The organism is Deinococcus misasensis DSM 22328, from assembly GCF_000745915.1.
Classification (GTDB): Bacteria; Deinococcota; Deinococci; order Deinococcales; family Deinococcaceae; genus Deinococcus_C; species Deinococcus_C misasensis.
Genome location: NZ_JQKG01000013.1, coordinates 56,318 through 112,664, shown reverse-complemented (window position 1 = coordinate 112,664; position 56,347 = coordinate 56,318). Strand labels below are relative to the sequence as shown.

Here is a 56,347-nt window from a genome sequence, read left to right as displayed (position 1 = left end):
CCCTTCAATGTTCAGGGTCCAGAGCACGGCACAGTTCGTCCATGACAGCCCGTTCTTGCACACTGATGTTGTCGGTCTGGTTGCCCAGAAGGCCCCCTTCTCGGGCAGCCCCGGCCACTTTGAGCATGAGGGTTTTGACGAATTGCAGGTAAGCTTGATGGGCCTCTGGATCGGTGCGCTCGGGGAGGACCGGAGCCAGTTTTTTCAGCGTGAAGAGGGCCTTCTCGCGCATTTCTTCAAAAGGGGTTTCACGCTCGGGGCCAATCAAATCCTGTGCCAAAATGGAAGCTTTGACCTCCTGCACCAGAGGGTGGTCTTGTGGGTGCCCTTCCATGAATTGACGCAATGATTTGAGTTCTTCGAGGGTGCCCAGCCAGCCGGAAGGGTGGGCATCCACCACCGTCAGGCCTGCGTAGACTGGAGCGGCACAAAGCCATTCCCATTCCAGAGGCGAAAAATTCAGGCTGTGATCTACATGGGTCATCTTGAATGGCATGTTAACAAAGCCAGATGAGGGAATGCAGGATAAACGCAAAGTCTGAAGTTTGGCAGGCCGACTGAGAAAGCGGTCAGCGGTCAGCCATCAGCGCTCAGCGAAAAGCCCACCCAAAAGCGTTTGCTTTCGAAAAGAGCAAGACCAAAAGGCAAAGCCCCATCAGGTTTGGCAGGCTCAACCGACTGGAAGAAGACTTTCCTTCTGGCTGACGGCTGAACGCTAAGGGCTGACGGCTCTTTCTGTTTGTATCGCCCGAACAGCAACTTTGCGTCTACCCTGTGAGGGAATGGCAGGAGGAACTGCCTGTGACGGCTTCCATGATAAACTGACCGAATGTCAGGACTGATTGTTGAAAAACTGCACGAAGGAAATGGCCCCCAGCTTCAGAAAGGCCAGATGGTCAGCGTTCACTACACCGGAACCCTTGAGAACGGTCAGAAGTTTGATTCTTCTCTGGACCGGGGTCAGCCTCTGGAGTTTCCAGTGGGTGTGGGTTACGTGATTGCTGGTTGGGATCAGGGCCTCCTGCAACTGAAAGTCGGCGACAAAGCCCGCCTGACCATCCCCGGCGATCTGGCTTATGGCCGCCACGGGATTCCCGGCGTGATTCCTCCCAATGCCACCCTGATCTTTGATGTCGAAGTGATGGGCGCCAAATAAACCCGAGCTGCACCCTTTTCCCCTCCTGAGCAAGGAGGGGATTTCTTTCATGGCTTCCTGATACAATGGGATTATGTCTGTAACGAATTCTTCAGGTGCAGCAATCAAGAAAATTGTGATTGTGGACGGTCACGCTCTGGCGTTCCGTTCTTACTTTGCCATCAATGCACTCACCAACTCGAAAGGCGAACCGCTGAATGCGGTGTTCGGTTTTCTGAAGACCATCACCCGACTCCTGAAGGACGAGGGGCATTGCATTCTGGTGACCTTTGACATCGGGCGCACCTTCAGGCACGACCAGTACGAGGGGTACAAGGCCGGACGGGCCGAAATGCCTCAGGATTTGCCCGGACAGATCCAGAGGATCAAACAGGGCCTGGACCTGATGGGCATTCCCCGTTTTGAGCTGGAAGGCTACGAAGCAGACGACATCATCGGCACACTGGCCAAAAAAGCCGAGGCCGAAGGTTATCTGGTGCACATCCTGACCAGCGACCGCGATTCTTACCAACTGATCAACCAGAACGTGCAGGTGATCCGCAGCGACTGGTCCCTGATGACCGAAACCGGAGTGCAAGAGAAATACGGGGTCACGGTGCAGCAATGGGTGGATTTCCGCGCCCTGATCGGGGATCCCAGCGACAACATCCCCGGAGCCAAAGGCATCGGAGAGAAAACCGCAGCCAAACTGCTGCAAGAGCACCACACGCTGGACGCCATTCTGGAGGCCGCCAAGAACGGAACCCTCAAACCACCCAAAACCGCAGAGAAGATTCTGGCCAGCCACGACGATGTGCTGTTCTCCAGAGAACTGTCCTGCATGGTCACCAATCTGGATGTCCAGATCGACTTTTCTGAGGCCCACAAACGGTCCATGCAGGAAGATGACCTGCGCGATTTCCTGAACGAACTGGAATTCCGTTCCATGCTGAAAGAACTCGGGGTGGCCAGTCAAGCCGCTGCCAAGGTGGCCACCGAGTGGCAGGATGCCCCTCAGGGAGCAGTGTGGGCTTTTGGGGTCAGCAAGCTGCACGACCTGAACGCCGAACTGAAAGCCGTTTCCTACGCCACCGAAGAAGCCGCTTACATGGCCCTGCCCCCCAGCTTCAGTGTGCTGGAAGGGCAGCAGGATGTGAAGGCCGCCAATGCCAAGGAACTCACCACTCTGGCCACTTTGAACGGGGTGACTGTGGACCCCGGCGACGATCCCCTCCTGATGGCTTATGTGCTGGATCCCAATTTCACCAGTCCTCAGGATGTGGCCCAGCGGTACCTGCATCTGGAGTGGCCTGATGATGTGGCCCAGCAGGCCAGCGTCACCCGCAAGATGCTGGAAGCTTTGCCCCCACTGTTCAATGCAGAACAAAAAGCCCTGTACGAGGACCTTGAAAAGCCATTGATGTGCGTGCTGGCCAAAATGGAACTGAAGGGCGTCAAGCTGGATACGGCGTTTTTGAAGGGCCTCTCGGAGAGCGTGGGGCAGCAGCTTCGCAATCTGGAACAGGCCATTTATGGCTTTGCTGGCCGAGAATTCAATGTGAATTCCAGAGACCAGCTGGAAACCATCCTTTATGATGAGCTGCAACTGGCCTCTGGCAAGAAAACCAAATTGACCGGCAAGCGCTCTACAGCAGCCAGCGTGCTGGAAGAACTGCGTGAAGAGCACCCGATTGTGGGCCGTTTGCTGGAATACCGCGAGATGGCCAAACTGAAAGGGACGTACCTCGATCCCCTCCCCTCTCTGGTGCATCCCAAAACCGGACGCCTGCACACCACCTTTGCCCAGACGGTGGCCGCCACTGGTCGCCTGAGCAGCCTGAACCCCAACCTGCAAAACATTCCGGTGCGTTCAGACCTCGGGCGGGAAATCCGCAAAGGCTTCATTGCCGAGCCCGGCAACGTGGTGATGACCGCCGATTACAGCCAGATCGAACTGCGGATTCTGGCCCACATCTCGGGCGATCCCAGCATGATTGATGCCTACCTGCACGATGCCGACATCCACCGCAGGACCGCAGCCCAGATTTACAACATCCACGAGGAGTTTGTCTCTCCGATGCAGCGTCGGGCTGCCAAAACCATCAACTTCGGGGTGCTGTACGGCATGAGTGCCCACCGCCTGACCAACGAACTGGGCATCAGTTACGCCGAGGCCAACACCTTCATCCAGAGGTACTTCAGCATTTACCCCAAGATCCGCGAGTACATCGAGAGCACCCTCGAATTCTGCCGGGAACACGGGTACGTCCAGACCCTGCTAGGCCGCAGAAGGTACATCCCCGAGATCCACACCAAAAACAAAGTGGCCCGCGAAGCCGCAGAACGGGTGGCCTACAACATGCCCATTCAGGGCACTGCTGCAGACATCATCAAGAAAGCCATGCTGATGCTGGACAGTGCTCTGGAGGGCACCGGAGCCAGCCTGACCTTGCAGGTTCACGACGAACTGGTGCTGGAAGTCCCCGAGGACAAAGTGGATGAAGTCAGCCAGATTCTCAAATCCTGCATGGAAGGGGCTTTTGATTTGAAGGTCCCCCTGACGGTGGAAGTCGGGGTTGGGAAAAGCTGGTACGAGGCGAAGTAAGCGGTCAGCGATCAACATTCAGCCAGACCACAAAACGCAATTGCACTGTTTTCAGCAAACAGCAGAAATGTTGCCTTTCCCAAATGGGAGAGGCTTTTTATCGTGTCTGACTGAACAAGAAGCTTTGTCTCTGGTGGAGGTTTTTTGAAACAGGAGGATTCATCTCAATCTTCCTGTTTCACTGTTAAAGGCAGCAATGTCTTTTCAATATCCCAGAGCGCTTGCTTTCCCCCGATTCAACAGGGCCAGCACGAGAGGAAAGAAAATCCCCACGCCCAGAGCGATCAGGGTCCATTTGGTGCTGCCCTGCCCGTAAGCTGCGATGGCTCCGGCCCAACCCATGTAGGTGATGGCCTCCATGAAACCCTGCAAGGGGTCGCCCTGTCCTTTGCCACTTTTGTTCATCAGGTCTGCACGGCGGATGGGTTTGGCCCACCACATTTGCATCAGTGCAATCAGGGTGAGGCAAATGACCAACGCACCTGCACCCAGCACCATCAGCATGGGTTTGCCACGAGCCAGAAACAGCACCAGTGGCACAAAAACCACCAGCATGGGGGCCAGCACCACCCACATTTTTTGACGGCGCAAATGGCCCACAGGATGGGGAGACATTGCCAGCAAATCGGGTTGGTCTTCCGCTGCAATGAACACCCGTGCCACCCATGAAGCGAGAGAACTGGCTGCCAGCACCACCCCAGCCACCCAGAATGCAGGGTTCAGCAAGGCTGCGAAGGCATTGGCCTGTCTTGCGCCAGAGTTCATGCCGAACATCATGAACATCAAAGGAACCAGATACACCACCTGCAAGACCAACTGGGCCAGCAAAGCAGGATCCCGCAAAACCAGTTTCCATTCCTTGGACCACAGCAACAGCAATCCTCCTGACCGGAAAGGCGCTTGCTTCAGGTTTTTGAGTCTGGGTCGGTTGAATCCACTGGCTTCGCTGGCCCCTTTCAGGTAAGCCCCGTGGGTGATGGTCACCATCAGGGTCAGCACTGCCAAACTTCCTGCAAGCACCATCAAAGTGGGCAGGGGTTCCAGCCACAGGCTGCGGGCCCAATACCAGAGCAGCGAGGTTTCAGGCAATGCAAGCAGGCTCTGGTAGGTTTGAACCACCCATTGGCTCAGGTTTTGCATCCAAGCTGGGGTTGATCCTGCACGCATGAAGTTCTGAAGCTGTGACACCATGAACATCAAGCCACCAAAAACAAAAGTGGTCACCTGCACGATGGTGCGGGTTTTTTGCACCCCAAAAGCACGGACCAGAGCAAAACTGATGCCCACACTGACGGTGGAAACCACCATTCCAAGGGTCAGGAACCCCAGAGGCAAACCCAGCAGGTGCCAAGAACCCAGCATCAGGCCGATCAGGGCCACCAGAAATCCAAAGGTCACCCACCACAGGCTGACGGCCATCACCACACCCAGCACCCGGACCGCAAAAATGCTGCGGGTGCTGACCGGAGAAGACACCAGCAGGTCCAGATCTTTGCGTTCAAACATCACCTGCACACTGGCCTGCAAGCCGGTCATGAACATCACCACAAACAAAACCCCACCCACCAGAGTCAGAGGCAAAGCCAGTGTGGGCGAGAGGGTGGCAGGCATGGAAGTCAGCACATCGTTGTATTCACGCAAAAAGTTCCAGAGGGTTCCTGCACCGATCAACACGATCAGGACCAAAACCCCAATGGCCCATTTCTGGCTGCCTGACAGCAGGTTTCGAAAGTACAACGTCCATTCAAACTTGAGGAGCCACAGCACACTGCCCGGCTTCACTGGGCACCCACCAGATCCAGAAACACATCTTCAAGGGTGCCTTCGGTGTCGCCGCTCTGGGTGCGGAGTTCTTGCAAAGTGCCTTCGGCAATGATCTGGCCCTTGTTGATGATGGCGATGCGGTCTGCCATGCGTTCTGCGACCTCCAGAATGTGGGTGGTCAGCACCACAGTGTTGCCCTCTTTCACGAACTGGGAGAGCAGGTCTTTCACCTGACGGGCTGCAGCGGCATCCAGTCCGGTGAGGGGTTCATCCAGAATCATCAGTTGAGGCTTGTGAATCAGGGCAGCAGCCAGAGCCAGCTTTTGCTTCATTCCTCTGGAGTAACTTTCCACAAAGGCGTGGCGGTGGTCCCACAAATCCAGCCACTTGAGGAGTTCCTGGGCCTCCTGATAGGCATCAGAGGCAGACAGGCCCCACAGACCTGCCACAAATTCCAGATGCTCCATCGGTCGGAGTTTGCCGTACAGCAAAGGCTCATCTGGCAGGTAAGCCAGAGGACGCTTGGCCTGCTGGGGTTGGGAGACCACACTCTGGCCCAGAATGCGAACCTCGCCAGCATCCGGGATCAAAAGACCTGCAATCATGCGCAGGGTGGTGGTTTTTCCAGCCCCGTTGGGACCCAAGAGACCAAACATCTGGCCTTTCTGGATGTTCAAGGAAAGTTGATTGACCGCAACAAAATGACCAAAGGATTTCTTGAGATTCTGCAATTCCAGCGCATAAAGGGAATCTGTCATGTCATCTCAGGTATACGACATTTGAGGGGGCTGTGTTTCTGACCTTAAGCCTTTTTTTAGACATTCCCTTTCTGACCCTTCCTGAAGCAAACCTTTAGGGTCCCGTGTCCTTTCTCACTGCCTGTCTTCTTATAACAGAAAGCATGAAACTGACACCGATTGTGCTCACTTCTCTGCTGCTCGCAGGAGCAGCCACCGCCCAGAACAAGAACAAAGAGGTTGTGACCAAAAAGAACCCCCATGCCCGCACCCAGACGGTGGGTGTGGTGCCTGGCCAGTTGATCGTCAAATTCAAGAAAAAAGGCAACGCCAAAGGCATCTTCAAGCAACTGGAAAAAGCAGGCATCAACCTGACCCCCATCCGCGAGTTGGGAGATGGTTCCTTTCTGGTGCAACTCGATGAAGGCTCTGGATTGTCCCTCTCTGTGCTGGGTCTCGATGTCAAAGCTGGGGGCAGCGTGATTGAGGCTCTGGACAAGAAAACCCGACAGGCCCTTGACAAGCTGAACAAGTTCTTCGACATCGAGTATGCCGAACCCAATTACGTGTTCAAGCCTGCTGCTGTGCCCAACGACCAATTTTACAGCCTCCAGTGGCACCTTCCCAAGTTGAACCTGCCCAAAGCCTGGGATTACACCAAAGGCAGCAATGTGGTGGTGGCCGTGCTGGACACCGGTCAAACCAAACACCCTGATCTGATGGGCAATTATGTGGCTGGCTACGACATGCTCTCTGACCCCAAAATGGGTGGAGATGGAAACGGACGGGACAGCGATCCCACCGATGTGGGCGATGGTGGCACCTGTGATGATGGTTTCACCTATGAGAACTCATGGCACGGAACCCACGTGGACGGCATCATTGCAGCATCCACCAACAACACCGAAGGGGTTTCTGGTGTGGGCTGGAGCAGCAAAATTCAGAACGTGCGTGTGCTCGGGAAATGCGGGGGCTCCATGGCCGACATTGCCGACGGCATCCGCTGGGCTGCAGGCATGAGCGTGCCTGGCATGCCCGCCAACACCACCCCTGCCAAAGTCATCAACATGAGTCTGGGAGGCTACACCGGAACCGCCTGCCCGGTCACCTACCAGAGTGCGATCAATGATGTGGTGGCCAGAGGGGTCACGGTGGTGGTTGCAGCAGGGAACGATGGCAAAGACGCCTCGGGTTCTTCCCCTGCCAACTGCAACAACGTGATCGCAGTGACAGCCGTGAACATTGACAACACCAAAACCTACTACGGCAACTTCGGCAGCAAAGTGACCCTTGCAGCAGCAGGTGGAGACACCACCCGAGACGACAACAACGACGGCTATGGGGACGGGATTCTGTCTGCCCTGTGGAGCCCAGATGGCAGCGAGTGGTACTACGCCTTCATGGAAGGCACCAGCATGGCCACCCCTCAAGTCTCTGGTGTGGTGGCCCTGATGTACAGCCTGAAACCCAAAATCACCCCAGCACAGGTGAAAGACATCCTGCGCAAATCTGCCACGGCCCTCCCTGCTTGCACCCAAGGGTGCGGAGCTGGACTGCTCAATGCTGGAAAAGCGTTGGAATTGACCCGCGCCCTTCCCTGAGAAAACTTCCTCTCAAAGCAGGATTTGATTTAAAGGACCCGAGCATTTCGGGTCTTTTTTGCTGGTCAGAATCAGGACAATTGCCGTCCATGAAAAGCTTATGCTGGGCTCAAAGGAGCCAATCATGCATGCCCTGAGCGTCACCCTTGAAGAGGCAGCATCGTGGATTCAACCGTATGCACGGGTGTTTCTGTCTGGCAATGCTGCCACCCCAACCCCTTTTCTGGAAGCACTGGAATCGCATTTGCACAGCTTGAAAGGGGTGGAGTTTTGCGGTCTGCTGCAAATGGGAACTGCACTGAAACCTGTGGCAGGCTCCCCTTTCCATTACCGCAGTTTTTTCCTCGGGCCACATGACCGGATGGGCATTGGCAACGGGGTGGTGGATTATGTGCCGATCTTCCTCAGTGAGATTCCCAAACTGATCCGCTCGGGGCACATCCCTCTGGATTGGGCCGTGGTGATGGTGAGCCCCCCTGACCCGCACGGCTACATGAGCCTCGGGACTGAAGTGATCGCCAGCAAAGCCGCTGTGGAAAATGCAGCACGCACCATCGCCCTGATCAATCCACACATGCCCAGAGTGCACGGGGATGCGTTCATCCACATGTCTCAGGTGTTTGCGACTGTGGACATTGACCATCCATTGCCCACACTGGAAGAAATTCCTTTCACCGAAGTGGAACAGAAACTCGGGCACAACATTGCCAGCCTGATTGAAGATGGAGACACCCTGCAACTGGGCATCGGCAACATTCCCAACGCGGTTTTGCATGCTTTAAAAGGCAAAAAAGACCTTGGGCTCCACACCGAGATGGTGTCCACGGCCATTCTGAATGCCCTCAAAGAAGGGATCATCACCGGAAGCCGCAAAACCCTGCACCCCGAGAAAATCATCGGCACCCTGATGCTGGGCTCCAGAGAACTGTACGACTTTGCCCACGACAACCCGCTTCTGGAAATGCACCCGAGCGATTACGTCAACAACCCGATGGTGATTGCCCAGAACCGGCACATGGTGGCCATCAACACCGCTCTGGAAGTGGACCTGACCGGTCAGGTGTGCGCGGACTCCATCGGAACCCGCATGTACTCGGGCTTTGGAGGGCAACTGGATTTCATGCGGGGAGCAGCCATGTCCGAGGGGGGCAAACCCATCATTGCGGTGACCTCCACGGCCAATGTGAAAGGGGTCATGCATTCCAGAATCACCCCCTTGCTGAAACCGGGCTCTGGCGTGGTGACCACGCGGGGCGATGTGCGTTATGTGGTCACCGAGTACGGCATTGCAGATCTGTACGGCAAAACCCTCTCTGAGCGTGCGGAAGCCTTGATCCATGTGGCCCATCCCGATTTCCGGGAAACCCTCCACAAAGGGGCATGGGACCGGGGCCTCTTCCCAAGGTCCATGCATCTGGGCCTGCAAACCCAGCGTTAGTGCATTTGACAGAACAAGAGCTTGTCCCCCTGTGAATTTTTTTGAAATGGGAGGATTCAAACGAATCCTCCCATTTCACTGATCAACGCATTAAACGTGCATAAATTGGCTCATAGGGGACTGAGCCAGTTCAGGTATTCCTGCAAACGCACCATCCGGCGGTCCGGACGGCCCGAGCGGGACAGTTCGTGGTTCTCCTCTGGGAAGCGCACGAAGCGCGTTTCAATGCCAAGGGTTTTCAGGGCATGGTACCACTGCTGACCCTGCTCCAGAGCACACCTCAAATCCTGTTCACTGTGGACCACCAGTGTGGGGGTTTTCACCTGCGAAACGTATTTGATGGGACTGCGGTCCCAGAGCACTGCAGGATCACCCGTATAGGGATTGGCTCCGATTTCGTGCTGTCCGAAATAAAAACCAATGTCTGAAGTCCCAGCAAACGACACCAGATTGGACACGCAACGGTCTGTGATGGCCCGCCTGAAGCGGTGGGTGTGGGCCGTCAGCCAGTTGACCATGTACCCGCCGTAACTGCCCCCCACCACGGCCATGCGCTCAGGATCAAGCTCCTGAAACTGCGCCAGAGCCCCTTCCAGAAACGAGAGGATGTCTTCGGCGTCGATGGTGCCCCAGCGGCCTTGAATGGCCCCAGAGTGGCTCTGACCATACCCTACACTGCCCCTCGGGTTGCAATAGAGCACCGCATAACCCTGCTGGGCCAGCATCTGAAACTCATGCATGAAAGCGTGCCCATACGCCATGTGTGGCCCACCGTGGATGCTGAGAACCACAGGCAGAGGGCCTGCTTGCTCGGGTTTCAGGAGCCAACCCTCCACATTGCCCACCCGCAAAGAAATGGGCTCAAGGATGGGCCAATCCACCAGCAGGCTGCCTTGCTGGGAAACCGGGGTCACCACACCATCCTCCCAGAGGTACACCTCGGGAAGTTCGGTGGCGCACTCCTCGATGAACGCCACTTTGCCCTGCGACACATGAAAACCCGCCATCACTCTGGCATGGTGGTGCAGCACAGGGGTCACCTCGCCAGAGAGTTTCACCTGAAACAGACCCGAGGATCCGCCCAGGGTGTAAATCGCCAGCAGGGTTCGGGCATCCAACCACTGGGCTCTGGTGTTGTAAACCCCGTACAGGGCATCGCCAGTCACATAATTCCCTGCAGGATAGTCAAAACCCTCGTCAAGACGTTTGCAGGCCCCATCCCAGTGGTAATGGTACAGGTGTCCATCGTGCCAGCTCTGGTCTTTGCGGAGCACCACAAACCCAGAGCCATCCGGCTGAATGCTCAGTTGGGAAAAGTCAGAAGTGGCGGTCATCACCTGCTCGGGTTGCCTTTTGAGGGGTTGGCGGTACACACACAGGCATGCAGATGCCAGATCCTGAGCGGTGGGGGCAGAGATGTAGGCCACACCAGAGCCGTCAGGCAGCCACTGGTAATCGTGGATGTCCACGGTGGTGCTGGTGAGGATTTCCTGCTCACCGGTCAGCAGGTGGAACAGGTGCAACTGGTCGGGTTGCTCGGGCAACAACCCCTCTGCATTGAACTGGTAACTGGCCGAGGAGGTCACAAAAACCGTCTCATGGTCTGCCTTTTTCAAGCTTGCCATAAAGGACAGGGCTTTGCCATCCGGGGTCCACTGCAAACCCCAAGGGGCAGCCTCCAAAGCCGTGAGCTTGCGGGCTTCTCCGCCTTGCAAATCCAGCAGGTGGACCTGAGACGATCCAGAGCGGTTGCTGATGAACGCCAGTTTCTGCCCATCTGGCGAAAACCGTGGAGAGGTGTTCTGGTCCTCACCGTGGGTGAGTTGCAACAGTTGACCCTCCTGCCAGAGGTACAGGTTGGACACATATTTTTTCTGCAAAGGGGTGGAATGAACAAAGACCACTCTGGCCCCACACACCTGAGGGTCAGAAACGAAACGCAAGTCGAGCAGGCTTTGAGGGCCGGACAGGTTGTTGTGCATGTCTGATTTTCCCATGACACGGTAAATGAAATGTCAGATGCCGGTCAATTGGGTGGGTCAGCTTTCCATCAGATCGAGGGTGTCCTGAGGGGTGTTCACATTCTTGAAGTGGTGCTGGGGCACGCCTGCCAGCGTGTGGTACAGCAATTTCTCTTCGATGACCCGCCGAATGCCATAACGCCGTTCTTGCAGAGCGGCTTTCAATTCAGGCAAGGCACTGACATGGTAAGCCGCAGCCAGAACCTCCATCCTGCCCTGCTCATTGAGCGGCACCACCACCTGAACATCTGGATGCAAATGGTGGTTGAGGTGGCTCCAGTAATGGGCATCCAGCTGGGGCATGTCCACGCCCGTGAAAAACACCCAGCCGTTCTCAGCATGCTCCAGAGCTGCCACCAGTCCTGAGATCGGTCCCACACCCGGAGCAGGATCAGGCAGGGTCTGCCAGTTTCGCAGGGCATAAGGGCCAATGATCAACCTCTGGTTGCAGGCGTGCAGGTTGCGGGCAGCCACTTCCAGAAGGGTGTGCTGTCCAACCCGATACAATGCTTTGTCTGACCCGAATCGCCTGGATTTCCCTCCGGCTGTGATCGCAGCGGTGATGTGCATTGTTTTATTTTATGGGGTTGGGAGGATGAAAAGTAAAGGTCATTTGCAGGAGGGGGGTGATGGAAAGCAGCCGAGCGCCGAGGGCATAGAGCCGAGAGCATCCTGCAATTCGTTACAGAAAATGGTCAAGGAAAACGTTTGTAAGGGCAACGGAATCAAAAAGCACATTCTCATGGCAATACAATGGGCAGTTTTCTGTTTTTGCCATGAAGAAATACCTTGCTTTCAAAGCCCAGACCAGAGCCTTTCTGGCCCTCAGCCCTCGGCCCTATGCCCTCGGCTTTCCTGCCTTCTGCTAAGATCTGCAATATGTCGAACCTCAGAATCCTCGGGGGAAGTGCCAAGGGCCGGACTTTGATCGTGCCTGCCACTGCTGTTCCCACCGGAGCCAAAGTCAGAAAAAGCCTCTTTGACATCCTTGCCCAACACTACGGTGAGGACAGCACCTTTCTGGACCTGTATGCCGGAAGTGGTGCGGTGGGACTGGAGGCAGCCAGCAGGGGATTTCAGGTGACGCTTGTGGACAACAGCAAAGGGGCCGTCAGCATCCTGGACAAAAACGCCAGAGCCCTCAACCTGAGGGTCAAAATCCACCTTGGGGATGCCAAGTATTACCTGAACCGGGTGGGGCCTCAGGACGTGGTTTTTGTGGATCCGCCTTATCCGATGGACATCCCACAGATTGCTCTGGACGTGCTGCAACATGCACCTGTGCAGGAAGATGGGGTGGTCATCGTTCAGCATCCAGACAAAACCCACCTGCCCGAGCATGCAGGGTTCACCTTGGACCGCCGTGAATATGGCAGCAATGCACTGACGTTGTACTGGAAAGACAGCTAGGACTTGCTACACCGCTTTTTTTCGTGATTTAGTGAGGTCATCATGATTCAACCCATCAAAGCGGTTTTTCCGGGCTCTTTTGATCCCATCACCAATGGACACATGGATGTGCTTTCCAGAGCGTGCAGGCTGTTTCCGGAAGTCACTCTGGCCGTGTTGCAAAACCCCCGCAAGGTGTCCAAGCACCTGTTCACCATTGAGGAACGGCTACAAATCCTCAGAGATGCCACGGCCCATTTGCCCAACGTGCGCGTGGAGGCTTTTGGAGGTCTGCTGGTGGATTACATGCGCGAAACGGGTGCCACGGTGATCTTGAGGGGCTTGCGTGCCGTTTCGGATTACGAGTACGAGTTGCAAATTGCCCACTTGAACCGCCAGATGAATCCCGATGTGGAAACCGTGTTCATCATGGCCGCCACACGCTGGTCTTATGTGAGTTCCAGCATGGTCAAAGAAATCGCTTCTTACGGCTCCCGAGAGATCACCAAAATGGTGCCCCCAGCCAGTGCAGAAGCCCTGTTCAAGAAATACGCAGAGCAATGAACCTGACCCCTGGTCGGGCCAGAGCAAAGACCCCTCCACTGGTGTGGGTCGGTTTTGGTCTGCTCTTGCTGTTGGGTTTTGGCGCCATGTGGTGGCCTTTGCTGAACACGCAAAAGCAAGACCCTGTGCAGGATTTTGCCCATCGGGTGCTTGAATCGGTTCAGAAGTCCAGTCTGCAAGAAACTCCTCTGGATGGTGCTGTGCTTTGCACCGACCCGAGGCTGATTCAGGCCGGTCTTCCTGAGCAGTTGCCCGATACCGTGTCAGATTGCAAGATTCAGCGACAAGCACAGGGCTGGAAAGTGAGGATCAAAGACCAGTCTGGTCAGGCTTTTGAACTTTCCTTGTGAAGCAAAAAGGACGAAGGGGTTTCCCTCCGTCCTTTGATTTTGGAAGTCAGCGCTTCACGAACATGGGCGGTTTGATGCCCACCATCCGGGCCATGAGCCAGAGTTGTCCTTTGTGGTGGATGTCGTGGTCACGGATCATGTGAACCAGTGATCCCAGAGGCATCATCTGGCCTCCGAAAGCAGGCACCAGACGCTGCAAATCTTCGTCGGAAAGGGTGCCCACTCCTGCAAGCAGGGCCTCTGTGTCGGCTTTGAATTTCTCGATGGCTTCTTGAAGGCTCCCAGAGGGGGCGGGACGCTGTGGGGCCTCCCCTTTCATGATGGCCAGCAGCATGCTGGAAGTGCCATTGAGGTGGTCCAGGGTGCCTTTGATGGTCATGCCACCTTCCCATGGGGCAAAGTTCGCATGTTCCTCTGAAAGCAGGGGAAACAGGTCGAGGAGGGCTCCTCTGTGGGCGGTCAGGCCATGAACAAGTTCGGGTGCAGATGCGGGCATGTGAATCCTCCTGTGAAATGGGTCAGGGTCACTTTAGAAGAACCGCAAAGGTTCAAAAGTGACCCAAATTCCATGGTTTCAGGACTGTGTGAGCTGTTGCCCAATGGACTTCAATTGCTCTGGATACGACAGCAGTCCAGAGAGGTGCACCACAGGCACTTTGAACTGTTTCAGCCAATTCTGGTGGAGTTTCAGGCTGCGCATGGTTTCATCAGCGGTGTCGTACTGTGCAGCCCAGTCCATGAATTTCTGGTGGGCCTCATGGAGGTGGCCTCCTTCCGAAATCGCTTCCAGACCGTAACGGCTGATTTCGCGGTCTTTCAGGCGTTGCATGCGCACTTCATGGGGCAGGGTCAAAAAGATGACCAGATCAAACTCGGGAATGAACACATCCCCCCAGCCCACCAGAGAACCGGACAAAATCCACTTTTCGTGGTCCTGAAATTTATAACGCAGTTGTGCCAGACGCTCGGGCACAGGTCGGATGGTGGTGAAAGGCGGGTCGGTTTTCTCCCAGAAATAATCGTCGGTGTCCAGATGCAGGTGCCCGAAATCTTTGCACAGGTTGCGTGCCAATGTGGTGGTCCCGGAACCGGATCCCCCAAGAACGTGAATGTGTCGGAATTTTTGCAGCATGCGTCAGAATAGCCCGGAACCTTTGGGAATCTCAACCACCAGATCGTGCTGCCCCAGCGCATCTTTGAGGGTCTGGTAATTGAACAGGGCATGCCCTTTGGTGGTGTTCTGAAAAAACAAATACAAGGTGTCCACGTCTTTCAAGGCAGCAATCTGTGCTGCGATGTCCTGAATCTCCTCTTCAGAGTAGCGGTAATCGTGGCGGTCCGAAGCGCTCTGGCCTTCCCACCACGTCTCCTGATTGCGTCCGTGCAAGCGGATGTAAGCGGTTCTGGCACTGGCCTGAACCTGATACGGTGGCAACCCATCCATCGGAGGGTAATCGGCGCTGACCCAGAGGATGCCAAGCTCCCTGAAGGCTTCCAGCACCTCATCTTTCAGCCATGAAGCATGCCGGAATTCGATGGCCAGAGGATGCCCTTCAAACGCCGTCACCAGATGCTGCAAGTACTTGCGGTGCTCTGGGGTCCTTTTGAAAGAGTAAGGAAACTGGGCCAGAAAAGGCCCGAGCATCCCGGCCTCGCGGATGGGTTTGGGGCTGAGGATCATGCGCTGCACATCGTCTTCGGTGTAATTGCGTTCGTGGGTGAACACCTTGTTCAGTTTCACCGTGAACATGGTTTTGGCATCGGTTTTTCGCAGCATCCCAGCAAAGGCTTTTTCGCCGGGAATGGCATAAAACGAACTGTTCACCTCTACTGCATTGAAATACCGGCTGTAAATGGACAGGAAATCGGGCTGTTTGGTGCCCTCTGGATAAATCAGGCCCAGCCAATCTTCATTGGTGTAACCTCCGGTGCCAATCAAGAGTTTCAATTCAGTCCTCCTGCCAGACTCCCGAGGGAATGGGGTACACGCCTGCTTGCTGAAGTCTGGACTGTCTGATGTAAATGTAAACGATGCAGTCCATGAAGCTTCCATCTTCCAAATGAACGGTTAAGACCTCACGCCGATAACCCGGTGGGTCCAAATGCAATTCTTCCAACTCATCCAGAATGGGCAGGGCCTGCCCCATGTCGTGGTACCTGAGCACCACCCCTTCAATGTTTCCCTGACCTTCCGTGATGCCGGGGTAAAACTCGGGGGTCAGGCCAAAAAGGTCAAAGCCCTGCAAAGTGGCTTTTCCCACCACATCGTGGGGTCCAGCCTTCAGGGCCACAGGGTAATTGCGAAAACCGGGTTTCAGGGTGCCATACACGAAAACGCAAGCAGGAAGGTCCTTCATTTGGTTCAGAGCATAACATGAATGACCGAAGGCCTGTAGGGGCGAGGCGTGCCTCGCCCTCATCGCGTTAGCCAAAGCCTTTTTTGCTCTCGGCCCTTTGCTCTCGGCAAGCCGCAGGCTCAGGGATTCAACCCCGCATCCATCACATTCAGCAGGCTTGAATCGTCCTGACTGAGTTCCCAGAACATCATTCCGCCCAGCCCGAGCTTTTTCACGTAAGCCACCTTGTCTTGCAGGGTGTCTGGATCATCATAGGCCACAAAAACCCGGTCTTTTTTGCTGTAAAGCCAGACCGTGCGGGTGTCACGGTCGCGGAATTTGCGGTAATTGGGGTTCATTTCCAGTTTCAGGATGTCGGCGTATTTCAGGATGCCAGCTTCTCCCAGAGTGCCCGGTCCAGCACCGTTGTATTTCTGGTACAGGCCGTTGTTTCCGGGTTCCACCTCTTTGTAACTGCGTCCATAGAAGGGCACGCCTACCACGATCTGTTTGGGGTTCACACCCAAGTTCAGCAGGGTCTGTACGGTGTTGTCTACGCTGCTCTGGCCTCCAGAGGGATCCTTGCCCGAGGCATACAGGGCACTGTGGTGGTTGGTGGTGCTGTCCCATGAGCCGTGGTAGTCGTAACTCATGATGTTGATGAAGTCCAGCACATCGGCCAGAGCAGCACTTTCCATGTGTTCGGTCAACAGGGTGGGATTGGCACTTGCAGCAATCGAAAGCTGGTATTCCTGTCCTGTCTGCACAGAGGCTTTGTTGAGGGCTTCTCTGAAATCTTCCATCAGGAGGGTGTAATTCCGTTTGTCGGAGGGGTCCACAATGTTGCCCGGATCTCCTTTGACCACCGGATATTCCCAGTCGATGTCGATGCCATCAAAGACGCCCCGACCATACTCTGGATCGACGCCATCAAACTGCCCGAGGATGAACATGTTCACACAGGAATCCACGAAAGCTTTGCGGCTCTCTGGGGTTCTTGCAGCCACCGAGAAGTATTTCGAGAAGGTCCATCCACCCACCGAAATCATGACCTTCAAGTTGGGATGTTTGGCTTTGAGCTGCTTGATGGCTGCAAAGTTCCCTTTTAAAGCTTTCTCCCCTTCTCCAACCACCCCGAGGTTGCCATTTTGCACATCGGCCCACGGATCGCCCAGCACGCATTTGCCCTCCTGATTGACGTTGGCAAATGCGTAATTGATGTGGGTGATTTTGTCAGCTGGAATGTCCTGCACAAAATAGTTCTTGCCGTAAACCCCCCAAGACGGGTAATAACCGACCACGATGTGCTCGGGCTCGGGGGTGTCGGTGGCCTCCTGTGCCTGTGCCAGAGAAATGGTGAGGACCAGCAAACTGGAAAGCAGTGCTTTTTGCATGAATGTCCTTTCTGCGCATGAAAAGTGCAGAGCGGTGGCGCATGGTTGTGTGTCGAAGCAATGATACCAATTAAATACCAAAATCGCAAAATGGGTAGACAAGTATGATACCAATTTAAGGGTTTCGCCGAGAGCCTTGTAGGGGCTAGGCGTGCCTCGCCCTATTACCGAGAGCCGAGAGCCGAGAGCTGAGAGCCGAGAGCCGAGAGCCGAGAGCCGAGAGCCGAGAGCCGAGAGCATCATGTGATGCGTGGCAGAGCTGGTCAAGGGGATTGAATGTAGGGGCGTAGCGTGCTACGCCCAAGGGGAGGAATGTCGAACAACACCGTGTAGGGGCGAGGCGGGCAGAGGGATCAACTTGCGATCCCTCGTTTTGTACAAGACAGCGTGCTGCGCCCTTGATTGCTTTCGCAAAAGCTTTTTTTGCCCTCGGCCTTCGGCTCTGAGCCCTCGGCTTTCTTTGGCCCTGAGCCCTCAGCCCTCGGCAGGGCGAAGCCCTCCCCCACATGCATACGCAAAAACCCTCATTTCCCTCCCCCGTCCCTTACAATGACTGCTGTGATTACCAAGCGCATCATCCCGTGTCTGGATGTCCAAAATGGTCGGGTGGTCAAGAACGTCAAGTTCTTTGAAAACCACCGTGACGCCGGAAATCCCCTTCTTTTGGCCCAGAAATACGAGCAGGAACAGGCCGACGAACTGGTCTTTTACGACATCACCGCCAGCCATGAAGGGCGCAAATTGATGCTGGAAGTGGCCAAAGACGTGGCCGAAAGCGTCATGATGCCGCTCACCATTGGCGGAGGGGTCAACAGTGTGGAGGATTTCCGCAACCTCTTGCTCTCTGGGGCAGACAAAATTTCGGTGAACTCCAGTGCCATTCGCAACCCAGAGCTGATCCGTGCTGCCTCCGACCACTTTGGAGCCCAGTGTGTGGTGCTGTCCATCGATGCCAAACGCCGCCCGGACGGCTCGGGCTGGAACGTACACCTGAACGGTGGCCGTGTGGACACCGGCATCGACCTGATCGAGTGGGTCCACAAAGGACAGGAACTCGGGGCCGGAGAAATCGTCCTGAATGTCATGGACGCCGACGGAACCCAGAGCGGTTTCGATCTGGTCGCCACCCGCACCGTCAAAGAGAATGTGGATGTGCCTGTGGTGGCTTCAGGCGGAGCAGGCAAGCTGGAAGACTTTTACGATGTGCTCACTGAAGGCAAAGCCGATGCTGCTCTGGCTGCCAGTGTGTTTCACTTTGGCATGCTGTCCGTGCGTCAGGTCAAGGATTACCTGACCAGCAGGGGCATTTCTGTGAGAGGATTTGTGGAATGACCGAGCTGCAAGCTGTAAAAGACCTCAAGTACAACAGTGATGGCCTGATTCCGGTCATCACGCAGGATGCCCGCAGCGGTGAAGTCCTGATGCTGGCATGGGCCAACCCCGAGGCCCTGGAACTCACCCTCTCCACAAAAGAAGGCACCTATTACTCCAGAAGCCGTCAGGAACTCTGGGTGAAAGGCAAAACCAGTGGCCACACCCAGAAGGTGCTGGCCGTCCGTTACGACTGCGACAGCGACGCAGTGCTGTATCTGGTGGAGCAACAAGGTCCGGCCTGCCATACAGGCAAGCAGTCTTGCTTCCACAACCCCTTGATGGAAGAAGAGGGGCACACCCAGCTTGGCTTTGTGGTCAGTGAGGTCTACAAGACCATTCTGGACCGCATCGAGCACCAACCTGAGGGTTCTTACGTGACCACCATGCACAAGGCCGGTTTGGACCGCATCCTGAAAAAGATCCCCGAGGAGGCCGGAGAGGTGCTGCTGGCTGCCAAGAACACGGACCCTCAGGAACTCGCCACTGAAACTGCCGACCTGCTGTTTCACACCCTGTTTGTGATGGCTGAACTCGGGGTGAAACCCGAGGACATCGCAGGCGTGCTCTCCAAGAGAATGGGGAAAAGTGGACTCAGGGGTCCCAAACCTGTGGGTTGATTGCTGCGTTCTTCGTCAGGGCTACTGACAAAGGAACACCCACCCAGACGGCGAATTTTCACGAACTTCTGAATTCAGTCCAGAGCCCTTGCTCTGGATCTTTTTTTGTGTTGCCACAGATGCAATCCGGATTTGTATACAGCTTCTGAGGTCACACAGGTAAACCGGAATTCAGGTAAAACAGTGTAGTACACACCTGCACCGTAAACCGCTTGAACCCCTTCCAAATGTTACAACCGCAGGTATGGAACGTGCTCTCGTTTTGGATACCGTCCGCGTCACCGAACAGGCCGCCCTTGCCGCCAGCCGCTGGATTGGCAAAGGAGACAAAAACGCCGTGGATGCTGCTGGCACCGATGCCATGCGCAGCGTCCTCAATGAACTGGACATCGATGGCACCGTGGTCATCGGTGAGGGGGAAATGGATGAGGCCCCCATGCTGTACATCGGGGAAAACCTCGGGCAGAAAACCAAGCACTCCCACAAAGTGGACATCGCTGTGGATCCTGTGGAGGGCACCAGCGCTGCTGCCAAGGGCCTGCCCAACGTGATCGCCGTGATTGCCATGAGCGAAAAAGGAGGCCTCTTGCACGCCCCTGACGTATACATGGACAAACTGGTGGTGCCTCCACCCGCTGCCGGACAGGTCAATCTGGACTGGCCTGTGGAAGCCAACCTCAAAGCTCTGGCCATGAGCTTGCAGCGCAGTGTGGAAGACCTCTTGATCGTGGTTCTGGACCGTGAACGGCACATCCCCCTGATCCAGCAAATCCGCAGTGCTGGAGCCAGAGTGAAACTGATCAACGCCGGGGATGTGATTGCAGGTCTGGCGGCAGCCATCCGTGGAACAGGGGTTCACGCCCTGATGGGCTGGGGAGGGGCACCAGAGGGTGTGGTCACTGCTGCAGCCATGAAGTGCCTCGGAGCGGAATTTCAGGGCCGTTTCATCGCCGAGAACGACGAACAACGCGAACGTTTGAAACTCATGGGCGTGTCCACCGAAAAAATCTACAAAACCGGAGACCTTGCGCCCGGCGACCACATTGTTTTCAGTGCCACAGGCATCACCGATGGGGATTTGCTGCAAGGGGTCCGGCCCTTTGGTGGAGGGGCCAGAACCCATTCCATCGTGATGGGTCACTCCACTCGGGTGGTGCGCTTCATTGACTCCATCCACCTGCAAGACAGCAAAGCCCGAGTGGTGGTGCGGGTTTAAGGTTTCAATTTCTGCAACATCTGGATGCGGTCCTGAACGCCCGGATGGGTTTGCAACAACGACAGGTCTCTGTCGGTACCCGCATCTGCCACCAGCCTCTTCAGCATGTCCTGAAGGGGCTTTGTGGTTCCCCATTTTTGCAGCATGTACTGTCCAGCAATGCGGTCTGCTTCGGACTCGAAAGCTCTGGAATATCCGTTTTGAATCAGCACAATGGGCACCGTGGAAGCCAGAGAAGTCGGCGAGGTGAAATCCCCGAAGGCCAGAGACACCACCAGAAACACCCCCATGCCCTGATACACGCTTTTCATGGTGTGCCTCTGGGTGACGTGGGCAATTTCATGGGCCAGCACACCCAGAATTTCCCGGTCGCTCTGGGCCAGTTTGATCAGGTCATCGGTGATCACGATGTCTCCAGAGGGCAACGCAAAAGCATTAGCACCCAGCAGTGAACTGGCATAAAAGTGCAACTGGTAAGGGTAATTCTCTCCGATGTCGGAAGTCATGCGCTGAAATTCCTCTGTCAGGCTTTTCTGGCGCTTGGTTGGAACTTTGCTGGGCTGCAAGTACTGCTTTTGAAGCAATTTCAGGGTCTGGTCTCCAACCGAAACCAGCACAGGCAAAGGGGTGGCTTCCGCGGCTTCTCTGGCAATGACGGGCAAACCCAACCGGAAAAACCCCAGCAAGAACACCCCGAGCACCACAAATCCGGTCAGCACCCATTTCCAGTTGCGTTCAATGGCATCCACCCAGCGCATGCCGGGATTGATGCGTTTTGCCACTTCGAGGGCCTGAATGGCCTGAAAATCTTCGGTGATGAGGCGGCCTCCGCCCTGTAAGTTGAACATCCTGCGGGTTTTTCCCAGAGGAGGCTGCAACTGCCATTCTCCCATCTTGAAAACCAGATGGTGTTCAGGACCCTGAATCTGCAGGTGTTGACCGTCCCATTGGGCCTGAACTTCGTGGGCTCTGGAACTCTGGCCGTCAAAATACGTGGCCACAAAAGTTTGAACTTGCATCTCTGACATGACTCAAAGTCCGATGTCAAAGTCCATGAACCCTGCTGCTGCATCACCAATGGCATTGTCTTCCTGAGAAGAAACCGCCACCAGTCCATCCAGTGCCCCTGCAGGCGCAATCACCCCAATCCGGCTGATCACGTATTTCAGGTAACGGATTTTGGCCCATGGGCTCAAGAGGCCCAGAGACACCACAATGGCCAGAATGTTGACCAGTTGGATTTTGATCAGGGTCCAGTGGTTGATCCGGCTTCTGAAACGGATTTGCCCGTCGTTCAGGGAGGTGTTGTCCAGCGAGTGGTTGAGCAGTTGGGCATAGATGTATTGTTGAAGGCCGACACCCACCAGCAACATGACCAGATAGGCCAGACCCGTCACCACCAGAACAATGATGCTTCCCACATTGGCCAGAATGGAATCAGGGTCTGCCCCACTCAAAATGGCCCCAAACACCGAAGTGAAAGCAATGAGTGTGAAAATGGCGGTCATCCCGATGCTGATGCCGTAGGCAATCAGGTAAACCACATAAAACCTGCCCACATCTCCCTTGAACTGGGACTGTGCAGCGCCCAGAGAGACATTGTCCAGCAGGTATCTTCTCTGGTAATAATGCACCAGCGGAAAAAGCAATCCCAGAGAAGGTGGCACCAGCAAGAGCCACCAAAGGTAATACTTGTAAGCATCGGAAAGGGAGCCCCAGAACTTGAAACGGATGTTGCGGTACGCCGAACTGCTGGCCATGAACCGCATGGACTTGTACATCAAGTAGGGGTAAAACAATCCAAAAATCCCCAGCAACACATACATCCAGACTTCCTGATACAACTGCGAGAAGTAATAGCAGGCAGCTGCGATGGCCACCAGAATGTTGCCCTTCAGGATGGCGATGGGGTCTCCAAGGTACTCAAAGCTCTGGCCATCCACAACGGTGTTGGAATACAGGTACTGTCTGGCCCGGACCTTGGCCCACGCTGCATAAACCCCGAGGGTGATGACACTCAAAAACAGATTGACAATCCAGATCCTGAAGTACTCGTTGGCCGTGCCAGTGAACTGGATGCGGTGCAATTTGGACAGCGACTGGTCAGGGTCTGCGTAAGACCTTGGCTCATCAAGCATCAATTCATTCATTTCACGTACTCCTCACACAATGGTAACAAAAGCAAACTTTGGTGGATGTGAGCAGGTTTGATGCAGGAGGTCAAAACAGATTGAAGTATAGTCAGGACCATGATTGTGGCCATCGGCACCGACCTGATTGAAATCCACCGCATCCGCAAAGTGCTGGAACGGGAAGGCGACCACTTCCTGCACAAGATTTTCACCCCAGAGGAACTGCATTACTGCCTGAAAATGGCCGACCCTGTTCCCTCTCTGGCCGCACGTTTCGCTGCCAAAGAGGCCTTCCAGAAAACATGGTTTGAGGGACACAGCTGGCAAGACGTGTGGGTGGTGCGTGATGCCACACCAGACGGCCCTTTTCCCTTTTCCAGACCTTACCTCAAGTTCAGTCCACAGGTCACACACATCATGCAGGAAAACCTCTGGGTGGCCCACCTGTCCCTGACGCACACCAAGGAACACGCCCAGGCCATGGTGATACTGGAGCAGCAAGCCTGAAGGACAGGGTTAACGTTGCAGCAAACTTAAAACTTCCACATGGGAGGTGTGTGGATAAAAATCCCATGGGATGGCCTCTTGCAATTTGAATCCCCATTCGCCCAGTTGCTTGACATCTCTGGCCCATGTGGCTGGATCGCAAGAAACGTACACCAGCGTGTCGGCCTGACTTCTTCCAAGCATCTCAATGACCTCAGGGGTCAAACCTGCTCTGGGTGGATCCAGCGTGATGGTGCCATACCCGAGGTTCATGCGCCGGGCATCGCCCCTCTGGAATTTGACGTTTTTGATCTTCAGGCGTTCCGCATCTTTTTTGCCCCGGTCCAGACTTTCCTGATTGATGTCCAGAACGGTCACTTTGCCGTAGTTGCTGGCAAGATGGAACCCCAGAGCGCCACTGCCCCCATACAGGTCGAGGGCCGTCTCCCCTGCTCCAGCCAATTCGGCGGCCTCCAGGAAAAGTGCCCCTGCAGCCTCTGGATTGACCTGTGCAAAACTGCTCACCATCACAGAGAGGGCATGCTTGCCGTATTGCTCCAGGATGGACGGTTCGCCCCAGACCAGCTTGGCTCCATGCTGAAATCGGTACTTGCCCGGTCTAGCATGGGAAACCCCATGCAAGCCCAGATCTGCCAGATACAATGCAGCTTTCTGGTAATCCTGAGGGGTGCCTTCTCCAATCAGGGCAGCTAGGGTTTCTCCAGTCAGGATGCTGGTTCTGAACACCACTTCATGGGCTGCCCCCAGTTTTGCAGGGTCCACGGTTCTGAGCAGGCGATCAATCCGGTCATGGGCGATGGGATCTGCACGCAAGGTGCGTTTCTCATGGCTGCCCCGTTCGCGGTAAAAAAACCGTCCCGAGTCGATGCCATACTGGGCCACCGTGCGGTAATGCCACTGGCTCGGGCTGGGCTGGGTTTTTGACACCTGCATCTGGATTTTTCCAATGCGGTTCAGGGCATCTTGCACAATGCCCTGCTTGTAGACCAGTTGCGCCTCGTAGGTCGCATGGGCCAGATTGAGGGTGGGGGGAGCATCCAGAGGGTCTGTGCGGTCTGCTGAAGCTTCCAGAACACGCACAATCCGGGCGGTTCGGATGGGTTTTTCCTGAAAGACCTGCACATCCAGCACTTCGCCGGGCAGTCCAGCTTCGACGAGCACCACACCTTGTTCACTGCGTGCAAGCCCGAGGCCACCCGCGATGATTTTTTCGATTTTGACGATCAACTTTACTCCTTGAAGTGCATGTCGCCGGCTTGCGCCAGAATTTTCAGGCGCTCCTGGCTCTGGTCGCCTTGCAGACCAGACACACCATGCTGCTCCATCAGTTTACGACCCGGGATCAGGTAAATGTACTTCTGGCCATCTCCAGCCCCTTTGTCTTCTTTCTGGCTGAGGTCAAAAAAGGCCTGATCCACACCTGCAGCCTGGAAAAATGCTTTTTCCTGCTGCAAAAATTCTTTGAACCGCTTGAACGCCGTGTTCATCTGGTCGGTGGTGGGAGGGGTGCCTGTGGTGCTCTTGAACTCGGTTTTGAGGTTTTCCCGGATCTGGTCATCGGTCAGTTGAGCTGCCACAGCAGTGTAATTGCCCTGAAAACCCACCACTCCGCCATCCAGAACCTTGGTTTTGCCTGCCAGAAACCAGTAATTGGCACAGGCAGCCGTGCAGAACTGCTGCACCACCACCGTAACCCCTTGCTTCTGGAGTTTTTGCCCAATCTGAAAAGCCGCACGGTAATCCCCTTTGATGGAGTTCACCTGAACGGTTGTGATCTCTGGGGTGAACACTTTTTCAAAGTCGGTGTAACTGTCTGGTCGGATGGCACCCTCAAATTTCAGGGTGGTGTTGTCCACTTTCTTCCATTGGGGCGTGAAACGGAAACTGGGGGTGCAGTACGCCCTGCCCAGCCCCTGGGTGTCTCGGGCCAGAATGTTGCAACTCAGGGCAGTCACATCGAAGGCAGAAAAGAAGAACAGCAGAGAAAAAATGACCGCAGAAGCTGCCCAGAAGCGTTTGCTGGACAGCAGGTCAAAAAGCCGGGAGCGGGTGAAATCCATTTGCCTGATTCTACCTGAAACCGTTTGCAAAGCTCGGGGTGTGGTCTGGATGGCCGAGAGCCGAGAGCCGAGAGCATCGTGTGATGCGTGTCAGAGATGGTCAAGGGGCTGTAGGGGCGAGCGTGCAGAGAGACCAAATTGCGGTCCCTCGTTTTGCACAAGAAGGCATGCCTCGCCCTGCGTTGCCATCGCAAAAGCTTTCATTTGCCCTTGGCAAATCCAAACAACAAAAAAGCCCCTCGCAAGCGAGAGGCCAGAGCATCAGAACAAGCTCATTCCAGATAGGTGTACCCGAGCAGTTCCTCGGTGTAGGTGGTCCCGAGTTCTTTGGCTTCGGAAGGGGTGAAGTTGCCTTTTTTGCGGGCGGTTTCGATCTGGGCTTCGATGGAGTCGCGCAGGTCGTCTTCTTCGTAACCCATGTTCTCGATCATGCGGCGGGCTTTTTGACCGCGCACAAAGAGGTCGATGCGGTACCCTTCTTCTTTGTCTGCGACCACATGGGCTTCATTGACTTTGCCGAACAGGTTGTGACCGCTCCCCAGCACATCCTGATAGGCTCCAGCAAGGAAAATCCCGAGGTAGTAAGGGTTTCCATCTGGTTCATGCAGGGGCAGGGTGCGTTTCACATCGCGCAGGTCAATGAACTTGTCGATTTTGCCGTCGCTGTCACAGGTGATGTCCACCAGTGTGGCTTCACGGGTGGGACGCTCATCGAGGCGGTGAATCGGAATGATCGGGAACAGCGTGTCAATGGCCCAGTTGTCTGGCAGTGACTGGAACAGGGAGAAGTTGCAGACGTACTTGTCTGCCAGCACACGCGGCAAATCTTCCAGCTCGTCAGGGACGTACTTCATGTCCTGAACGGCCTTGGCGATTTTGCGGATGATGGCATTGAACAGGGCCTCACCACGGGCACGGTCATGCAGACTCAGGTACCCGAGGTTGAACAGGTTGTTCATGGTGTCTTTGTCTGCCACTGCATCGTTGTAAATCTCACGGGCGTTGCGCACGGTGATGTTTTCCATCAGTTGCTCAAGGTCCGTGACGATCTGGTGCTGGTCCTCTTTGCGCTCGGGGATGAAGCTCTGGTCCACATTGGGGCCAGTCACGTCCAAAACAGGGATCACCAGAACAGAGTGGTGTGCAGTCAGGGCACGTCCAGATTCGGACACGATGATGGGTTCTTGCACTTCCATGCGCTGGCAGACTTCTTGAATGGTGTAAACCACGTCTGCGGCGTATTCCTGCATGGTGTAGTTCATGCTGGCATAGAAGGTGGTTTTGGAACCGTCGTAGTCCACGCCAAGGCCGCCCCCGACGTTCAGGTACTTGACGGGCACTCCAGCTTTCACCAGGTTGGCATACACATTGGTGGCTTCACGCACGGCCACTTTGATGCGGCGGATGTCGGTGATCTGGGAGCCGATGTGGCAGTGAATCATGGTGAGGGCATCCAGCATGTCCTCTTCGCGCAGGCGCTCCACCACGTGCAAGAGTTCGGCGGCGTTGAGTCCGAATTTGGCGTTGTCTCCACCGGATTCTTCCCACTGGCCGCTTCCTTTGGCATTCAGTTTGAAACGCACCCCCACCGCAGGCTTGACATTGAGTTCTTTGGACAGGCGCAGCACCCGGTCCAGTTCGCTCATTTTCTCAAGGGTGATGACCACGTTTTTGCCGAGTTTGCGTCCCCATAGGGCCAGACTGACAAAACCATCGTCTTTGAAGCCGTTGCAGCACAGCAAGGCCTCGGGGTGGATGTTCTGGGCCAGACACAGGGCAAGTTCTGCTTTGGAGCCTGCTTCCAGTCCAGTGTGGTAGGAGTAACCTGCTTTGGCGATGGTTTCCACAACCACACGCCTCTGATTCACCTTGATCGGGAAAACACCCTGATACTTCCCCTGGTAATCGTATTCCTTGATGGCTTTTCGGAAAGCCTCGGAAAGACTTTTCACGCGCTCTGCCAGCACCTGCGGGAAACGCAAAATGATGGGCATGCTCTTACCGCGTGCCACGAGCTCCTCAATGACTTCCTCGAGAACGATGGAAAGTCCGCCGGGCAAATCCACTTCCAGTTTGCCTTCGTCGTTGACACGAAAATAACCGCTGGACCAGTAGGGTACCCCATAGAGTTCAGCGGCATCTTGAGGCTTGAATCGGGTGTTTTTCAACGCTAGGTTTCCTCCTTGGCTACAGGGTGATTCCTGATTGCAGAGTTGAGTTTACCACCTTTTCAAAGGGATGATGTCATGATGCTGACAATCGATCCAGACGGGATTTCAGAAGCCTGAAACGAACTTTTGAAACACCTCATGTCTCCAGAGGACACCGCATGAAATCTTCCAGAACCCAAGGGCACCTCCTGAAAAATCAATACTTCAGTTTGTAAGTGACGGTGTCTCCGACTTTGATGCCATTCTGTTTGAACCATCCGATGTTCATTTCGATGGCCCCTATCACAGGTTTGCTGGAGGGGTAGGTCTGGCAGTTGGTGTCGGTGGCTTTGCAAGGCTGCATTTGCAGGATGTCCACAATCACACCTCTGGCATTGAAATAGGCAATGTCCAGAGGAATCAGGGTGTTTTTCATCCAGAAGCTGGCCTGTCTTTCTTGCATGCCCAGCAGGAAAAGCATCCCACTGTTTTTGGGCATGCTGGTGCGGTACATGAGGCCACGTTCGGCTTGCTCTGGAGAGATGGCCGCTTCCAGCAGAACCGTGCGGGAAACTTTGCCTTTGAAGGTGACTTCGGCTTTGCCAAAAGGGACGGCTTCCACTCCAGCAGGGAGTTTCAACTGTGCACTGGCGGTCCCGAGAAACAATGCGGCAAGGAGGAGGGGTGTTTTCATGCTGTCTTTATGCTACTTGCCTTTTCCCTGTAAAAAGATGAAAAACCCTCTTGAGGAATTGCAGAGTTTTGCTTGCCAGCCTTGATGGAACGTTCCAGAAAACCCCGGGCCAGAGGTCTATGTCTTTTTTACACATCAACAACAGATTGCTTATAAAGAGGACAAGGAGCCAGAGATGCAGAATTTACCCGATCCCATCAGACTTTTTCTGACCGACCTCGCCAACATTCCTGAAGTGGAGGCTTTGCTTCTGGCAGGCTCTCAAACCGCTGGAACCACCGATGCCCATTCAGACCACGATGTGTACGTTTATTCCTCGGTGATGGTGCCAGAGGCTTCAAGGCGTGCTGTCTTCGAGAAACATGGCGCACAGATGGAAGTGGGCAACACCTTCTGGGAACTGGAAGACGACGGTTACATTGGAAGGGCTCCCATCGAACTGATCTACCGGTCATGGGAAGGCCTCGAAAACGACATGGAACGCACCGTGGTGCGTTGCGAAGCGTGGATTGGCTACACCACCTGCTTCTGGGACAACTTCATCCATTCACGGATTCTGTTTGACCGGACAGGCAAAGCCAGAGCCCTGCAAGAAAAATACACTGTCCCTTACCCTGATGCGCTGGCCCACAACATCATCCAGAAAAACCTGCCCCTGTTAAAAGCCCAAATGCCCAACTACATCGATCAGGTGACCAAAGCCATCAAACGGGATGACTTTGTGAGCATCAACCACCGGATTGCAGCATTTCTGGCCTCTTATTTTGACATCCTGTTTGCCCTCAACCGGATGCCCCATCCCGGCGAGAAAAAACTCATTCGCATTGTCAAAGCACACTGTCAGACCATCCCAGAGCATTTTGAAGAAGATGTGACTGCCGTGACCTTGCTGAATGTGCCTCTGGAAAGGGTGCCTTTTCACCTGAACCGTCTGGCCGAAGAAATCGAAACCCTGCTCTGATATGAAATCCCCCTCCTGAGGCAACTGGAGGGGGATTATTTTGAATTTCTGGGGCCTCAAGCCCGAGACAAATTGGCGAACTTGGTCATCAGGGTTTTGTTGCCCACCCCTGCAAAGTTGACCGTGATCTGCTGTTTGTCACCGAAACCAGCCACTGCCAGCACCACCCCTTGCCCAAACTTGGGGTGTTTGACTTTTTCGCCCCCCTTGAAACCATCTGGAGCAGCCGAAGGTGCCGTGGATTTGGGGACACTCGGGGCACTCGGGTGGAAACTGGACCAACTGCCGCGTTTTTTGGCACCCGCGGGCTGTCCGTACAGGTCCACAGGGACAAAACCACCTTCAATTTCCTCAAGGAAACGGCTGTCTTCGCAGGCATTGGTTTTTCCGTATTGCATGCGGTTCTCTGCGGCTGTCAGGTACAGGCGGTCCATGGCTCGGGTGATGCCCACGTAAAACAGGCGGCGTTCCTCTTCGAGACCACCGGGTTCCATCAGGCTGTTCCGACTGGGCAACAGGCCCTCTTCCACACCCACAATGAACACCACCGGAAACTCCAGTCCTTTGGCGTTGTGCAGGGTCATGAGGGTGATGCTTTCCTCTGGGACTCCCCCGTTTTCCCGTTTGACTTTTTCATCGTCCACGCTGGAAAGCAAGGCTGCATCATCAAGGAAGTCGGCAATCGAACCTCCTTCGTGCTGCTCGCTCCAGTCGGTGGCTGCGTTGATGAGTTCCTCCAGGTTCTCGCGGCGGTCCTGGCCTTCACGCCCTTCGTTTTTGAGCATTTCCAGGTAGCCTGTGGACTCGATGACCAGTTGCAGGAAGTGGTGGGGTTCGTAGTCCTCCACTTTCTCGTGGAGGTCTTTCATCAGGAGGGCAAACTCTTGGCATTTGTTGGCCCCACGTTCCAGAATGGTGTCTGCCATGCTGGCGGCTTCCAGAAGGGATTTCCTGTGCAGGCTGCCCCAATCCAGCAGTTTCTGAACAGCGGTATCTCCGATGCCTCTTTTCGGACGGCCCACAATGCGCCGGAAAGCCACATCGTCTGAAGGGTTGATGGCCAATCGGGCATAAGACAGGATGTCTTTGATTTCCCGGCGGTCATAGAAGCCCACCCCACCCACAATCTTGGCCGGGATCTGGGAGCGCCTTAAGGATTCTTCCACCACCCGAGATTGCGCGTTGGTGCGGTACAGCACGGCCATGTCGGTGAGTTTGTACCCACGGTGACTCATCAGGGTGATTTGCTGGGCCACAAAGTCGGATTCAAACTTCTGGTCGGTGGCCCGGTAAAACCACACGTCTTCCCCGTCTGGCTTCACAGGCACCAGAGTCTTGTCCAGACGCTCGGTGTTGTTCTCGATGAGTTTGTTGGCGATGGTCAGGACCTTGGCACTTGAACGGTAATTTTCCTGAAGTTTGTAGACCTTGGCATCTGAATAATCCTGTTGAAAGTCCAGAATGTTTTTAATATCTGCGCCCCTGAATTTGTAAATGCTTTGGTCGGGGTCCCCAACGACCAGAAGATTTCTTTCTTTGCTGGCCAGAAGCCTTGCAAATTCATACTGGGCGGTGTTGGTGTCCTGATACTCATCGATCATGATGAACCGTGCCCGAGCCTGAATTTTTTCAAGCACATCCGGGACTTCCCTGAACAGGCGAACGGTTTCGGTGAGAAGGTCCCCGAAATCGATGGCATTCATGCCACGCATTCGGGACTCGTAACGGCGGTACCCTTCGACGGCCACATCTTTTTTGAGGCCAGCCATGAACTCATCCCCTTTGAGGTACAGGTCATCGGGGGTCCAGAGGTTGGATTTGGCCTTGTCGATGATGGAGCGCAGGTACCTCGGGTTGGAATCTTGAGGCATGCCGGGAATGCTGCCCATGATTTCTTTGAGCAGGTCCAGTTGATCGTCGTCGTCGAGGATCACAAAGCCACGTTTGAGTCCGATGCGTTCACCATACGCCCTGAGAATGCGGACGCCTGCAGAGTGGAAGGTGCTCATCCAGAGGTCACCGGCCCCGTAGACCAGTTTCTCGGCGCGTTCTCTCATTTCAGCAGCGGCCTTGTTGGTGAAGGTGACCGCCAGAATTTCTCTGGGGGGAACATGATGGTGCATGATCAGGTGGGCCAGACGGTAAACCAGTGTGCGGGTTTTGCCACTTCCTGCTCCGGCAATGACCAGAGCAGGACCGGTGAAATGTGCGGCGGCCTCTGCCTGATTGGGGTTTAGCTGTGACAGTAAATCCATGTGCCAATTCAGTTTACAGCAAGACGAATGTGAGGTCTGCAAGTGAATGTACCAGGTGTACCTGCCGAGTGACCCCCAAAAGGCTCTACAAAAGTTATACTAGGGGTAAGAAAGTTGGTATTGTATCAAAGGGCGACTGATATCATGAGCAAACAGGAACAACTGCAACACATCATCGATCACCTTCGCAGTGCCATCCCCGAGCTTCAAGGGGTTATGGTGGCCTCTACTGACGGTCTGCCCATCGCATACTCGATGGCCGGCACAGACCCGACCCGCGTGGCAGCGATGGCGGCAACGGCCCTAGGTCTGGGGAAGCGCATCAGTGAAACACTGAACGCCGGAACCCTTAGTGAAACCAGCGTCACTGGTTCAAGCGCACAGATCCTGATCTATGCTGCGGGCACCAAAGGCGTACTGGCTGTGGTTGCACCCAGTTGGTCCAGCGTGGGTCTGATTCACCTGGAAGCCCGTGATGCAACCCGCAAAATCGCAGAGCTGCTGTAACCCAGCCTCTGGCGTCCTGATGGTCTGCCCTGCGGGGCAGATTTTTGTTTTGCCAAATGCGGTCATCAAATGTTGGCAAGCACAATCTACAAGTTCGCTAACCTTGTACACTATAAAATATGCGTCTTTCCACCACCGACATCTACTCGTTTCAAGCCCTCGGGTATCTGGGGATGCAAGAGCTGGACCGTTGGGTCAGCAGCGACGAGATCAGTGAGCACACCGGCATTGCGCGTCCTTATCTGGTTCGCATTCTGGCTTTGCTTTCCAGCAAAAACATCATCAAATCCAAAAAAGGGATTGGCGGAGGTTATGCTCTGGCACGCAAACCTCACCTGATCAGCCTGTGCGAGGTGGTGCGTGCCGTGGATGGTCCGGTGGCCCCCCTGTCTTGCATCAGCCTGAACTGGCATGAAGACTGCCCCGAGGAACCCCGCTGCTTTGCCCGCAACAAAATCTGGCGCAGGATCCGGGATGCCGTTCTGGAAGTGCTGGGCGAGATGACCGTCGCCGATCTGGTTCAGGACTTCAAGCAGGGCAACAACTATTCTTATTGTCTGAACCACCTGCTCCGTCCCAACGTTTGAATTCCCCGCATTGAACTGCACACCTGAAGCCAGAGAGCCTCCCGGTCATCTCTGGTTTTTGTTGTTTGAGTCACAAGCGATTGAGCCCGTTTTAGACAACTCGTGGATGTCTCTTGACCCGAATCGCAGCATTGTTTACAATCCTTGTAAATTGAGTAGTTTACTATTCTACTCAACTATTTAGGAGGGGTTTTCCCATGGACCACAGACCAAGCCTTGAACACTTCCAGCAAAGCAACATGATCGCCCTGACACTGATCGGACTGGCGCTTCAGGTGCCTGTGCTGCTCATGTGTCTGGCCGTTGCGATCCTGCTCGGGGCCATCTCCCCTGCCCACTCTCCTTTCCGTTGGCTGTACAGCAAAATCACTGGAATCCAGTTTCCCAAACCCTCTGGTTTTGATGCCAGCCAATTTGCCCAACTGCTGGGAAGCGCCTTTTTGCTTTCCGCCAGTGTGGCCCTTTTCAGCCAGAACTTCCTGCTCGCCGTGGTGCTTGGAGGCATGGTGGTGATCCTGGCCCTCATCAACCTGACCACAGGTTTTTGCCTCGGTTGCCAGATCTACTACCACCTGAAACTCCAGACCTACCGCCTCCGCCAGAGCAGACAGTAAAACCTCACCCACCTGTGGTGCTCCAGCCTGAGGTCCACGCGGAGCATCGCTTTTTTGAAGGAGCCACCCCATGAAAAAGATCTTCCTGACCGTTCTCCTGATTGCTGGCGCAGCACAAGCCCAGAAAGCCGACTCTGTCCGAATTGGCATCTTCCCCAACGTCACCCACGCCGCAGGTCTGGTGGCCGTCAACCAGAAACTGTTCCAGAAAGAACTGGGCAACGTCAAACTGGAAGTCAAAGAATTTGCCAACGGCTCCCAAATCAACGAAGCTTTCGCCGCTGGTGCCATTGATTTCGCTTATGTGGGACCCGGTCCAGCCATGAACGCTTTCATGCGCGGCGTGCCCATTCAGGTGATTGCAGGTGCAGCACAGGCCGGAGCCGTGCTGGTCTCCAGAGGGGACATCAAAATCACCGGGGTCAAAGGCCTGAAAGGCAAAAAGGTGGCGGTTCCCACCCGTGGCTCTACGCAAGACATCTCTCTGCGTTATATCCTGAGAGAAGCAGGCTTGAAACCCACCGATCAGGGAGGCGATGTCACCATCGTCCCCATCAACCCCGCTGACATGCCTGCTGCATTTGCCTCCAAACAGGTGGATGCCGCTCTGGTGCAAGAACCGTGGGGCGCTGTGCTGGAACAGCAAGGGGCCAAACTGGTGCTGAACGAGCGGCAAATCTGGAAAGGTGGCAATTACACCACCACCGTGCTCGTCGGCAACACCACCTTCATGAAAAACAACCCCAAGATCACCGAAGACATCGTCAAAGGTCACCTTGCAGGCATCAACTTCATCAAACAATCCAATGTGCTGGCCCAGAAAGCCCTCTCCAACGAAATTCACGACATCACCAACGTCCGTCCCGACCAGAAAGTGCTGTTCAAGGCCCTTGCCCGCACCAAAGTGGGCTGGCAAATCCCTCTGGACACCCTCGAAGAGTACGCCGAGTTGAACCGTGACGCTGGCTTTGCACGCACCACCCCTGATTTCTCCCAATTCCTCAACCTGAGTCTGGTCCAAAAACTTGTCAAGTGAGGCCCCACATGAAAAAACTTCTGTTCACAACGCTGCTTTTGATGGGTGCAGCACAGGCCCAAAAAGCCACCACCGTCCGACTGGGATTTTTTCCCAACCTGACCCATGCAGCAGCTCTGGTGGGGCTTGAAAAAGGCTACTTTCAAAAAGAACTGGGCAACGTCAAACTGACTGCCAAGGAATTCATTGCTGGAACCGCCCTCAACGAAGCCTTTGCTGCGGGTGAAATCGACATCGGTTACATTGGCCCCGGCCCTACCATCAACGGTGCCGTGCGCGGTCTACCTGTGCAAATCATCGCAGGGGCTTCCAACGCTGGAGCCGTGCTGGTTGCCCGCAAGGGATCAGGCATCCAGAGCTACAAAGACCTGGCGGGCAAAAAAGTGGCGGTTCCCACCCTCGGAAACACCCAGGACATCAGCCTCCGGCACATCCTCAAGGAGCAAGGCCTGACCGGAAAAGTCACCATTCAGCCTCTGGCCCCTGCCGATGTTGCTGCAGCTTTTGTGTCCAAGCAACTGGATGCGGCTCTGGTTCCCGAGCCCTGGGGTGCTTTGCTGGAAACCCGTGGTGGTGTGCTGATTGGCAATGAAAAAACCGTCTGGCGCAATGGCGATTACCCCACCACGCTGGTCATTGTGAACACCAAATTTGCCAAAGAGAACCCCGAACTGGTCAAAGCCTTCCTGAAAGGCCACCTCAAAGCGGTGAACTTCATTCAGAAGAACGGACCTGCAGCGCAAACCTCCATTTCCAACAAGCTGCTTGAGTTGACCAAAGAAAAAGTGGACCCTCGGGTGTTGCAGCGTGCCCTCAAACGCACCGAAATCACCGTGAATTACGATCTGGATGCCCTCAAAGAGTATGCAGACCTGAACAAAGAAGCAGGATTCATCCGCACCCTGCCTGACTGGAACGCCCTGATCAACACCAGTTACCTGAATGAGGTGAAGTGAGTGCAACGCAGCCTGACCCAAAGTCCAAAACGTGCCACACCCTTATGGGTGTGGCAAATTGTCGGCGTGGCCTTTCTGTTGGGGCTCTGGTACCTGCTGACCAGCGTGCTGAAATTGTGGCCTCCATATGTGATGCCCACCCCTCAACTGGTCTGGGAAGAACTCCGCTATGGTTTTGTTCCCAGTGAGAACCCCAACGATGGACAGTTGATCCATGCGGTTCTGGGCAGCCTCAGGCGGGTGCTTTTGGGATATGTGATTGCCATTGGCATTGGCGTGGTGCTGGGTGTGCTGCTCAGTGCAAATCGCACTTTGCGGGACACGGTCGGCACATGGTTGACCGCCATCCAGAGCATCCCCTCCATTGCCTTTGTGCCTCTGGCCATCCTGTGGTTTGGCTTGAATGAACGGGCCGTGCTCTTTGTGGTGATTCTGGAAGGCACCCTGCCCATCGCGCTTGCGGTCTCCAGTGCCCTGTTGAATGTGAACCCTGCCGTGGTGACAGCAGGCAAGAACCTTGGGGCCAAAGGCTTGAAGCTTTACACCCACGTCCTGCTTCCTGCAGCAGTTCCCAACTTGATCACAGGACTCAGAACCGCCTGGAGCTTCAGTTGGCGTGCCTTGATTGGTGCAGAGCTGCTCACCTCCAACCCTGGTCTGGGACAGGTTCTGGAAACCGGCAGAAACATCAGCAACATGGCTCTGGTGATCGCCACCATCCTGATGGTCGGCATCGTCGGTGGACTTTTCGATCAGGTGCTCAGGCGCTTTGAAAACAGCACCCGCACCCGTTATGGTCTGGAGGTGCGTCAATGAGCACCATCATCAAACTGACTGGCGTAGAGTACTCGTACAACCCCCAGAGCACCGTTGGGCCTCTGGACCTGCAAGTGCAAAAAGGGGAATTCCTGAGTGTGGTGGGTCCCTCGGGAAGCGGGAAAAGCACCCTGCTGAACCTGCTTTCTGAGAACTACAAGCCCACTGCTGGAACACTGGAATTTGCACCCGGAACCCGAATCATCATGGTGCAGCAAGATCCCGGCCTGTTCCCATGGCGCACAGCTTTGCAGAACGTGACTTTTGGTCTGGAGATGCAAGGGGCTTCCCGTTTTGAGCGTGAAGAAAAAGCCAGAGCGGCTCTGGATCTGGTGGGCCTGAAAGGCTACGAAAACCGCCGCATCCACGAACTGTCTGGAGGCCAGAAACAGCGTGTGGCTCTGGCCCGTGCCCTGATCATGAAACCCGACTTGCTGCTGCTTGACGAGCCTTTCTCTGCGCTCGATCCGCACACCCGCAATGCTCTGGGCGAAGAACTGAAAACCATCTGGCAGGAAACCGGACAGACCATTTTGCTGGTGACCCACGACCACATCGAGGCCGAACTGCTGGCCCAGAAAGTGGTGGTTCTGGAAGACGGCAAAATCAAGCATGTGGTGGATGTGCGTCTGGAATCCCAGAAAACAGCCCGTAGGCTCTGAAATCCCATCTTCCATCAAAAGTGAAATCCCGGCCAAGACCGGGATTTTTGGGTTTGCCGTGAGAAGTTCACTCTGGGTCTGCAATCACCCAATCGCTGCTGGAAAGTTGAATGTTCGGAATCTGCTTCCCTCCGGTGAGTTGAGGCACCCTTTCTCCAAGGTAGGCCCCGAGCCTCAGAATGCTGATCAGGCCTTGACTGTTCTGAACGGTTTTCTCGCCCCTGAGGGCTTCAAGGAAGGCCTTGGTGAATGCCCCGTTGCCCCATGAGGTGTCTTCGTAGGCATAAGAGTCTCCGCCCGTGGCTGCGAAAATCACTTTCTTGACGTTGGGTGGGGTGGGATTGGCATTGCTGGTGGTTTCCAGAGCCCGCACCAGTCCGTCCATTTTGGGGTTGGAAATGGCACGCACACCGTTGATGCCTCCGGCCCGGCAAGTGTCCAGAATGACGATGGTGTTGGCCTGCAACCCGGCATAAAACTCGGTGAGTTCATCTTGCATCAGGCCTGTCCTGCGCAGGTACTGGGGGTCGGTGTCGTAGGTGATCACGTAGTAACGCCCGTCCATCTGTTCACCGTGTCCAGAGAAAAATGCGATCACGGTGTCCTCGGGTTTGGCCAGTTTTTGCACCCGGATCATGGCCGCCTGAATGTTTTCCCAGGTGGCTTGACTGTTGAACAGGGAAAAGTCATACACGTTGTTGTAAACAATGCCCTGCTGTTTTTTCAGTTCACCCACGATGTCGGTGGCGTCTTTGACCGAATATTTGAGGAACCGGTCCTTGGAGACATATTTGTACTCGTCGATGCCCACTGCCAGAATGTACAAATTGCCTTGCGGAGTGAACTGGTTTTTGTTGTCTTTGCCGTGGGCCACCGTGAGTTTGTTCTGACCCAGCAAGGTGCCTCCCTGATAAGCCAGGATCTCGATGTTCACGGTTTTGGCATCGGCATCCAGAGGAACCGCCAGTTCATAATCGGTGGCTGCGGTGATCCCAATGGCTCTGGAATTGGTGCCGATGGGCTTTCCGTTCACCGTGATGCGAAATTCCAGATTGGGGACGGGTTTGCTGGTGCGAACCTTCAGGAACACCCAGTTTTCGGCGACCACTGCGCCCGGTTTGGGGTCCAGAATTTCCAGTTGAATCTGGTTGGCCGGAGGGGTCGAGGTGGTGACTGTGGTGTTGGGGGTGTTGGTGTTGGGATTGCTGGGCGGAGCAGCATCCACAAGCAACAAATCCAGGGTGCTCTGGGCTTCTTTGCTGCCTTGAGCAACCGCTTTTCGCAACCATTCCTCGGCTTTCTTGAGGTCTTTGGTGACCCCTTTGCCTTTGAAGTACAGGTAGCCCACCCGGTACTGGGACCACGCATCATCCTGTTCTGCCGCTTTCATGTAAAGATCGAAAGCCTTGCTGGGATCCTCGGGGACACCCGAGCCATTTTCATACATCAAGCCAAGGTTGGAGATGCTGAGCAGGTAATTCTGGTTGGCGGCCTGCTCGTACCAGTAAGCAGCCTTCTGGTAATCCTGCTTGATTCCTCCCAGACCAGCGTCGTACATGTACCCGAGGTTGTTCTGTCCTTTGGGATCTCCAGCTTCTGCAGCCTGCTGAAAGAGGGCAAGGGCTTTTTTGTCGTCTTGCGGTACCCCTTCTCCATTCAAATACATGATGCCCAGTTCTGCGGCCGCGGCACCATAACCTGCTTCTGCAGAACGCCTGTAATATTCAGCAGCTTTGGCGTAATCTTGCTTGACTACCGTTCCAGAGACGTAATAGAACGCCAGGTTGTACAGGGCATATTTGTTGTTCTGGTCTGCTGCTTTCTGGTACCAACCGATGGCCTGTGCATGGTCCTGTTTGACCCCTCTGCCAAATTGGTACAGGATGCCCATGTAGTTCTGGGCCTCATCGTAGTTTTTTGCAGCAGCTTGACCAAAGTATTGAAAAGCTTTGCTGTAATCCTGAGCAGTCCCCAGACCGTAATAGTACATGTAGGCAAGGTTGTAAGGACCATAAAAACTGCCCAGATCCGTGGCTTTCTGGAACAGTTGCAAAGCCTGTTTGTGATCTTGTTGGACGCCTTCTCCATCACGGTACATCAGGCCCAAATTGTTGTAGGCTCTGGCGTTGTCCTTATCAATGGCCAGGTTGTACCACTGGATGGCCTGACGGGCATCCTGGGTCACACCCAGACCGTTCTGGTACATGTAACCCAGTTCGACCAGAGCATCCACCTGTCCCTGCGCTGCAGCTTTCTGAATCCATTTGAAAGCCTCGGGGTAATTGGGGGGATCCAGCAGGTAGCTGTACACATATCCCACGTTGTACTGCGCAGGAGCGTGCCCCTGATCTGCAGCTTTGCGGTACCAGTTCAGAGCCTGCTGGACATCCCGCTTGACCCCATAACCGTTTTCATACATGTACCCGAGGGCATTCTGGGCCTGTGGATACCCCTGATTGGCAGACTTCTGGTAGAGTTCCACTGCTTTGTTGTAGTTGCGTTGGGTGACTTTGCCCAGTTCATAAAAAGTTCCAGTCAGGTACTGGCCTTTGCGGTTTCCCTGTGCACTGGATTTCTGGAACAGTTCAAAGGCTTTCTGATCGCTCTGGGGAACCCCGAGACCATACTGGTACAGCTCGCCAAGGTTGTTGAATGCCAGAGCCACATTCTGCTGGACAGCCAGCTGGTACCAGGTTGCTGCTTGCGTGTAATCCTGTGGCAAGCCTCCAACCCCAAAATCGTAAAGGTAGCCGATGATCGCCTGAGCATAACCATCCCCCTGCCGGGCCAGCGGCAAACATTCCTTGTAAGCCGTGACAAAGTCTGAACTTGCAAAAGCGTCATCGCATTTCTGGGTGTTTGCGGCAGCCCAGCCCGCGAGGCTCAGGGTGATGCACAACAGCAATTTACGCATGGGGCGTTCTCCTTGGTGTGGGTGGGCAGTGTGAAAGACGGCCTTGATGCTGAACAAAGGAACCGTTTTGGGTGATTTTGCACACTCTATTTCCATTATAGAAAAACGCCCCCTGAAGGGGCGTGACGGTGAACGCTCTGGGCCTTTTGGCTTATTCTTTGCGGTCATTCCTCGACGGTGAGGAAACCCAGCCTTTCGGCTTCTTGAACAAAGAAGTTGATGTTTTCACTGAGGGTTTGCTGCCCGAGGCTCTTGCGGTCGTAGGATTCGGTGGCAGCGATGATCAGGGTTTCGGCAAGGCAGGCAGGGACTGCCCCTTTTCCAAAGTGCAGGTTGACGTTGCCGGTCATGCTGCCTGGAGGAACCACCACACCCCCGGGAATCACGCGCACGCCGGGAATCTGCTTGACGCTTTCATCCACATCGGCGGGGCGGCCTTCGTCAAAAATCCAGGTGTTTTCTTTGACATGCTCGGGGAAAATCACCGGATCGGGATCGCTGGTGGCCGTGAAGATGATGTCACAGGTTTTGAGGGAGGCATAGTCCAGAGTGGCTGTGAATTCGGTGCTGGGGTTGGCCTTGGCAAGGGTTTTCATGCTGCGTTCCAGACGCTCCATGTCGCGGCCCAGCAAGATCACTTTGCCCACCTGTGGACTGATGGTCCGTGCAATCCCGAAAGCCACCACACCATTGGCACCCACCACGCCAGCGGTCACTTCTTTGAGATTGCGTCCTTGTTCTGCAAAGTGTTTGAGGATGCCGGGAATGGCGTTTTTCACGGTTCCAGCAGTGTAAGCCCCTCCGTTGGTGATGTGAATCTCTGGAACGGCTTCTTGCACCTCCAGCCCTTTGTTGCCCACGGTGCTCCAGAAAGCCCCGAGGCCAAACACGCTGGCCCCCAGTTCGTGGGCGAGCCTTGCACCCTGAATGGCACGCTGCACAGCCATTTCGGGTTTGTCTCTGAAGAACTCTGGCAAAACTGGGCAGGTGATCAGGTACATGCGGACATCGATGCCCTCAGAGGTTTTGATGCCGCGCAACTCATCCACTTTGACAGGACGCAGTTGCTCGGCAGCCCAGACCACCCATTTGATGGGAATCAGACCCCGATCCACGTAAGGTTTCAGCCATTTGATGCGCTCGGTCTGGAACATGTCCTCGGGGGTCAGGGCGTGAATCATGAATGCCGCCACCCGTTCGTTGGGGTTTTTGCCCCGCATGGGAATTTTTTCGCCCAATCTGGGTTCGGTGCGGTCCATGATGCGCCCGAGTTGTTCTTTCAAACGCCACACAGCCACACCCAGCATGATCCAGAGGAGGAACTTGTACTCTCCCTGAATGGAAGTGAACAGGGTCACCATCAGGGCCAAGAATCCGAGGGCAGACAGGGTGGCCACCACCACGAAACGGGTGTATGCCAATAGACCTGCGAAAACCGCCACCGTCAGGTAAATCAGCAGTTCTGGGAAGGCATGGGCGGCACTCCATCCAGCCAGCACACCCAGCAAAGCCAGATTTCCCCGGCCTCTGGGGGGCACATCAGGAAAAAACTGCTTGGGGGGGAACAGGTGCCCCATGTAAGCCGCAAAACCTGCCAGCACAGCAATTTCAGTCTGTCCGGTGGGCACTGCCAGACTGATGGCAATGAACACCTTGAACACATCGGACAGTCCAGAGAGGAGGGCTGGACCGGGACCCAGCAGGCGCATGACGTTCTCAATCCCGAGGTTGTGGGCAGACACCTCGCGGGGATGGTAACCGTTTTTCTTGATCAGCCAGTAGCCGAGCGGCAAACTGCCGATCAGGTAGCTGAGGGCTGCGACAACAATGGCGGTGATGATCATAAATACCAGCTCAAATGTAGCACGAATGCAAAAACGAATCCTTCAAGACATCACGATGCTTCAAGTGACCCTTCCCTCTGGACAGGCCCTGTGGGGTCGCCGATCAACGCCCAAAAAGCCAGAGGGACAATTTGGTGTTGCGGATGCCATAAGCGATGCCCAGAGGCACAAGCAAGGCAATCACAATATATGCCAACATGGTCAGCACAAAAAGGAAAGGGGACGCTGGATAGCCCAGAGCCTTGAAACCGTCCAACAGAGCCGGGTGGATGAGGTAAATCTGCAAACTGTGTTTGCCCAGAAAGCTCAGGGGGCCTTTGAACCACTGGGGGCCTCTGGCAAAGCTGTGGGCCAGTCCAAAGAGCATCAGGGCAAAGCTGGTGGTGAACACCCAGTAGGCAATGTTGTACTGGTAATTGTTGACTGGAAGTTTGATCATGGCATCGAAAGCGAGAGGAACATAGAATGCGTACCCCATGGCTGCTGCGATGAAGATGTACAGTCGGTAATTGCGCCATGCCCATTCAAATTCTTTGTAACGGCTTCCAAAATACATTCCGAGGGCCAGTGCAGGCATGTACCACCAGACCATGGTGGCTGGGTAACGGAAATCGACAATGGAGGTTTCTTTGTTGAGGAAATACATGCCCAATTGCAAGGCAAAACTGATCACCACAACACGCCAGAAGTGGCGCTGCTTGCGTTTCCAGAGGGGCACGAAAAGCGGAAACAGCACATAAAACTGCAAGGCGATCAACAGAAAGTACAGGTGATAATAGCCTTTCCCATACTGCAACCAGAACAGCCATTTTTCCCAGTCGAGAAAATCTCCGCCGAACACTGCAATCTTGTAGGTTCCATAAAGCAATGTCCAGATCACATAAGGCATCAGGCTTTTCTTAAAGCGTCCCCAATAAAAGCGTTTGACATTGAAGGGTTTCAGCACTGCAGCCTGTGTGAAAACCACAGCTGTCATGAACAAGAAAGCAGGCACAGCAAAATGCAAACTGCGGTTGAGGAAAATCAGCCAGGCATGAAGGTCACTGCCCTGAACAGCGTATCGGATGGAGAAACCCAGCACGTGGTGGCTGACCACTTCCAGAATGGACAGGCCTCTGAAAATGTCAATGGCCTGAATGCGGGTGGGTTTGACTCTGGCAGGTTTGTGGGCAGGGGGGGTTGTTGATGCAGTCACTTTCCATCCTCGCTGGGTGGGGATCATCCGGAACCATCAATGTGAAGTGTGGCTTTCATTTCCTGTGGTGTGGTCACACAGGGAACACCAGAGTTTTAGCACAGGAAGGCAGGTATAAATGCTCCTTGTCAGACTCCAGACCTGAAAGGTGCTGCTTCCAGTATCCCTTTTGATGCATGCACTGGGTGAGAAGTTCCACATCTGGCTGACTGCTCTCAAATGCACGCTGGACAACACATGGGCGGGCGTTTTAACTTAAACTGAGTGCAACATGAAGATTTTTCGTCGGTTTGCATGGATTTTGTGGGTGCTGCTTGGTTTGGCCGTGGGTTACTTGATTCCCACTTTGCAACGTCCTCCCTTGTTGTTGCAACAGGATGCTGTGGTCTCAGCAGTGGCACCTCAAACGTACACCTCCACCTTCAACAAAGATCTGGGAGGTTACATTGACATCCAGCCCAAAACCGAAGTCAAAAGCCTGCTGATCTTCTATCCGGGGGGACTGGTGCGGCCACAAGCCTATGAATGGCTGGGGGTGGCCTTGAGTCCTCTGGGCATTCGAACCATCATTCCCATGTTTCCTTTTGACCTTGCCGTTACCGACCAGAACCGCGCCGAAAAACTGCTGGACGCCATCAAACCAGAGGTTCCGGTGTTGATGGGGGGGCACTCTTTAGGTGGGGCCATGGTTTCCAGTTTTCTGGCCGACCATCCCGGCAAAGCTTCAGGATTGATCTTGATGGCAGCATATCCTCCCAATGGCAAAGACTTGAGCAGACAAAAGCTGCCTGTGCTCACTCTGGCAGCGGAAAAGGACGGTCTTGCCAGCATGTCTGACATCGACAACAGCCTCAAACTGCTTCCGCCGTCCACTCAAAAAGTGGTGATTGAAGGGTCTGTGCATGCTTTTTTTGGCAGGTATGGCCCGCAACAAGGGGATGGGCTGCCCACGGTTTCCAGAGATGTGGCAGAGCAAAAAATCCTCTCTGCAATCACAGCTTTTGTCCAACAAACCCTTGGCAACTGAGAAAACACCAAACACAAGTCTTGATCAGAATCTGCCAGATGTGGTAAACTTCTCGCTAGTGTTTTGTGTGTGGTAGCATCAAAACTCCCGGAGTATGGCACCGGGGCGAATGACCGAGCTTTCCCCGAGGCAACGACGTCAAGAGCCAAAACGCTAAACCCCTTCTTTGGAGTTGAGCGATGTTCAAAACCTACGTGCCTGAAAACCATGATGCAAAATGGGTCCTGATTGACGCTGAAGGTCAAACCCTCGGCCGTCTTGCCACCCAAGTGGCCAGCATCCTTCGTGGTAAAAACAAGCCCACTTTCACCCCCAACGAACTGTGCGGTGACTTTGTTGTCGTGATCAACGCTGGCAAAGTGAACCTCACCGGCGGCAAGCTGGACAAGAAAGTCTACACCCGTTACACCGGTTACCAAGGTGGCCTGAAGACGGAAACCGCTCGTGTGGCTCTGGCCAAACACCCTGAGCGCGTGATTGAGCATGCTGTGTTCGGCATGCTGCCCAAAGGACGTTTGGGCCGCCGCATTCACACCCGTCTGAAAGTCTACGCTGGCGCTGAGCATCCCCATGCTGCCCAGCAACCTGAAAAACTGGAGATCAAATAATGGAACAGTTCTACGGTACTGGTCGTCGTAAAGCCTCCGTCGCCCGCGTGTTCCTGCGCCCTGGCGAAGGCAAAATCGTTGTCAACGGCAAAGACTTCCAACAATACTTCCGTGGTCTGGTGAAAGCCATCTACGCCCTGCAAGGCTTCCGCGAAACCGGAACTTTGGGCCGTTACGATGCCTACATCACCGTCACCGGTGGTGGCCCCAGCGGTCAGGCCGATGCCATCAAACTGGGCATTGCCCGCGCCCTGATTCAGGCCAACCCTGACTTCCGCAGCGCCCTCAAGCCCAAAGGCCTCTTGACCCGCGATGCCCGTGAAGTCGAGCGCAAAAAAGCCGGTCTCAAAAAGGCCCGCCGCGCTCCCCAGTTCTCCAAGCGTTGATTTTTACCGCTTACTCAACACCCCGAGGTTGCTCGGGGTGTTTTTTTGGATCAGGCTTTTCCCTGAAACTTTTACAGGAACATGACGACTGTAACATTTTTTTGACAATTCAGGACATTTGCACATTTGTGCACAAAGCTGATTTTCTTAGCATGGTCCTTGCGAGGAAAAACCATGTCCATCATGACCACCAGTGAAGAACTGCAAAACTTACGTGAAGCCATTCTTGAACAGATGCCCCCCGAAACCCGATTCACCCCTCAGGATGCCAGGGTGCTGCAACAGTACCGCCAGATGTTTCTGGGCCTGTCTGATGCTCTGGTGACCCAGTTTTACGACATGCTTTACCAACACCACCAGACCCGACAAATTTTCACCGAAAATGAACGGGCACAGCGTGAAGTGACCCTGCGCCAGTGGTGGCAAAGGGTGTGCTACGGCCCCATCGACGACCACTTCTGGGACTGGATGACCTTTGTGGGTCTGGTGCATGTGGTTCGGGGGGTGCACAATCCCATGATGATCAGTGCCTGGGGATTTGTGTCCGAAAAGGCGATGGAAAAAGCCAGAGCCTCCCTCCCCCCAGAGCGCGTATATGAGCTGCAAGGCGCGATGGTGCGCTTTGGTCAGACTTTCAGCGCCCTGATCACCGAAAGCTACCTGAGAAACCACCTGGAGATGATTGCAGGGGCCACCGGAACCGATGAGCATCTGGTGGAGCTGCTGGTTCGTCTGGGCAGGCAGGATTTCAAAAACCAGATTCCAGACCTCAAAAGAGATCTGGATCTGGCACACCACTGAATTCTTTGGGCTGAACTTACGGGCGCTTGGGTGCCACAGCCAGCACAGGCCGGTCAATGGGGCTGGAGAGGATCATGCTGGTGTTGACCATGCCGTACATGCTCAGGGCAGACAGCAGTTTTTCAAGGTGTTCGGCACTGGAGACAGCCACTTTGATCATGTGGCTGTCGGATCCAGTGACCACCATGCATTCCATCACCTCTGGGTAGTCTTTGAGGATTTCGGTGACTTTTTGCCAGCGTTCGTTGTTGGAGCGGAAACGGATCAGGGCCTGAAGGTTGAGCCCGAGGAATTTGGGATTGATCTTGACCGAGTACCCCTCGATGCAACCCGAGTCTTCCAGACGGCGCACCCGTTCAATGGTGGCAGGCAGGGAAAGTCCAATGCGCTTGGAGAGGTCAGTGAAAGTCATGCGAGCATTCTCAGTAAGGGCCTGTAAGATCTTAAGGTCTACTGCGTCAAGCTTGTTATTTTCTTGCATACTTCACTCCTTGTTCAAGAACATTTTAACCTATTCTAACCCAAATATTAAGATTTTGCATTTACCGCCTCGGAACTCAGGAGTACCATACAGGGGCTTCATCACCTGAAGCATGCACATCCAACCTTGTACGCTTTAACACCAACCTCCTGCCCTCCTCACGGGGGGCGCTTTTTTGGATGTTATAGTGAGCCATGCAACCAGAGCCGATTGTGCTGTTTGATGGCGTTTGCAACTTATGCAACAATTCGGTTCAATTCATTCTACTCAATGAACGCACCCAAAAACTGCATTTCGCCTCGCTGCAAAGCGAAGTGGGCCAGAGCCTGATTGCACAACACTGGAAGGGCGCAAACCTTCCAGAATCGGTGGTTCTCATTGAACAGGACAGGATTTACGTCCAAAGTGAAGCCGCCCTGCGCATCGCCAAACACCTGAAATTCCCTCTGTCTTTACTCGGTCTATTTGTGGTGGTGCCCCGACCCATCCGGGATGCTGTCTACGACTGGATTGCCCGCAACCGCTACAGGTGGTTTGGCAAACAAGACCATTGCATGCTTCCACGCCCGGAATGGAAATCCCGATTTCTGGGTTGATGAACTCTGGAGGTTCCATGGATTTCTTGAACCACACGTCCCACCGTCCGTGGCCCCTGCCCTCTGGGCCATGGTTGCTGTACATGGAGTGGCACAATTTGCTGTTCCTGCATTATCCCATTGACCCGGAAGTGCTGGCTCCCCACATTCCAGAGGGCCTGACCCTCGAAACCCACCATGGCTTTGCATGGCTGAGCGTGGTCCCTTTCCAGATGAAGAAAACCCGGCCCAGAGGTGTGTTTTCTGTGCCCTCTGTTTCTGACTTTCTGGAACTCAACCTGCGCACTTACGTTTCAGCAGAAGGCAAACCCGGCGTGTTCTTTTTCTCGCTGGATGCCCAGAGCCCTCTGGCGGTTCGGGGTGCCCGGATGGGGTTTCATTTGCCTTACTTTGATGCCCGGATGCGCTGGGAAATTCAAAATGGCCGCACAAGGTACCTGAGCACACGCACCCACACAGGGGCAACCGCAGGGGATTTTGAAGCCTTTTACAAACCCCTTTCTCCTCTGCCCAGAGCTGCAAAAGGCTCTCTGGACCACTGGCTCACCGAAAGGTACTGCCTGTACAGTGCAGACAAGCAAGGCCGGATTTACCGCTGTGACATTCACCATGAACCGTGGCCATTGCAGGCCGTGCAGGTTCAGGAAAAACACAACACCCTTGGGAACCTGCTGGGCATGCAACTCATGAAAGCCGAACTGGCCCATTACGCTGCATGCCTTCCTGTGGTCGGATGGGGTCTGGAAAGGGTGCACTGACTCTGCTGATCCATGTGCTCAATCGATGTACTGCACCTCGTGGGCCTCGAAAAGCTCTGGAAACTGAAACCCCTGCACCTGTGAAGCAATCACCCCTGCTGGAACGGCATGTTCCCGCAGACGGTTTCTTTTGATGGCCTCCTCTGGAGCAACCTGAAACACCACCATTTTCACATGGGCATGGTAATCCAACCCGAGGTTGACCAGCCTTTCACGGGACAGTTTGCGGATGTTGGTGGCATCCCAGATGACTTTCCGACCTTCACGCAGGGCTTTTTTGAGGTCTTCTCTGGCCTGCTGCCACACCTGACCGTTGATGCTCTGGTCTCCCCTGTCACCCGAGAGGTCCTCGCGCAGATCGTCCATGCTGATGACTTGCGTGTCTGGATGGTTCTCTTTGATCCATGTGCTTTTTCCAGAGCCACTGAGGCCACACAAGACTGTCAATTCTGAAGGACGGTTGCGCCACAGGTAAGACCTTGAGATGGCCTCCTCTGGGGAGAAAATCCGGCCTTCCTCGTAATCCAGAATGGCGCTTTGCTGGACATAAGCTTCCTGATCCCGGATGGGTTCAAGCCATGCCTGATGGGGGTCCTCATCCCACAAACCGTATTCTTCGCACTGGAGCTTGAAGAGGTCCAGCCATTGGAGCTGGTCTTCGAGGTCACTCGCCCACCTGCCCCGGATGTCCGCCTGTTCCAAGAAGTAAAGCAAGGGAAGCTCGGTGGTGCGGGCCAACCGGCGGTACATCCGCTCTGGTGCATTCTTGACCACGAAATGCTTGGGGTCGTGGTGGTGTCCCACCAGAGCAATCACCCTGCGCACCAGTTCAGCAGAAAACCCTGCCGAGAGGAGCCTGAGGGAAAGGTAATCCCGACCGACCACCGCATGACCCGGCGACACCATCCTTCCCTCTCGAAAACGGGTGGTGTTGGCCTTGCCAATGTCGTGCAGCAAAGCCGCAAACGTCAGGGTCAGGCGTTCGTAAGGGGTAAAATCACCCTCCTGCAAAATCTTGCTGAGTTCTTGCAACACCAGAGCGGTGTGGATGTCCACGCTCCCCTCTGCGTGCCACTCAGGGTCCTGAGGGGTGACTTCCAACTGGGGGTACCAGTCCAGAAAAGGAGACAGGGCCACCTTCCACTCTGGGTAAGCCACCTCCTGACCTTCCAGCACAAGGCTGGCAAGGTGCTGCACCTGTTTGACATGAAAGCTGCTCATGGTTTCCTTAGGCCATTGGGCACCACGGCCTGATGCATCCAGTGCTCACTGGTTTGCACATGGTTGGCCCTCACCCATTTTGCAACCCTCTGGCCAAACTCACTGTACGGAAAACCGGCAGTGGGCCGGACCACATACCCTTCGGTGGTGGAGGTGTCAATGGAAAGGCTCTGGACGGCCTTCTCATCCCAGAGGCCACGGTAAAGCACCCTGGGGGTGGGGGCATTCACCAGAGCCGCCCACGTTAAGGTTTCATCCCAGCTGAGTGCGGTGTTATGGTCATCCCAGACAGAAAAAAGGTAAAAGTAAGATTCCAGACTGTCGTAACCGATGGAATGGCGGGCATACATGTTTTCGCCACACAACCTGTAGCCATCAGGAATCAGATACCGAATCTGACCGTGGTAAGCCTTGATCCAGTCTCTGGAGGGGTGGTAACGGTTGTCCACGCTTCTGGCATGCAGGTAATTCTGATACAGGCTGGTGTTCTCTCCGTCCAGTTTTTCGGTGATCACCACTTCCTGACCGTTCCAGATGTGGGTGTCCGTCAGGATCACATCGTCTGCATCGGCCTTCTGGGACCACGGAAGGTGGGGGGTTCTGGGGTATTTGGTGTACATGGTGCTGTCCTCCTGCGACACAAAAAAGTCCTTGCCCATGGATCGGGGCAACTCGGGGCTTTGTGGTGGCAGGCAGGGGGTTACATGTTCAATTCACCAGAGAGCATTTTAAGGGCTTGGGTGGTGGGAAACATGCGGGTTGTGGCGTAGGCCATATGGGGCAGGGGGGCGTTGTAGGGGCTACGCGTGCGTCGCCCTGAAGCCGAGAGCCGAGAGCCGAGAGCCGAGAGCCGAGAGCCGAGAGCATGGTGTTGCACGGAATAAAAAGGGTCAAGGGGATGGTATGGGTGCATCAAGCAACCAGAGCACATGCCTGAACCTGTTTGACCTTGCAAGTGCGTTTTGAAGGGTTTGTCTCGCTGTGAACTGTCTGCTGTGAACCTCAATTCCAGACAACACGAAACATCACCTTCAGATCCAAGCTTTAATCTATATACCACTAGATTTTTTATAGCGAAAAGCCTACAATGAACCCATGAGACGCATCGGCACGGTTCACCTGAACGTGAAAGACCTGAAAAAGCAACTGGAGTTCTACCAGAGCACCCTTGGAATGCAGCAACTGGATGAGCAGGGAAATGCCGTGACCCTTGGGGCAGCAGGTTTGCCTCTGGTCACTTTGCACCACACCCCCAACGCCCAGCGAACCCGAGGGGCCGGTCTGTACCACTTTGCCGTGTTGCTGCCCTCGAGAGCGGACCTCGGGCAATTCATTCAACACATCGCAGAGAAGCGGATTCCTGTGCAGGGGGCCTCGGACCACCATGTTTCAGAAGCCCTGTACATGGCCGACCCTGAAGGCAACGGCATCGAAATTTACCGTGACCGCCCGGAAGCCGAGTGGGGAAAAAACGGCCAGATTGAAATGACCACCGCCAGAATGGATGTGGAGGGGGTCCTGCAAGCAGCAAAAGCAGAGCCTTTTAAGCTGTTGCCTGAGGGCACCATCATGGGACACATCCACCTGCATGCCTCCAATGTTCCAGAGGCTGCCCGTTACTACCTGAACACCCTGCAAATGGAGCACATTGCAGACTATCCGGGCGCACAATTCATGAGTTACGACCATTACCACCACCATGTCGCCGTCAACAGTTGGAATGGGCAGGGGGTGCCTGCCCATCCTGAGGGCCTCGGGCTGCGGTCTTACGAGCTGTTCACCGATGTTTTGCCAGAGGGAACGGTGACCGATCCCAGTGGCATTGTGCTGAACATCAAACCCCTTCAGGTTGCTGTTGCTGCACCTTGAAAATCATTTGCCCGCCAGCCTGTCTTGCATGAGTTCGTGCAAGTACACTTCCAAGTTGGTGTAACCTTCCATGCCCAGTTTGGCTTTGGAAAGGGTTGTGCCGTTGTTGTCCGGTGCTTTGGGATTCAGACCGTTGGCGGTCTCCCAGGCATCGGGCATGCCGTCGTTGTCGGTGTCCTGAGGGGCAGGGGGCAACACTGCAGGCAGCAGCAAAGCGTCGTTGGCTGGATTTTGCCTTTGTGGGGTGGAATCGATGATCCCTGTTTTGACAGCACCCAGCAAACGGGTGTCCATGGGATCTCTGGGAAACACCCCTACATTCTTGAAGATGTGATCTGCAAGCTGGCTTGAGGGTGTGTAGGTGATGCTCGGGAAAGGATGTCTGGCCTCCTGAGACCATGTGGGTTTGGTGGCTGCATAAGGCATGGCCATGTCTTTGACCGCCTGATCAAAATCATTGCAGCAATAAATCAACTGGTAGTCCTGCACAGCAGAAAACAAATTGATGTGGTTGTCCTGCATGAAAATCCGGGTTTTGGTGTCCTCTGGGAGGTAACCTTCATCGGGGGAATAGGCAGCGTCCAGAGAAAGCATGCCGAACTTCAATCCTGCCCTGTCTGGATACACCATCAGATTGCCCACAAAATTGGCGTGGGTGTAAACCGGATCGGTGGCGTAACCATTGCCGTCTGGTTGGGTCAGACTGGTGTTGGAAAGCCACATTGCAGCGTAAGGATCGGTGTAGAGGTTGTTGGAGACCTCGATTTCCATGGTGCTGCCTCTGGCACTGTTGTTTTCGCGGCTCATCTCTGGCAGGCGACCCATGATGCGGTTGAAGTTGTTGTGGTGGATGGACAATCTGGTCAGCGGGAAATCCCGAGTGGGATCAGAATAATTCAAAAGCATTCCACCGTATTCGGCGTGGCCTCCAACCGTTTCTGCAATGATGGAATTCTGGATGGTCACATCGCTGGTGAAAGACACCTGAACCGATTCGTCTTCGGCGTTGCCAATGGACAGGTGATCCACAATGCCATTCTTGGCCCGATGAAAGCGCAACCCATCATCGGTGAATCCTGCGGGCCTGAGGCGCAAAAACTGCACCACAAAATTGCTGGGGGTGAAGCTCGGGAGGGGGCAACCGTCCTGCTCACAGATGGACTCGTCGTTTTCAATGCGGAGGCCCCGCAAAGTGATGCCCCCCGGCGAGGTCTGTCCTCCGATGGTGACATCACCATGCCTCAGGTAAGCCACGGTGTTGATCAGGCCACTGACCTTGAAAACGATGGTTCGCTTGCCCGGTTCGTCCAGAGCGGATTGCAAGGAACCCGGCCCAGAGGCATTCAGGTTGGTCACGTAAAGGACTTTTCCGCCCCGTCCGCCTGTGGCTTTTGCACCAAAACCCTCGGCTGTGGGAAAGGCTTTGAGGTCTGCATTGACCGGAGTTGAACCTTGCACAGTCAGTTCAAAGTCAATTTCATTGCGGGCACCCTCTGCTGTGCCTTTGATGGTGGCCAGGGTCTTACCTGTTGCAGCAGTGGGAGATGCAGAAAACGTGAGGGTGCTCTGGGTGACTCCGGCTGCCAGAGTGATGGGATCCGCAGTCACGCCAGAGGGCAAATCTGCCACAGAAACCTGTACAGGAAAATCCCCACCTGTTCGCTGGACATAGATGTTCACAGCAGCAGCATTGCCTTGCTCCAGGGTCAACACGGCAGGATCGGTGGTGAGGGTGAAATTGAGTTTTCCTCCAGAGGTCCCGGCACCTGAACAGGACATCAGGCCCAGAAGACACATCATCAACAGACTGGCCGGTTTGCGCATGTTTTTCCTCCAGAGGTCCTGCTTTTTTTCAGGATAGTGTGTGGGGCCTTACCGGATTGTGACAGGGTGCTTTGCACTGCGTACAGTCTGCGTTTCCATTTGGTCTAAAATACTCGGGTGCGCAACCTCATTGCCGAGTACATCGACCAGACTTTGCCCAGAACCCACAGTCGGCCTGAAATCCAGCATCTGTACGACCTGATGCGCGACTACCCCCAGAGGGGTGGAAAAATGCTGCGCAGCCAGTTGCTTTTGATGGCTGCACAGGCTTTTGGGGGCACTTTTGACAAAGCCCTGCCTCTGGCTGCCGCTCTGGAGCTTTTCCAGAACTGGGTGCTGATTCACGACGACATTGAAGACGAATCCGAAGACCGCCGGGGCAAACCCGCCCTGCACCGCTTGCATGGTGTGCCTCTGGCGCTCAATGCCGGAGACGCCCTGCACGTCTACATGTGGCAGGTGGTGCATGCAGCAGGTGTAGCAGGGGCCTTTGAGGAGTTCATCCAGACCATCCACCGCACCGCAGAAGGCCAGCATGTGGACCTGAGCTGGGTCGTCAATGGCACCTGGGACCTTTCAGAGCAGGATTATCTGGCGATGGTTCACCTGAAGACCGCCTACTACACGGTGGTTGCACCCTTCAGACTCGGGATGTTGGCCGCCGGCCTGACCCCTGATCCAGAGATTGAAGCGGCAGGTCTGAAACTGGGCGCAGCTTTCCAGATCCGGGACGATGTTCTGAATCTGATCGGAGACATCAAAGACTATGGCAAGGAAATTGCAGGAGACCTGCTGGAAGGCAAACGCACACTGGTCTTGCTGCAATGGCTCGGGCAGGCCTCTGCAGAGCAGAAAAGTTTCTTTTTGAAAGTGATGTCTTTGCCCAGAGAACAGAAAAGCCCCGAGGACATCGCGCAGATTTTGCAGTGGCTGCAAGACTCGGGGTGCATCCAGCATGCCCAGAACATCGCCGATCAGGAGGCCAGAGAAGGCTTGCACCTGATGGGCCAGGTCTTGTCCAGAGCACAAGACCAGCAGGTGGCCAGCCAGATTCTGGCCTTGCTGCAGCAACTTGCCACCCGCACCGCTTGATGCAGCGGATTCTTTGAGTTAACTTAATCGCTTTTGCCAGAAGCCCCAACCCAGAGCTTGCGCCACCGCTCTGGCCTCTTGAAGGGCTTCTGGTTCGATTTTGGAACGGGACACCTGTGCCCGCATGTGGGCCAGCTCAAAAGGGCGGGTTCTGGAAAACACCTTTTCAATGGTGGCAAGGGCTTTTCTGGGGTTGCCCCAGCGCACGTGGGCTTCTGCGGTGATCGCCAGAGCGTAAGGATCGGCCTCCTGACCCATCATTTCTGCCACTTTGAAGGCTTCTGCGAGGGTCAGCACCGCTTGCTTGTGCTGGTCCAGATCCAGCAGCACCTCTCCAAGGATGCACACCCCACTGATGATGGCTGTGCCACTGCGTTCCTTGCGGGCCAGTTCCAGACCTCTGGTGGTCTGGTCCAGAGCATCCTGAAGGTGTCCCATCTGCCACAAACTGCTGCCCTGATGCACCAGAGCCAGTGCACCTGCTTGCTTTTGCAAAACCTGCAAGGCCGCTTCAGGTTGCCCCAGACGGTTGAGGGCGATGGCCTTCAAAAGCTCCATCTGTCCTTCTGAACGCTCGCAGAAAGACACCGTGCGTTCGGCGAGTCCAGATTGCCAGCACTGCACCGCCTTCTGGCTGGCCTCCTCTGGCGAGAGGTCGGTTTGCAGCAAAGCCGAAAGGTCACGGTCCAACAGGGTCAACTCAGGGAAGTGGGCAGCAAAGGTGGTCATCACTGAGCTGAAAGTATAAGGCTTGCTTGAATGCAGACCAAGTGAAAAGGACAGCAGACTGGGGCCGCTGTCCTTTGAAAAATCGGCAACTTCAGTAATCGTCGCCGCGCAGGGGTTCTTCGTACTGGGAGTTCAGCACGAACAGTGGGAGACCCACGAAAAACCCGACCACAACAATTGCGGTGATGATTCCAAAAATCAAAGTGGCGTCCACAGGTGTCCTCCTGAAAACACAGTTTACTGGATTTGTCCCGGGACAAAAACACTTGCGAATACAGAGGGCCTGCCCGGATTCAGGTACAACCCGAGTAACAGGCCCCCTTCCAGAACAACGACGGTTGCGTCAGCTGGCTTTTTGCAAGCCAAGGAACCTTCTCAATTCCCGTCTGGGAATCCTCAAACCCTCCCCGGTTTCCAGAGCCCCAAGGGCCCCAGAGCGGATCCAGCGTCTGACGGTGCGGTCATGGCAGAAGGTGAAATCGGCCACCTCGCGCACGGTCAAGAATTTCGGAAGATGACGCAACTGGTCGTTTAAAGTCATGCGAACCTCCCAATGCCACCAAAAAAACAAGACCGCACAAGGCGGTCTTGATTCCAGGTCACTTCGAATTGGAGTGACGGTGAGTCGTGAAAAATGGGACCCATCAGCAGCATCTGTCCTGATTATAACCACGAATGTCAGCAGAAAGTAAATGGTTTGTTACAACATGCACAAGTTCAGGGCGATCCAAACCGGTCCACCCTCGCAAAACCTGCACAAACACGCGTTATAGTGTTGCAATATGGACTTTTTCCTCAAAACCAGCGGCACCTGGATCAACGTTGCCACCGTCTTGCTGGGCACCTTTCTGGGGATGGTGCTTGGAGGCCGCATTCCCGAGCGCATGAACCACACCCTGATGCAGGTGCTGGCGGTCACCACCCTGTACATTGCCATCGACATGGGCACCAGCCTGAATGGACTCAAAATTGGGATCCTGCCGGGAATCATTGCTGCTCTGGTCTGTCTTGCACTCGGTGCAGTGATGGGAGAACTTTTGCAACTTGAGGAAAAGCTGGGCAACCTGGGCGAAACCCTCAAACAGAAATTCAAAGGCAAAGGCCGCTTCACTGAGGGCTTCGTGACCGCCAGTTTGCTGTTTTGCATTGGTCCCATGACCGTGATTGGCAGCCTTCAGAATGGTCTGCAACTGGACCCCAACACCCTGATTTTGAAAGCCACTCTGGACGGCATCGCTGCGGTGGCTTTGACCGGCGTCTATGGCATCGGGGTGGGCTTCTCTGCTATTGTCGTTTTGATTGTGCAGGGCATTCTCAGTCTGGCAGCAGGCGGACTGGCCAGTTCCCTTCCCAACCCGGCCACCGATCCATCGGTGCTCCTGATCACCGGGACCGGGGGTTTGATGATCACCGGCATCAGTTTCAATCTGCTGTTCGGAAGTTTTGATTCACCCCACCGGGTGCGAGTGGGTTCCTTCTTGCCTGCCCTGCTGCTGGCCCCCTTGCTGGTGGCCTTGATGTCTGTGCTGAAATGACCTGTGTTTTGAGGTGACGTGTGGAAATTCTGGTTTTGCTGCTTTCGTACCTGCTGGGAAGCATTCCGATTGGCCTGTGGATTGCCCGGCTTTACAACATCGACATCACCAAAGTGGGCTCGGGAAACATTGGGGCCACCAACATCCAGAGGAACATCGGATGGGGACCTGCTCTGGTGGTGCTGGCCTTTGACATCTTCAAAGGTGGCTTGGCCCTTTACATTGGTCGGCAGTTTGGCCTGACCGATTTTTACCTGGCGGCCTGCGCCCTGCTGGCTGTGCTCGGGCACAATTACTCTTTGTTCCTGAAATTCAAAGGCGGAAAAGGGGTGGCCACTTCCATTGGCACCCTGCTGGTCATGAACCCCCTGATTGGTCTGGGAACCGCCATTCTTGCGGTGGGCATCATGTACCTGACCCGTTTTGTCTCTGCTGGAAGCATGATGGGCGGCATCGCTGCCGTGATGCTCCTGATTTACCATGGCGATCCGCTCTGGCAAATCGTGACCGCATCGGGGTTGGCTTTGCTGATCCTCTGGACCCACCGGGACAATTTCAAACGCCTGCAATCCGGAACCGAACGTCGCATTGGCACCCCCAAGGACACCCCCAAATAACCCATGCAACACGTCTACGGAACAGTTCAACCGCTTTTCGCACTCTGCATTGCTCCCCACCCCGATGATGCAGAAATCGGGGCTGGAGGCACCCTGATTCGGCTGGCACAGTCCAAAAAAGTGGGCATTCTGGAACTCTCCCGAGGAGAAATGGGCACCCTTGGCACTCCAGAAGGCCGTCTGGAAGAAGCATGCAACGCCGCGTCCATCATGGGTCTGGCCTTTCGAGGGAACCTCGGGCTGCCAGACGGTTTCCTGAAACCCGAACGGGAACAGGTGCTGAAACTGGCCCAAGCGCTGCGGGACCTGCGTCCAGAGTTGCTGTTCATTCCCCACCATCTGGATCGGCATCCAGACCACACGGGCAGCTAC

General features: G+C 54.9%; 57 protein-coding genes (1 of these 57 only partly in view). 30 read left to right on the top strand and 27 right to left on the bottom strand.

The window, feature by feature from the left end:
• Positions 1 to 4: 4 nt before the first annotated feature.
• Positions 5 to 484, bottom strand: a complete 480-nt coding sequence (locus Q371_RS10495; RefSeq protein ID WP_157442636.1) for a hypothetical protein — start codon at positions 482 to 484, stop codon at positions 5 to 7.
• Positions 485 to 829: 345 nt separating this feature from the next.
• Between Q371_RS10495 and Q371_RS10490 the strand changes: the two genes are divergently transcribed.
• Both Q371_RS10490 and polA read left to right on the top strand, forming a co-directional pair.
• Positions 830 to 1,156 carry an FKBP-type peptidyl-prolyl cis-trans isomerase gene (locus tag Q371_RS10490; protein WP_034339943.1) on the top strand — a complete coding sequence of 109 codons (327 nt, stop codon included), beginning with the start codon at positions 830 to 832 and terminating at the stop codon, positions 1,154 to 1,156.
• 73 nt (positions 1,157 to 1,229) lie between these two features.
• The gene (gene polA / locus Q371_RS10485; protein ID WP_051964071.1) at positions 1,230 to 3,740 is read left to right on the top strand and encodes a DNA polymerase I; all 2,511 of its coding nucleotides are present in this window, start codon (positions 1,230 to 1,232) and stop codon (positions 3,738 to 3,740) included.
• 204 nt (positions 3,741 to 3,944) lie between these two features.
• Here the strand turns inward: polA and Q371_RS10480 are convergent, their stop codons facing one another.
• Together Q371_RS10480 and Q371_RS10475 are read right to left on the bottom strand one after the other, a co-directional pair.
• A complete protein-coding gene (locus tag Q371_RS10480; protein ID WP_034339941.1) occupies positions 3,945 to 5,522 on the bottom strand; it encodes an ABC transporter permease in 1,578 nt (525 codons plus the stop codon).
• Entirely contained in the window at positions 5,519 to 6,262 is a 744-nt protein-coding gene (locus Q371_RS10475; protein WP_034339938.1) for an ABC transporter ATP-binding protein, read from the bottom strand. The genes Q371_RS10480 and Q371_RS10475 overlap by 4 nt, the downstream gene beginning before the upstream one ends.
• Before the next feature lie 143 nt (positions 6,263 to 6,405).
• Between Q371_RS10475 and Q371_RS10470 the strand changes: the two genes are divergently transcribed.
• Together Q371_RS10470 and Q371_RS10465 are read left to right on the top strand one after the other, a co-directional pair.
• A complete protein-coding gene (locus Q371_RS10470) occupies positions 6,406 to 7,842 on the top strand; it encodes a S8 family peptidase (protein ID WP_051964069.1) in 1,437 nt (478 codons plus the stop codon).
• Between the two features lie 124 nt (positions 7,843 to 7,966).
• Entirely contained in the window at positions 7,967 to 9,280 is a 1,314-nt protein-coding gene (locus tag Q371_RS10465; RefSeq protein ID WP_034339935.1) for an acetyl-CoA hydrolase/transferase family protein, read from the top strand.
• Between the two features lie 110 nt (positions 9,281 to 9,390).
• On the opposite strand, the gene Q371_RS10460 is transcribed toward Q371_RS10465, so the two are convergent.
• On the bottom strand, positions 9,391 to 11,262 hold the full coding sequence (locus tag Q371_RS10460) for a S9 family peptidase (RefSeq protein ID WP_034339932.1): 1,872 nt from the start codon (positions 11,260 to 11,262) through the stop codon (positions 9,391 to 9,393).
• A gap of 57 nt (positions 11,263 to 11,319) precedes the next feature.
• On the bottom strand, positions 11,320 to 11,871 hold the full coding sequence (mobA, locus tag Q371_RS10455) for a molybdenum cofactor guanylyltransferase (RefSeq protein ID WP_034339929.1): 552 nt from the start codon (positions 11,869 to 11,871) through the stop codon (positions 11,320 to 11,322).
• Positions 11,872 to 12,180: 309 nt separating this feature from the next.
• Here mobA and Q371_RS10450 point away from each other — a divergent pair, with 309 nt between their 5' ends.
• From Q371_RS10450 to Q371_RS10440, 3 genes are read left to right on the top strand one after another with little or no spacing between them, the layout of a single operon-like run.
• Positions 12,181 to 12,711, top strand: a complete 531-nt coding sequence (locus Q371_RS10450; RefSeq protein WP_034339926.1) for an RsmD family RNA methyltransferase — start codon at positions 12,181 to 12,183, stop codon at positions 12,709 to 12,711.
• Between the two features lie 54 nt (positions 12,712 to 12,765).
• Positions 12,766 to 13,254: a pantetheine-phosphate adenylyltransferase gene (gene coaD, locus Q371_RS10445; protein WP_034340026.1), complete on the top strand. Its 489-nt coding sequence runs from the start codon at positions 12,766 to 12,768 to the stop codon at positions 13,252 to 13,254.
• Positions 13,251 to 13,604, top strand: a complete 354-nt coding sequence (locus tag Q371_RS10440) for a hypothetical protein (protein WP_034339922.1) — start codon at positions 13,251 to 13,253, stop codon at positions 13,602 to 13,604. The genes coaD and Q371_RS10440 overlap by 4 nt, the downstream gene beginning before the upstream one ends.
• A gap of 46 nt (positions 13,605 to 13,650) precedes the next feature.
• On the opposite strand, the gene Q371_RS10435 is transcribed toward Q371_RS10440, so the two are convergent.
• The 5 genes from Q371_RS10435 to Q371_RS10415 all read right to left on the bottom strand — a co-directional run bounded on the left by Q371_RS10435 (position 13,651) and on the right by Q371_RS10415 (position 17,334).
• On the bottom strand, positions 13,651 to 14,100 hold the full coding sequence (locus Q371_RS10435; RefSeq protein ID WP_034339918.1) for a DinB family protein: 450 nt from the start codon (positions 14,098 to 14,100) through the stop codon (positions 13,651 to 13,653).
• Between the two features lie 78 nt (positions 14,101 to 14,178).
• On the bottom strand, positions 14,179 to 14,736 hold the full coding sequence (locus Q371_RS10430) for an AAA family ATPase (RefSeq protein WP_034339915.1): 558 nt from the start codon (positions 14,734 to 14,736) through the stop codon (positions 14,179 to 14,181).
• 3 nt (positions 14,737 to 14,739) lie between these two features.
• Entirely contained in the window at positions 14,740 to 15,552 is an 813-nt protein-coding gene (locus tag Q371_RS10425) for a DUF72 domain-containing protein (RefSeq protein WP_034339908.1), read from the bottom strand.
• Position 15,553: 1 nt separating this feature from the next.
• Positions 15,554 to 15,961 (bottom strand): gamma-glutamylcyclotransferase family protein, encoded by a 408-nt coding sequence (locus Q371_RS10420; protein ID WP_034339905.1) that lies wholly within the window; start codon positions 15,959 to 15,961, stop codon positions 15,554 to 15,556.
• Positions 15,962 to 16,080: 119 nt separating this feature from the next.
• Positions 16,081 to 17,334: a glycoside hydrolase family 18 protein gene (locus Q371_RS10415; protein WP_051964063.1), complete on the bottom strand. Its 1,254-nt coding sequence runs from the start codon at positions 17,332 to 17,334 to the stop codon at positions 16,081 to 16,083.
• Between the two features lie 558 nt (positions 17,335 to 17,892).
• Here Q371_RS10415 and hisF point away from each other — a divergent pair.
• From hisF to glpX, 3 genes are all read left to right on the top strand, one after another.
• Entirely contained in the window at positions 17,893 to 18,666 is a 774-nt protein-coding gene (hisF, locus tag Q371_RS10410) for an imidazole glycerol phosphate synthase subunit HisF (RefSeq protein ID WP_034340023.1), read from the top strand.
• Positions 18,663 to 19,325, top strand: coding sequence for a bifunctional phosphoribosyl-AMP cyclohydrolase/phosphoribosyl-ATP diphosphatase HisIE (gene hisIE, locus Q371_RS10405; protein ID WP_034339903.1), 663 nt, complete (start codon positions 18,663 to 18,665; stop codon positions 19,323 to 19,325). Before hisF ends, hisIE begins: the two co-directional genes overlap by 4 nt.
• A 244-nt stretch (positions 19,326 to 19,569) precedes the next feature.
• On the top strand, positions 19,570 to 20,541 hold the full coding sequence (glpX, locus tag Q371_RS10400; protein WP_034339901.1) for a class II fructose-bisphosphatase: 972 nt from the start codon (positions 19,570 to 19,572) through the stop codon (positions 20,539 to 20,541).
• Here the strand turns inward: glpX and Q371_RS10395 are convergent.
• Both Q371_RS10395 and Q371_RS10390 read right to left on the bottom strand, forming a co-directional pair.
• Positions 20,538 to 21,569 (bottom strand): M48 family metallopeptidase, encoded by a 1,032-nt coding sequence (locus Q371_RS10395; RefSeq protein ID WP_051964059.1) that lies wholly within the window; start codon positions 21,567 to 21,569, stop codon positions 20,538 to 20,540. The genes glpX and Q371_RS10395 overlap by 4 nt on opposite strands.
• Positions 21,570 to 21,572: 3 nt before the next feature.
• Positions 21,573 to 22,691: a YjgN family protein gene (locus tag Q371_RS10390; protein ID WP_034339897.1), complete on the bottom strand. Its 1,119-nt coding sequence runs from the start codon at positions 22,689 to 22,691 to the stop codon at positions 21,573 to 21,575.
• Between the two features lie 99 nt (positions 22,692 to 22,790).
• On the opposite strand from Q371_RS10390, the gene acpS reads away from it, so the two are divergent.
• Positions 22,791 to 23,180: a holo-ACP synthase gene (acpS, locus tag Q371_RS10385; RefSeq protein ID WP_034339893.1), complete on the top strand. Its 390-nt coding sequence runs from the start codon at positions 22,791 to 22,793 to the stop codon at positions 23,178 to 23,180.
• A gap of 9 nt (positions 23,181 to 23,189) precedes the next feature.
• Here the strand turns inward: acpS and Q371_RS10380 are convergent, their stop codons facing one another.
• The 4 genes from Q371_RS10380 to Q371_RS10365 form a co-directional block, all read right to left on the bottom strand.
• Positions 23,190 to 24,407, bottom strand: coding sequence for a class I SAM-dependent RNA methyltransferase (locus Q371_RS10380; RefSeq protein WP_034339891.1), 1,218 nt, complete (start codon positions 24,405 to 24,407; stop codon positions 23,190 to 23,192).
• Between the two features lie 2 nt (positions 24,408 to 24,409).
• Positions 24,410 to 25,240 (bottom strand): hypothetical protein, encoded by an 831-nt coding sequence (locus tag Q371_RS10375; protein ID WP_034339889.1) that lies wholly within the window; start codon positions 25,238 to 25,240, stop codon positions 24,410 to 24,412.
• 272 nt (positions 25,241 to 25,512) lie between these two features.
• Entirely contained in the window at positions 25,513 to 27,408 is a 1,896-nt protein-coding gene (gene speA, locus Q371_RS10370) for a biosynthetic arginine decarboxylase (protein ID WP_034339887.1), read from the bottom strand.
• 199 nt (positions 27,409 to 27,607) lie between these two features.
• Positions 27,608 to 28,084 (bottom strand): DUF192 domain-containing protein, encoded by a 477-nt coding sequence (locus Q371_RS10365; protein WP_051964056.1) that lies wholly within the window; start codon positions 28,082 to 28,084, stop codon positions 27,608 to 27,610.
• Between the two features lie 175 nt (positions 28,085 to 28,259).
• Between Q371_RS10365 and Q371_RS10360 the strand changes: the two genes are divergently transcribed.
• Positions 28,260 to 29,045: a DUF4037 domain-containing protein gene (locus Q371_RS10360; protein WP_034339884.1), complete on the top strand. Its 786-nt coding sequence runs from the start codon at positions 28,260 to 28,262 to the stop codon at positions 29,043 to 29,045.
• Between the two features lie 56 nt (positions 29,046 to 29,101).
• On the opposite strand, the gene Q371_RS10355 is transcribed toward Q371_RS10360, so the two are convergent.
• Positions 29,102 to 31,300 (bottom strand): ATP-dependent helicase, encoded by a 2,199-nt coding sequence (locus Q371_RS10355; RefSeq protein ID WP_034339881.1) that lies wholly within the window; start codon positions 31,298 to 31,300, stop codon positions 29,102 to 29,104.
• Between the two features lie 144 nt (positions 31,301 to 31,444).
• On the opposite strand from Q371_RS10355, the gene Q371_RS10350 reads away from it, so the two are divergent.
• The 7 genes from Q371_RS10350 (at position 31,445) to Q371_RS10320 (ending at position 36,478) form a co-directional block, all read left to right on the top strand.
• The gene (locus Q371_RS10350; RefSeq protein ID WP_034339878.1) at positions 31,445 to 31,807 is read left to right on the top strand and encodes a roadblock/LC7 domain-containing protein; all 363 of its coding nucleotides are present in this window, start codon (positions 31,445 to 31,447) and stop codon (positions 31,805 to 31,807) included.
• A 119-nt stretch (positions 31,808 to 31,926) separates the two neighbouring features.
• Positions 31,927 to 32,394, top strand: coding sequence for an Rrf2 family transcriptional regulator (locus Q371_RS10345; protein WP_034339876.1), 468 nt, complete (start codon positions 31,927 to 31,929; stop codon positions 32,392 to 32,394).
• 197 nt (positions 32,395 to 32,591) lie between these two features.
• The gene (locus Q371_RS25600) at positions 32,592 to 33,008 is read left to right on the top strand and encodes a DUF4395 domain-containing protein (protein ID WP_051964053.1); all 417 of its coding nucleotides are present in this window, start codon (positions 32,592 to 32,594) and stop codon (positions 33,006 to 33,008) included.
• A gap of 70 nt (positions 33,009 to 33,078) precedes the next feature.
• Positions 33,079 to 34,044: an ABC transporter substrate-binding protein gene (locus tag Q371_RS10335; RefSeq protein ID WP_034339874.1), complete on the top strand. Its 966-nt coding sequence runs from the start codon at positions 33,079 to 33,081 to the stop codon at positions 34,042 to 34,044.
• Positions 34,045 to 34,052: 8 nt separating this feature from the next.
• Positions 34,053 to 35,000: an aliphatic sulfonate ABC transporter substrate-binding protein gene (locus Q371_RS10330; RefSeq protein ID WP_034339872.1), complete on the top strand. Its 948-nt coding sequence runs from the start codon at positions 34,053 to 34,055 to the stop codon at positions 34,998 to 35,000.
• Positions 35,001 to 35,816, top strand: a complete 816-nt coding sequence (locus tag Q371_RS10325; protein WP_051964049.1) for an ABC transporter permease — start codon at positions 35,001 to 35,003, stop codon at positions 35,814 to 35,816.
• The gene (locus tag Q371_RS10320; RefSeq protein ID WP_051964047.1) at positions 35,813 to 36,478 is read left to right on the top strand and encodes an ABC transporter ATP-binding protein; all 666 of its coding nucleotides are present in this window, start codon (positions 35,813 to 35,815) and stop codon (positions 36,476 to 36,478) included. Before Q371_RS10325 ends, Q371_RS10320 begins: the two co-directional genes overlap by 4 nt.
• A gap of 67 nt (positions 36,479 to 36,545) precedes the next feature.
• Here Q371_RS10320 and Q371_RS25595 read toward each other — a convergent pair whose 3' ends face one another.
• The 3 genes from Q371_RS25595 to Q371_RS10305 form a co-directional block, all read right to left on the bottom strand.
• Entirely contained in the window at positions 36,546 to 39,392 is a 2,847-nt protein-coding gene (locus tag Q371_RS25595) for a caspase family protein (protein ID WP_169743827.1), read from the bottom strand.
• A 164-nt stretch (positions 39,393 to 39,556) separates the two neighbouring features.
• Positions 39,557 to 41,236 (bottom strand): glycerol-3-phosphate acyltransferase, encoded by a 1,680-nt coding sequence (locus Q371_RS10310; protein WP_034339870.1) that lies wholly within the window; start codon positions 41,234 to 41,236, stop codon positions 39,557 to 39,559.
• 103 nt (positions 41,237 to 41,339) lie between these two features.
• Entirely contained in the window at positions 41,340 to 42,431 is a 1,092-nt protein-coding gene (locus Q371_RS10305; protein WP_034340001.1) for an acyltransferase, read from the bottom strand.
• Positions 42,432 to 42,702: 271 nt separating this feature from the next.
• On the opposite strand from Q371_RS10305, the gene Q371_RS10300 reads away from it, so the two are divergent.
• The 4 genes from Q371_RS10300 to Q371_RS10285 all read left to right on the top strand — a co-directional run bounded on the left by Q371_RS10300 (position 42,703) and on the right by Q371_RS10285 (position 45,253).
• A complete protein-coding gene (locus tag Q371_RS10300; RefSeq protein WP_034339868.1) occupies positions 42,703 to 43,458 on the top strand; it encodes an alpha/beta hydrolase in 756 nt (251 codons plus the stop codon).
• 179 nt (positions 43,459 to 43,637) lie between these two features.
• Positions 43,638 to 44,066, top strand: a complete 429-nt coding sequence (gene rplM, locus Q371_RS10295; RefSeq protein WP_034339867.1) for a 50S ribosomal protein L13 — start codon at positions 43,638 to 43,640, stop codon at positions 44,064 to 44,066.
• Positions 44,066 to 44,452 (top strand): 30S ribosomal protein S9, encoded by a 387-nt coding sequence (gene rpsI, locus Q371_RS10290; protein WP_034339865.1) that lies wholly within the window; start codon positions 44,066 to 44,068, stop codon positions 44,450 to 44,452. Before rplM ends, rpsI begins: the two co-directional genes overlap by 1 nt.
• A 174-nt stretch (positions 44,453 to 44,626) precedes the next feature.
• Positions 44,627 to 45,253, top strand: a complete 627-nt coding sequence (locus Q371_RS10285; RefSeq protein ID WP_051964035.1) for a protoglobin domain-containing protein — start codon at positions 44,627 to 44,629, stop codon at positions 45,251 to 45,253.
• A 16-nt stretch (positions 45,254 to 45,269) separates the two neighbouring features.
• On the opposite strand, the gene Q371_RS10280 is transcribed toward Q371_RS10285, so the two are convergent.
• Positions 45,270 to 45,734 (bottom strand): Lrp/AsnC family transcriptional regulator, encoded by a 465-nt coding sequence (locus Q371_RS10280; protein ID WP_034339862.1) that lies wholly within the window; start codon positions 45,732 to 45,734, stop codon positions 45,270 to 45,272.
• Positions 45,735 to 45,928: 194 nt separating this feature from the next.
• Between Q371_RS10280 and Q371_RS10275 the strand changes: the two genes are divergently transcribed.
• Both Q371_RS10275 and Q371_RS10270 read left to right on the top strand, forming a co-directional pair.
• Positions 45,929 to 46,330 (top strand): thiol-disulfide oxidoreductase DCC family protein, encoded by a 402-nt coding sequence (locus tag Q371_RS10275; RefSeq protein ID WP_034339859.1) that lies wholly within the window; start codon positions 45,929 to 45,931, stop codon positions 46,328 to 46,330.
• 17 nt (positions 46,331 to 46,347) lie between these two features.
• The gene (locus tag Q371_RS10270; protein WP_034339995.1) at positions 46,348 to 47,088 is read left to right on the top strand and encodes a YqjF family protein; all 741 of its coding nucleotides are present in this window, start codon (positions 46,348 to 46,350) and stop codon (positions 47,086 to 47,088) included.
• 18 nt (positions 47,089 to 47,106) lie between these two features.
• On the opposite strand, the gene Q371_RS10265 is transcribed toward Q371_RS10270, so the two are convergent.
• Both Q371_RS10265 and Q371_RS10260 read right to left on the bottom strand, forming a co-directional pair.
• Entirely contained in the window at positions 47,107 to 48,309 is a 1,203-nt protein-coding gene (locus tag Q371_RS10265) for an AAA family ATPase (RefSeq protein WP_084571374.1), read from the bottom strand.
• A complete protein-coding gene (locus Q371_RS10260) occupies positions 48,306 to 48,929 on the bottom strand; it encodes an RNA ligase family protein (protein ID WP_034339856.1) in 624 nt (207 codons plus the stop codon). Before Q371_RS10260 ends, Q371_RS10265 begins: the two co-directional genes overlap by 4 nt.
• Before the next feature lie 475 nt (positions 48,930 to 49,404).
• Between Q371_RS10260 and Q371_RS10255 the strand changes: the two genes are divergently transcribed.
• Positions 49,405 to 50,178 carry a VOC family protein gene (locus tag Q371_RS10255; protein WP_034339853.1) on the top strand — a complete coding sequence of 258 codons (774 nt, stop codon included), beginning with the start codon at positions 49,405 to 49,407 and terminating at the stop codon, positions 50,176 to 50,178.
• 3 nt (positions 50,179 to 50,181) lie between these two features.
• Here the strand turns inward: Q371_RS10255 and Q371_RS10250 are convergent, their stop codons facing one another.
• A complete protein-coding gene (locus Q371_RS10250) occupies positions 50,182 to 52,002 on the bottom strand; it encodes a polysaccharide lyase domain-containing protein (protein WP_034339850.1) in 1,821 nt (606 codons plus the stop codon).
• 117 nt (positions 52,003 to 52,119) lie between these two features.
• Here Q371_RS10250 and Q371_RS10245 point away from each other — a divergent pair, with 117 nt between their 5' ends.
• Positions 52,120 to 53,094: a polyprenyl synthetase family protein gene (locus tag Q371_RS10245; protein ID WP_051964023.1), complete on the top strand. Its 975-nt coding sequence runs from the start codon at positions 52,120 to 52,122 to the stop codon at positions 53,092 to 53,094.
• A gap of 18 nt (positions 53,095 to 53,112) precedes the next feature.
• Here the strand turns inward: Q371_RS10245 and Q371_RS10240 are convergent, their stop codons facing one another.
• The 3 genes from Q371_RS10240 to Q371_RS10235 all read right to left on the bottom strand — a co-directional run bounded on the left by Q371_RS10240 (position 53,113) and on the right by Q371_RS10235 (position 54,364).
• Complete coding sequence (locus Q371_RS10240) at positions 53,113 to 53,823, bottom strand: tetratricopeptide repeat protein (RefSeq protein WP_034339847.1); 711 nt, start codon at positions 53,821 to 53,823, stop codon at positions 53,113 to 53,115.
• Between the two features lie 91 nt (positions 53,824 to 53,914).
• Positions 53,915 to 54,037, bottom strand: coding sequence for a hypothetical protein (locus Q371_RS28065; protein ID WP_281174299.1), 123 nt, complete (start codon positions 54,035 to 54,037; stop codon positions 53,915 to 53,917).
• Between the two features lie 129 nt (positions 54,038 to 54,166).
• On the bottom strand, positions 54,167 to 54,364 hold the full coding sequence (locus Q371_RS10235) for a helix-turn-helix domain-containing protein (protein ID WP_034339844.1): 198 nt from the start codon (positions 54,362 to 54,364) through the stop codon (positions 54,167 to 54,169).
• A 241-nt stretch (positions 54,365 to 54,605) separates the two neighbouring features.
• On the opposite strand from Q371_RS10235, the gene Q371_RS10230 reads away from it, so the two are divergent.
• The 3 genes in view from Q371_RS10230 to bshB1 are tightly spaced (at most 20 nt apart) and all read left to right on the top strand, a layout consistent with a single transcriptional unit that may run on beyond the window.
• Entirely contained in the window at positions 54,606 to 55,358 is a 753-nt protein-coding gene (locus tag Q371_RS10230) for a DUF554 domain-containing protein (RefSeq protein ID WP_034339841.1), read from the top strand.
• Between the two features lie 20 nt (positions 55,359 to 55,378).
• Entirely contained in the window at positions 55,379 to 55,975 is a 597-nt protein-coding gene (gene plsY / locus Q371_RS10225; protein WP_034339838.1) for a glycerol-3-phosphate 1-O-acyltransferase PlsY, read from the top strand.
• Positions 55,976 to 55,978: 3 nt separating this feature from the next.
• Positions 55,979 to 56,347, top strand: partial view of a bacillithiol biosynthesis deacetylase BshB1 gene (bshB1, locus tag Q371_RS10220; protein WP_034339836.1) — the 5' portion only. Its footprint extends 336 nt past the window's final position; the window shows 369 of its 705 coding nt (coding positions 1-369); its start codon is at positions 55,979 to 55,981; the stop codon falls past the right edge of the window.

Bases quoted from the DNA above. Each gene is read 5' to 3' on its own strand.
- Q371_RS10440 (WP_034339922.1), top strand. From the start codon at position 13,251: ATGAACCTGACCCCTGGTCGGGCCAGAGCAAAGACCCCTCCACTGGTG.
- glpX (WP_034339901.1), top strand. From the start codon at position 19,570: ATGGAACGTGCTCTCGTTTTGGATACCGTCCGCGTCACCGAACAGGCC.
- Q371_RS10450 (WP_034339926.1), top strand. From the start codon at position 12,181: ATGTCGAACCTCAGAATCCTCGGGGGAAGTGCCAAGGGCCGGACTTTG.
- Q371_RS10495 (WP_157442636.1), bottom strand. From the start codon at position 484: ATGACCCATGTAGATCACAGCCTGAATTTTTCGCCTCTGGAATGGGAA.
- Q371_RS10275 (WP_034339859.1), top strand. From the start codon at position 45,929: ATGCAACCAGAGCCGATTGTGCTGTTTGATGGCGTTTGCAACTTATGC.
- Q371_RS10350 (WP_034339878.1), top strand. From the start codon at position 31,445: ATGAGCAAACAGGAACAACTGCAACACATCATCGATCACCTTCGCAGT.
- Q371_RS10300 (WP_034339868.1), top strand. From the start codon at position 42,703: ATGAAGATTTTTCGTCGGTTTGCATGGATTTTGTGGGTGCTGCTTGGT.
- Q371_RS10460 (WP_034339932.1), bottom strand. From the start codon at position 11,262: ATGCACAACAACCTGTCCGGCCCTCAAAGCCTGCTCGACTTGCGTTTC.
- hisIE (WP_034339903.1), top strand. From the start codon at position 18,663: ATGACCGAGCTGCAAGCTGTAAAAGACCTCAAGTACAACAGTGATGGC.
- Q371_RS10375 (WP_034339889.1), bottom strand. From the start codon at position 25,240: ATGGATTTCACCCGCTCCCGGCTTTTTGACCTGCTGTCCAGCAAACGC.
- acpS (WP_034339893.1), top strand. From the start codon at position 22,791: ATGATTGTGGCCATCGGCACCGACCTGATTGAAATCCACCGCATCCGC.
- Q371_RS10465 (WP_034339935.1), top strand. From the start codon at position 7,967: ATGCATGCCCTGAGCGTCACCCTTGAAGAGGCAGCATCGTGGATTCAA.
- Q371_RS10345 (WP_034339876.1), top strand. From the start codon at position 31,927: ATGCGTCTTTCCACCACCGACATCTACTCGTTTCAAGCCCTCGGGTAT.
- Q371_RS10420 (WP_034339905.1), bottom strand. From the start codon at position 15,961: ATGAAGGACCTTCCTGCTTGCGTTTTCGTGTATGGCACCCTGAAACCC.
- Q371_RS10255 (WP_034339853.1), top strand. From the start codon at position 49,405: ATGAGACGCATCGGCACGGTTCACCTGAACGTGAAAGACCTGAAAAAG.
- Q371_RS10395 (WP_051964059.1), bottom strand. From the start codon at position 21,569: ATGTCAGAGATGCAAGTTCAAACTTTTGTGGCCACGTATTTTGACGGC.
- Q371_RS10235 (WP_034339844.1), bottom strand. From the start codon at position 54,364: ATGACTTTAAACGACCAGTTGCGTCATCTTCCGAAATTCTTGACCGTG.
- Q371_RS10260 (WP_034339856.1), bottom strand. From the start codon at position 48,929: ATGTACACCAAATACCCCAGAACCCCCCACCTTCCGTGGTCCCAGAAG.
- Q371_RS10435 (WP_034339918.1), bottom strand. From the start codon at position 14,100: ATGCCCGCATCTGCACCCGAACTTGTTCATGGCCTGACCGCCCACAGA.
- rpsI (WP_034339865.1), top strand. From the start codon at position 44,066: ATGGAACAGTTCTACGGTACTGGTCGTCGTAAAGCCTCCGTCGCCCGC.
- Q371_RS10355 (WP_034339881.1), bottom strand. From the start codon at position 31,300: ATGGATTTACTGTCACAGCTAAACCCCAATCAGGCAGAGGCCGCCGCA.
- Q371_RS10330 (WP_034339872.1), top strand. From the start codon at position 34,053: ATGAAAAAACTTCTGTTCACAACGCTGCTTTTGATGGGTGCAGCACAG.
- mobA (WP_034339929.1), bottom strand. From the start codon at position 11,871: ATGCACATCACCGCTGCGATCACAGCCGGAGGGAAATCCAGGCGATTC.
- Q371_RS10430 (WP_034339915.1), bottom strand. From the start codon at position 14,736: ATGCTGCAAAAATTCCGACACATTCACGTTCTTGGGGGATCCGGTTCC.
- Q371_RS10310 (WP_034339870.1), bottom strand. From the start codon at position 41,236: ATGATCATCACCGCCATTGTTGTCGCAGCCCTCAGCTACCTGATCGGC.
- Q371_RS10270 (WP_034339995.1), top strand. From the start codon at position 46,348: ATGGATTTCTTGAACCACACGTCCCACCGTCCGTGGCCCCTGCCCTCT.
- Q371_RS10470 (WP_051964069.1), top strand. From the start codon at position 6,406: ATGAAACTGACACCGATTGTGCTCACTTCTCTGCTGCTCGCAGGAGCA.
- Q371_RS10475 (WP_034339938.1), bottom strand. From the start codon at position 6,262: ATGACAGATTCCCTTTATGCGCTGGAATTGCAGAATCTCAAGAAATCC.
- Q371_RS10265 (WP_084571374.1), bottom strand. From the start codon at position 48,309: ATGAGCAGCTTTCATGTCAAACAGGTGCAGCACCTTGCCAGCCTTGTG.
- Q371_RS10280 (WP_034339862.1), bottom strand. From the start codon at position 45,734: ATGCAAGAAAATAACAAGCTTGACGCAGTAGACCTTAAGATCTTACAG.
- Q371_RS25600 (WP_051964053.1), top strand. From the start codon at position 32,592: ATGGACCACAGACCAAGCCTTGAACACTTCCAGCAAAGCAACATGATC.
- Q371_RS10285 (WP_051964035.1), top strand. From the start codon at position 44,627: ATGTCCATCATGACCACCAGTGAAGAACTGCAAAACTTACGTGAAGCC.
- Q371_RS10415 (WP_051964063.1), bottom strand. From the start codon at position 17,334: ATGCAAAAAGCACTGCTTTCCAGTTTGCTGGTCCTCACCATTTCTCTG.
- rplM (WP_034339867.1), top strand. From the start codon at position 43,638: ATGTTCAAAACCTACGTGCCTGAAAACCATGATGCAAAATGGGTCCTG.
- Q371_RS25595 (WP_169743827.1), bottom strand. From the start codon at position 39,392: ATGCGTAAATTGCTGTTGTGCATCACCCTGAGCCTCGCGGGCTGGGCT.
- Q371_RS10240 (WP_034339847.1), bottom strand. From the start codon at position 53,823: ATGACCACCTTTGCTGCCCACTTCCCTGAGTTGACCCTGTTGGACCGT.
- Q371_RS10230 (WP_034339841.1), top strand. From the start codon at position 54,606: ATGGACTTTTTCCTCAAAACCAGCGGCACCTGGATCAACGTTGCCACC.
- Q371_RS10490 (WP_034339943.1), top strand. From the start codon at position 830: ATGTCAGGACTGATTGTTGAAAAACTGCACGAAGGAAATGGCCCCCAG.
- Q371_RS10320 (WP_051964047.1), top strand. From the start codon at position 35,813: ATGAGCACCATCATCAAACTGACTGGCGTAGAGTACTCGTACAACCCC.
- polA (WP_051964071.1), top strand. From the start codon at position 1,230: ATGTCTGTAACGAATTCTTCAGGTGCAGCAATCAAGAAAATTGTGATT.
- Q371_RS10335 (WP_034339874.1), top strand. From the start codon at position 33,079: ATGAAAAAGATCTTCCTGACCGTTCTCCTGATTGCTGGCGCAGCACAA.
- Q371_RS10390 (WP_034339897.1), bottom strand. From the start codon at position 22,691: ATGAATGAATTGATGCTTGATGAGCCAAGGTCTTACGCAGACCCTGAC.
- Q371_RS10360 (WP_034339884.1), top strand. From the start codon at position 28,260: ATGCAGAATTTACCCGATCCCATCAGACTTTTTCTGACCGACCTCGCC.
- Q371_RS10250 (WP_034339850.1), bottom strand. From the start codon at position 52,002: ATGCGCAAACCGGCCAGTCTGTTGATGATGTGTCTTCTGGGCCTGATG.
- Q371_RS10365 (WP_051964056.1), bottom strand. From the start codon at position 28,084: ATGAAAACACCCCTCCTCCTTGCCGCATTGTTTCTCGGGACCGCCAGT.